Annotated in this window: 54 protein-coding genes, 2 pseudogenes and 1 riboswitch (2 of these 57 cut by a window edge); of the genes and pseudogenes, 24 read left to right on the forward strand and 32 right to left on the reverse strand. The window is 60.8% G+C overall.

Annotation, left to right across the window (positions count from 1 at the left end):
* From cysZ to BUQ73_RS28265, 3 genes are all read left to right on the forward strand, one after another.
* A protein-coding gene (gene cysZ, locus BUQ73_RS22260; RefSeq protein ID WP_079229702.1) for a sulfate transporter CysZ crosses the window boundary here: on the forward strand, positions 1 to 597 show its 3' portion. Its footprint begins 168 nt before the window's first position; the window shows 597 of its 765 coding nt (coding positions 169-765); the start codon falls outside the window, past its left edge; it ends in the stop codon at positions 595 to 597.
* A 54-nt stretch (positions 598 to 651) separates the two neighbouring features.
* Positions 652 to 1,941, forward strand: coding sequence for a site-specific integrase (locus tag BUQ73_RS22265; RefSeq protein ID WP_079229703.1), 1,290 nt, complete (start codon positions 652 to 654; stop codon positions 1,939 to 1,941).
* Between the two features lie 767 nt (positions 1,942 to 2,708).
* Positions 2,709 to 3,506: a hypothetical protein gene (locus tag BUQ73_RS28265; protein ID WP_152031594.1), complete on the forward strand. Its 798-nt coding sequence runs from the start codon at positions 2,709 to 2,711 to the stop codon at positions 3,504 to 3,506.
* 704 nt (positions 3,507 to 4,210) lie between these two features.
* Here the strand turns inward: BUQ73_RS28265 and BUQ73_RS22270 are convergent.
* Positions 4,211 to 4,867 carry a zinc ribbon domain-containing protein gene (locus tag BUQ73_RS22270; RefSeq protein ID WP_079229704.1) on the reverse strand — a complete coding sequence of 219 codons (657 nt, stop codon included), beginning with the start codon at positions 4,865 to 4,867 and terminating at the stop codon, positions 4,211 to 4,213.
* Positions 4,868 to 5,093: 226 nt separating this feature from the next.
* Entirely contained in the window at positions 5,094 to 5,450 is a 357-nt protein-coding gene (locus tag BUQ73_RS22275) for a hypothetical protein (RefSeq protein ID WP_079229705.1), read from the reverse strand.
* 356 nt (positions 5,451 to 5,806) lie between these two features.
* Between BUQ73_RS22275 and BUQ73_RS22280 the strand changes: the two genes are divergently transcribed.
* A complete protein-coding gene (locus BUQ73_RS22280) occupies positions 5,807 to 5,959 on the forward strand; it encodes a helix-turn-helix domain-containing protein (RefSeq protein WP_237772725.1) in 153 nt (50 codons plus the stop codon).
* A 131-nt stretch (positions 5,960 to 6,090) separates the two neighbouring features.
* Here the strand turns inward: BUQ73_RS22280 and BUQ73_RS22285 are convergent, their stop codons facing one another.
* Positions 6,091 to 7,710: an SEC-C domain-containing protein gene (locus BUQ73_RS22285; protein ID WP_152031595.1), complete on the reverse strand. Its 1,620-nt coding sequence runs from the start codon at positions 7,708 to 7,710 to the stop codon at positions 6,091 to 6,093.
* Between the two features lie 257 nt (positions 7,711 to 7,967).
* Between BUQ73_RS22285 and BUQ73_RS22290 the strand changes: the two genes are divergently transcribed.
* The gene (locus BUQ73_RS22290; protein WP_079229708.1) at positions 7,968 to 8,513 is read left to right on the forward strand and encodes a recombinase family protein; all 546 of its coding nucleotides are present in this window, start codon (positions 7,968 to 7,970) and stop codon (positions 8,511 to 8,513) included.
* Between the two features lie 762 nt (positions 8,514 to 9,275).
* Here BUQ73_RS22290 and BUQ73_RS22300 read toward each other — a convergent pair.
* Positions 9,276 to 9,860, reverse strand: coding sequence for a biosynthetic peptidoglycan transglycosylase (locus tag BUQ73_RS22300; RefSeq protein ID WP_161492853.1), 585 nt, complete (start codon positions 9,858 to 9,860; stop codon positions 9,276 to 9,278).
* Between the two features lie 5 nt (positions 9,861 to 9,865).
* Positions 9,866 to 10,522, reverse strand: a complete 657-nt coding sequence (locus BUQ73_RS28420; protein ID WP_161492854.1) for a hypothetical protein — start codon at positions 10,520 to 10,522, stop codon at positions 9,866 to 9,868.
* A 372-nt stretch (positions 10,523 to 10,894) separates the two neighbouring features.
* Here BUQ73_RS28420 and BUQ73_RS22305 point away from each other — a divergent pair.
* Positions 10,895 to 11,095 (forward strand): annotated as a pseudogene (locus tag BUQ73_RS22305) (EI24 domain-containing protein); the annotation flags it as partial.
* An 83-nt stretch (positions 11,096 to 11,178) separates the two neighbouring features.
* Positions 11,179 to 11,568 (forward strand): hypothetical protein, encoded by a 390-nt coding sequence (locus tag BUQ73_RS22310; protein ID WP_079229711.1) that lies wholly within the window; start codon positions 11,179 to 11,181, stop codon positions 11,566 to 11,568.
* 66 nt (positions 11,569 to 11,634) lie between these two features.
* On the opposite strand, the gene BUQ73_RS29035 is transcribed toward BUQ73_RS22310, so the two are convergent.
* Positions 11,635 to 12,069: a methyl-accepting chemotaxis protein gene (locus BUQ73_RS29035; protein ID WP_416171834.1), complete on the reverse strand. Its 435-nt coding sequence runs from the start codon at positions 12,067 to 12,069 to the stop codon at positions 11,635 to 11,637.
* Between the two features lie 162 nt (positions 12,070 to 12,231).
* Positions 12,232 to 12,999: pseudogene (locus BUQ73_RS29040) on the reverse strand (PAS domain-containing protein); the annotation flags it as partial.
* Between the two features lie 133 nt (positions 13,000 to 13,132).
* On the opposite strand from BUQ73_RS29040, the gene BUQ73_RS22320 reads away from it, so the two are divergent.
* Positions 13,133 to 14,347 (forward strand): glycosyltransferase family 4 protein, encoded by a 1,215-nt coding sequence (locus BUQ73_RS22320; protein ID WP_079229713.1) that lies wholly within the window; start codon positions 13,133 to 13,135, stop codon positions 14,345 to 14,347.
* Here the strand turns inward: BUQ73_RS22320 and BUQ73_RS22325 are convergent.
* From BUQ73_RS22325 to BUQ73_RS22335, 3 genes are all read right to left on the reverse strand, one after another.
* Positions 14,316 to 15,419: an NADH:flavin oxidoreductase gene (locus BUQ73_RS22325; protein WP_079229714.1), complete on the reverse strand. Its 1,104-nt coding sequence runs from the start codon at positions 15,417 to 15,419 to the stop codon at positions 14,316 to 14,318. The genes BUQ73_RS22320 and BUQ73_RS22325 overlap by 32 nt on opposite strands.
* A gap of 187 nt (positions 15,420 to 15,606) precedes the next feature.
* Positions 15,607 to 16,089 carry a glutathione peroxidase gene (locus BUQ73_RS22330; protein ID WP_027918347.1) on the reverse strand — a complete coding sequence of 161 codons (483 nt, stop codon included), beginning with the start codon at positions 16,087 to 16,089 and terminating at the stop codon, positions 15,607 to 15,609.
* Positions 16,090 to 16,235: 146 nt separating this feature from the next.
* Positions 16,236 to 16,721: an FKBP-type peptidyl-prolyl cis-trans isomerase gene (locus BUQ73_RS22335; RefSeq protein WP_027918346.1), complete on the reverse strand. Its 486-nt coding sequence runs from the start codon at positions 16,719 to 16,721 to the stop codon at positions 16,236 to 16,238.
* Between BUQ73_RS22335 and BUQ73_RS22340 the strand changes: the two genes are divergently transcribed.
* Both BUQ73_RS22340 and pta read left to right on the forward strand, forming a co-directional pair.
* Positions 16,720 to 17,022, forward strand: coding sequence for a DUF3565 domain-containing protein (locus BUQ73_RS22340; RefSeq protein ID WP_027918345.1), 303 nt, complete (start codon positions 16,720 to 16,722; stop codon positions 17,020 to 17,022). The two genes, BUQ73_RS22335 and BUQ73_RS22340, sit on opposite strands and share 2 nt — an antisense overlap.
* A 31-nt stretch (positions 17,023 to 17,053) precedes the next feature.
* On the forward strand, positions 17,054 to 19,141 hold the full coding sequence (gene pta / locus BUQ73_RS22345; protein WP_079229715.1) for a phosphate acetyltransferase: 2,088 nt from the start codon (positions 17,054 to 17,056) through the stop codon (positions 19,139 to 19,141).
* A 128-nt stretch (positions 19,142 to 19,269) separates the two neighbouring features.
* Here pta and BUQ73_RS22350 read toward each other — a convergent pair whose 3' ends face one another.
* The 8 genes from BUQ73_RS22350 to BUQ73_RS22395 all read right to left on the reverse strand — a co-directional run bounded on the left by BUQ73_RS22350 (position 19,270) and on the right by BUQ73_RS22395 (position 31,842).
* Positions 19,270 to 19,995, reverse strand: coding sequence for an OmpA family protein (locus tag BUQ73_RS22350; RefSeq protein ID WP_079229716.1), 726 nt, complete (start codon positions 19,993 to 19,995; stop codon positions 19,270 to 19,272).
* A gap of 109 nt (positions 19,996 to 20,104) precedes the next feature.
* Entirely contained in the window at positions 20,105 to 20,749 is a 645-nt protein-coding gene (locus tag BUQ73_RS22355) for an MBL fold metallo-hydrolase (protein WP_079229717.1), read from the reverse strand.
* Positions 20,750 to 21,078: 329 nt separating this feature from the next.
* Complete coding sequence (locus BUQ73_RS22360) at positions 21,079 to 21,771, reverse strand: sensor histidine kinase (RefSeq protein ID WP_060484524.1); 693 nt, start codon at positions 21,769 to 21,771, stop codon at positions 21,079 to 21,081.
* Positions 21,768 to 23,375 carry a tetratricopeptide repeat-containing response regulator gene (locus BUQ73_RS22365; protein ID WP_079229718.1) on the reverse strand — a complete coding sequence of 536 codons (1,608 nt, stop codon included), beginning with the start codon at positions 23,373 to 23,375 and terminating at the stop codon, positions 21,768 to 21,770. Before BUQ73_RS22365 ends, BUQ73_RS22360 begins: the two co-directional genes overlap by 4 nt.
* Positions 23,376 to 23,550: 175 nt before the next feature.
* Positions 23,551 to 26,268, reverse strand: a complete 2,718-nt coding sequence (locus BUQ73_RS22370) for a LuxR C-terminal-related transcriptional regulator (RefSeq protein ID WP_079229719.1) — start codon at positions 26,266 to 26,268, stop codon at positions 23,551 to 23,553.
* Between the two features lie 252 nt (positions 26,269 to 26,520).
* The gene (locus tag BUQ73_RS22380; protein WP_079229720.1) at positions 26,521 to 27,885 is read right to left on the reverse strand and encodes a DUF1329 domain-containing protein; all 1,365 of its coding nucleotides are present in this window, start codon (positions 27,883 to 27,885) and stop codon (positions 26,521 to 26,523) included.
* A 25-nt stretch (positions 27,886 to 27,910) separates the two neighbouring features.
* Positions 27,911 to 29,830: a DUF1302 domain-containing protein gene (locus BUQ73_RS22385; RefSeq protein ID WP_079229721.1), complete on the reverse strand. Its 1,920-nt coding sequence runs from the start codon at positions 29,828 to 29,830 to the stop codon at positions 27,911 to 27,913.
* Between the two features lie 329 nt (positions 29,831 to 30,159).
* The gene (locus BUQ73_RS22395; RefSeq protein WP_079229722.1) at positions 30,160 to 31,842 is read right to left on the reverse strand and encodes a fatty acid--CoA ligase; all 1,683 of its coding nucleotides are present in this window, start codon (positions 31,840 to 31,842) and stop codon (positions 30,160 to 30,162) included.
* A 163-nt stretch (positions 31,843 to 32,005) separates the two neighbouring features.
* On the opposite strand from BUQ73_RS22395, the gene BUQ73_RS22400 reads away from it, so the two are divergent.
* The 3 genes from BUQ73_RS22400 to BUQ73_RS22410 all read left to right on the forward strand — a co-directional run bounded on the left by BUQ73_RS22400 (position 32,006) and on the right by BUQ73_RS22410 (position 34,855).
* A complete protein-coding gene (locus tag BUQ73_RS22400) occupies positions 32,006 to 32,971 on the forward strand; it encodes a 2-hydroxyacid dehydrogenase (protein ID WP_079229723.1) in 966 nt (321 codons plus the stop codon).
* Positions 32,972 to 33,024: 53 nt separating this feature from the next.
* On the forward strand, positions 33,025 to 34,023 hold the full coding sequence (locus BUQ73_RS22405) for a class I SAM-dependent methyltransferase (RefSeq protein ID WP_079229724.1): 999 nt from the start codon (positions 33,025 to 33,027) through the stop codon (positions 34,021 to 34,023).
* A gap of 39 nt (positions 34,024 to 34,062) precedes the next feature.
* Positions 34,063 to 34,183, forward strand: a riboswitch (yybP-ykoY riboswitch).
* A 90-nt stretch (positions 34,184 to 34,273) separates the two neighbouring features.
* On the forward strand, positions 34,274 to 34,855 hold the full coding sequence (locus BUQ73_RS22410) for a TMEM165/GDT1 family protein (protein WP_178083401.1): 582 nt from the start codon (positions 34,274 to 34,276) through the stop codon (positions 34,853 to 34,855).
* 124 nt (positions 34,856 to 34,979) lie between these two features.
* Here the strand turns inward: BUQ73_RS22410 and BUQ73_RS22415 are convergent, their stop codons facing one another.
* From BUQ73_RS22415 to BUQ73_RS22430, 4 genes are all read right to left on the reverse strand, one after another.
* A complete protein-coding gene (locus BUQ73_RS22415; protein WP_079229726.1) occupies positions 34,980 to 35,795 on the reverse strand; it encodes a M48 family metallopeptidase in 816 nt (271 codons plus the stop codon).
* A 79-nt stretch (positions 35,796 to 35,874) separates the two neighbouring features.
* A complete protein-coding gene (locus BUQ73_RS22420; protein WP_079229727.1) occupies positions 35,875 to 36,495 on the reverse strand; it encodes an SOS response-associated peptidase in 621 nt (206 codons plus the stop codon).
* Between the two features lie 15 nt (positions 36,496 to 36,510).
* Positions 36,511 to 36,771, reverse strand: coding sequence for a putative signal transducing protein (locus BUQ73_RS22425; RefSeq protein WP_027918330.1), 261 nt, complete (start codon positions 36,769 to 36,771; stop codon positions 36,511 to 36,513).
* Positions 36,771 to 36,953 carry a CPXCG motif-containing cysteine-rich protein gene (locus BUQ73_RS22430; RefSeq protein WP_079229728.1) on the reverse strand — a complete coding sequence of 61 codons (183 nt, stop codon included), beginning with the start codon at positions 36,951 to 36,953 and terminating at the stop codon, positions 36,771 to 36,773. Before BUQ73_RS22430 ends, BUQ73_RS22425 begins: the two co-directional genes overlap by 1 nt.
* 123 nt (positions 36,954 to 37,076) lie before the next feature.
* Between BUQ73_RS22430 and BUQ73_RS22435 the strand changes: the two genes are divergently transcribed.
* The gene (locus BUQ73_RS22435) at positions 37,077 to 38,246 is read left to right on the forward strand and encodes a 1-acyl-sn-glycerol-3-phosphate acyltransferase (protein ID WP_079229729.1); all 1,170 of its coding nucleotides are present in this window, start codon (positions 37,077 to 37,079) and stop codon (positions 38,244 to 38,246) included.
* Positions 38,247 to 38,366: 120 nt separating this feature from the next.
* Here the strand turns inward: BUQ73_RS22435 and BUQ73_RS22440 are convergent, their stop codons facing one another.
* Positions 38,367 to 38,627: a hypothetical protein gene (locus BUQ73_RS22440; protein ID WP_079229730.1), complete on the reverse strand. Its 261-nt coding sequence runs from the start codon at positions 38,625 to 38,627 to the stop codon at positions 38,367 to 38,369.
* Positions 38,628 to 38,787: 160 nt separating this feature from the next.
* Between BUQ73_RS22440 and BUQ73_RS22445 the strand changes: the two genes are divergently transcribed.
* Positions 38,788 to 38,994 carry a hypothetical protein gene (locus tag BUQ73_RS22445; RefSeq protein ID WP_079229731.1) on the forward strand — a complete coding sequence of 69 codons (207 nt, stop codon included), beginning with the start codon at positions 38,788 to 38,790 and terminating at the stop codon, positions 38,992 to 38,994.
* 69 nt (positions 38,995 to 39,063) lie between these two features.
* Here the strand turns inward: BUQ73_RS22445 and BUQ73_RS22450 are convergent, their stop codons facing one another.
* Positions 39,064 to 39,648 carry a YajG family lipoprotein gene (locus BUQ73_RS22450; RefSeq protein WP_079229732.1) on the reverse strand — a complete coding sequence of 195 codons (585 nt, stop codon included), beginning with the start codon at positions 39,646 to 39,648 and terminating at the stop codon, positions 39,064 to 39,066.
* Between the two features lie 145 nt (positions 39,649 to 39,793).
* Here BUQ73_RS22450 and BUQ73_RS22455 point away from each other — a divergent pair, with 145 nt between their 5' ends.
* Positions 39,794 to 40,027, forward strand: coding sequence for a hypothetical protein (locus tag BUQ73_RS22455; protein ID WP_079229733.1), 234 nt, complete (start codon positions 39,794 to 39,796; stop codon positions 40,025 to 40,027).
* Positions 40,028 to 40,632: 605 nt separating this feature from the next.
* Positions 40,633 to 42,138, forward strand: a complete 1,506-nt coding sequence (gene mqo, locus BUQ73_RS22460) for a malate dehydrogenase (quinone) (protein WP_079229734.1) — start codon at positions 40,633 to 40,635, stop codon at positions 42,136 to 42,138.
* 194 nt (positions 42,139 to 42,332) lie between these two features.
* Here the strand turns inward: mqo and BUQ73_RS22465 are convergent, their stop codons facing one another.
* The 4 genes from BUQ73_RS22465 to BUQ73_RS22480 all read right to left on the reverse strand — a co-directional run bounded on the left by BUQ73_RS22465 (position 42,333) and on the right by BUQ73_RS22480 (position 44,256).
* A complete protein-coding gene (locus tag BUQ73_RS22465) occupies positions 42,333 to 42,623 on the reverse strand; it encodes a PA4642 family protein (RefSeq protein ID WP_027918322.1) in 291 nt (96 codons plus the stop codon).
* 67 nt (positions 42,624 to 42,690) lie between these two features.
* A complete protein-coding gene (locus tag BUQ73_RS22470) occupies positions 42,691 to 43,161 on the reverse strand; it encodes a hypothetical protein (protein ID WP_079229735.1) in 471 nt (156 codons plus the stop codon).
* A 52-nt stretch (positions 43,162 to 43,213) separates the two neighbouring features.
* A complete protein-coding gene (locus BUQ73_RS22475; protein ID WP_079229736.1) occupies positions 43,214 to 43,687 on the reverse strand; it encodes a WbuC family cupin fold metalloprotein in 474 nt (157 codons plus the stop codon).
* A gap of 11 nt (positions 43,688 to 43,698) precedes the next feature.
* Positions 43,699 to 44,256 carry a hypoxanthine-guanine phosphoribosyltransferase gene (locus BUQ73_RS22480; RefSeq protein WP_054887476.1) on the reverse strand — a complete coding sequence of 186 codons (558 nt, stop codon included), beginning with the start codon at positions 44,254 to 44,256 and terminating at the stop codon, positions 43,699 to 43,701.
* 161 nt (positions 44,257 to 44,417) lie between these two features.
* Here BUQ73_RS22480 and upp point away from each other — a divergent pair, with 161 nt between their 5' ends.
* Positions 44,418 to 45,056, forward strand: coding sequence for a uracil phosphoribosyltransferase (upp, locus tag BUQ73_RS22485; protein WP_079229737.1), 639 nt, complete (start codon positions 44,418 to 44,420; stop codon positions 45,054 to 45,056).
* A 2-nt stretch (positions 45,057 to 45,058) separates the two neighbouring features.
* A complete protein-coding gene (locus BUQ73_RS22490; RefSeq protein ID WP_079229738.1) occupies positions 45,059 to 46,333 on the forward strand; it encodes a uracil-xanthine permease family protein in 1,275 nt (424 codons plus the stop codon).
* A 132-nt stretch (positions 46,334 to 46,465) separates the two neighbouring features.
* Here BUQ73_RS22490 and hemH read toward each other — a convergent pair whose 3' ends face one another.
* Both hemH and BUQ73_RS22500 read right to left on the reverse strand, forming a co-directional pair.
* Positions 46,466 to 47,479: a ferrochelatase gene (hemH, locus tag BUQ73_RS22495; RefSeq protein WP_079229739.1), complete on the reverse strand. Its 1,014-nt coding sequence runs from the start codon at positions 47,477 to 47,479 to the stop codon at positions 46,466 to 46,468.
* A 13-nt stretch (positions 47,480 to 47,492) separates the two neighbouring features.
* Positions 47,493 to 48,398 (reverse strand): TIGR01777 family oxidoreductase, encoded by a 906-nt coding sequence (locus BUQ73_RS22500; RefSeq protein ID WP_079230609.1) that lies wholly within the window; start codon positions 48,396 to 48,398, stop codon positions 47,493 to 47,495.
* Between the two features lie 187 nt (positions 48,399 to 48,585).
* Between BUQ73_RS22500 and BUQ73_RS22505 the strand changes: the two genes are divergently transcribed.
* The 5 genes from BUQ73_RS22505 to BUQ73_RS22525 all read left to right on the forward strand — a co-directional run bounded on the left by BUQ73_RS22505 (position 48,586) and on the right by BUQ73_RS22525 (position 53,666).
* Complete coding sequence (locus BUQ73_RS22505) at positions 48,586 to 49,572, forward strand: NAD(P)/FAD-dependent oxidoreductase (protein ID WP_079229740.1); 987 nt, start codon at positions 48,586 to 48,588, stop codon at positions 49,570 to 49,572.
* 108 nt (positions 49,573 to 49,680) lie between these two features.
* A complete protein-coding gene (locus BUQ73_RS22510) occupies positions 49,681 to 50,649 on the forward strand; it encodes a YbgA family protein (protein ID WP_079229741.1) in 969 nt (322 codons plus the stop codon).
* On the forward strand, positions 50,639 to 51,517 hold the full coding sequence (locus tag BUQ73_RS22515) for a MerR family transcriptional regulator (protein ID WP_079229742.1): 879 nt from the start codon (positions 50,639 to 50,641) through the stop codon (positions 51,515 to 51,517). The genes BUQ73_RS22510 and BUQ73_RS22515 overlap by 11 nt, the downstream gene beginning before the upstream one ends.
* 11 nt (positions 51,518 to 51,528) lie before the next feature.
* Positions 51,529 to 52,956, forward strand: coding sequence for a deoxyribodipyrimidine photo-lyase (gene phrB, locus BUQ73_RS22520; protein WP_079229743.1), 1,428 nt, complete (start codon positions 51,529 to 51,531; stop codon positions 52,954 to 52,956).
* An 11-nt stretch (positions 52,957 to 52,967) separates the two neighbouring features.
* On the forward strand, positions 52,968 to 53,666 hold the full coding sequence (locus tag BUQ73_RS22525) for an SDR family oxidoreductase (protein ID WP_079229744.1): 699 nt from the start codon (positions 52,968 to 52,970) through the stop codon (positions 53,664 to 53,666).
* 44 nt (positions 53,667 to 53,710) lie between these two features.
* On the opposite strand, the gene BUQ73_RS22530 is transcribed toward BUQ73_RS22525, so the two are convergent.
* Both BUQ73_RS22530 and murI read right to left on the reverse strand, forming a co-directional pair.
* Positions 53,711 to 54,229 carry an acyloxyacyl hydrolase gene (locus tag BUQ73_RS22530; protein WP_079229745.1) on the reverse strand — a complete coding sequence of 173 codons (519 nt, stop codon included), beginning with the start codon at positions 54,227 to 54,229 and terminating at the stop codon, positions 53,711 to 53,713.
* A gap of 104 nt (positions 54,230 to 54,333) precedes the next feature.
* Positions 54,334 to 54,995 carry the 3' portion of a glutamate racemase gene (gene murI / locus BUQ73_RS22535; RefSeq protein ID WP_079229746.1) on the reverse strand. Its footprint extends 136 nt past the window's final position, so 662 of the gene's 798 nt are visible here — the last part of the coding sequence; the start codon falls outside the window, past its right edge — the gene reads right to left on this strand; it ends in the stop codon at positions 54,334 to 54,336.

Genomic DNA, 54,995 nt, shown 5'->3' on the forward strand with positions numbered 1-54,995 from the left:
CTGATGCCGACCCTGCCCGGCTGGTTGAGCTTCCTTTCCTACATTCTGTGGCCGTTGTTCGTCGCCTTGCTGGTGCTGATGGTGTTCTTCACCTTCACCCTGGTGGCCAACGTCATCGCCGCGCCGTTCAATGGCTTTCTGGCGGAAAAGGTCGAGGTGGTCGTGCGTGGTGAAGACCCGTTCCCGGCCTTCAGCTGGGGTGAGCTGATGGCCATGGTGCCGCGCACCTTCGGCCGCGAGATGCGCAAGCTCGGCTACTTCCTGCCACGGGCGATCGGCCTGTTCATCCTGTCGCTGATCCCGGTGGTCAACGTGGTGGCCGCGCCGCTGTGGCTGATCTTCGGGGTGTGGATGATGGCCATCCAGTACATCGACTATCCGGCGGACAACAACAAGATGAGCTGGCAGGACATGCTCGCCTGGCTGCGCAGCAAGCGCTGGCAGTCGCTGGGCTTTGGTGGCATCACCTACCTGGCGCTGCTGATTCCGGGGGTGAACGTGCTGATGATGCCGGCTGCGGTCGCGGGGGCTACGTTGTTCTGGGTGCGTGAGAAGGGTGATACCCGCGTCACCAAACCGGCCAATCAGACCGCCTGATAACCACGTAAGCGATGCTCTTTCCCAGCCGACTGATACACAAGGCTGGTACACATGGCACTGATAGCACAACCATTCAGGCACCCCGACTCTGGCATTTACTACCTACGTCGCAGGGTGCCTGATGACCTACGGCAGATCATCGGTAAAACTGAGATTCGTCGTTCGCTGAACACCCGGCACCACCATCAAGCGAAGGCTGCGTTTGCACTTGCGTATGCGGAGTCGGAGAGGTTGTTTAACGATGCCCGCCAGGGCCTTCACGTTGAGCCCTGCAAGCCAAAGACGGTAGGTCAGCCTCTACCTACGCCTACACTGCCTGTCCTCAAAGAAAGCTCTATAAGGCTGTCAGAGGCGCTCACCCGCTACGTTCAATCCATCTCTATGTCAGGCAGGTCCGAATACGTGCTGCGGCGGCATGCAGTCGACTACAGCCGCGCCGTCAACCGGTTCATCTCAGACATGGGGGACAGATCCGTTACGGCGATTCAGCCCTCAGATATCCATGCGTTCGCTGCCAACCTGATTCAGCCAAGTGACGACAAGGTTAAGCCTCTCGCTACCTCATCAACTCGCCTGCTGCTAGCACGGCTGTCATCAGTAATGGCCTTCGCAGTAGATTCAGGTCTGCTTGAAACAAATCCGGTAACAGCATCCCGCATTCATAAGCGCTTGGGGTCAGGCAAACCGAAGCGCCGCCTGGATGATAACCGAGGGTATAGCTGGAGCGAGCTGGTCAATCTGTTCAGCCACGCTGAGTTCCAGCAGCTTAGAGCTGCCGAAGGTCGGCCGGGGAACGCGGTGTTCTGGATACCGTTGATGGCCGCATACACTGGTGCCCGGCGCGAAGAGCTGGCCCAACTCTATATTGAGGATGTCCACCAGCATGAAGGTGGCTCGTGGTTCATTCGGATCATTGACGACCGACCTGACAAGTCAGTTAAGACCGACAGCAGCCGCAGGGAGATCCCAGTTCATCCTGACCTGATCGCCCTAGGCTTACTGACTCTCGTAGAAGGTCGCTTGCCAGGAACAAGGATCTTCCCTCAATTAGTGAAGGTAAGCGACGGCTTTGCAGGGATTGTCTCCAAGTCATGGCGTCCAATCACTCAGCGATGCGGTGTTTACCGGGCAGGCCGTAATCCACTGCATGCTTTCCGTCACAGCTTCAAAACCCTTGCAAGGGAGCACGGGATACCCAAGGAAGTAAGCGACTGGATAACTGGGCATGCGTCTGGCCACATCGGAGATAGCTATGGCATTAATCCACTGTCCCGCATGGCGGTTGAGATACAGAAGCTGCCTAGCCTTGCTAAAGCTGCTGGGCTGCTGCCTGACAAATGACAGGCCCCTAGCATCTACGGTAGCCGTAGTCCTCTGAAAGCAATGCTGGAGGCTTTGAATACGATTCCAATGGATCTGAAAGCCTAAACAGCACGATCCATCGCTTGCCACCACCATCGCAAGGTACAGGGATGGTGGCTGCCTTAGCCCAGGGCGAGCCCATGGAGATCGCGGGCCTGCTCGGCAAAACTGCCATGACAAGGTGATGCAGTCGATTGAGCGCCTTGATGTTCGGGGCCATCGCCCTACACCCAGCGGACAGATCAGCAACCTGCAAATGTTCGATGATTAGGAAGATAAGAGGGATAGAGTTATGGCTATCACTCAGCTCAACTCGATCTCACCGCGCTCTCGCAAGATAAGGCTGTAAGCCTGAGATAGCTCCCCTCCTACACCTTAGAAGCGACTACTGTGCTCAGGGCCTTGTGATGACCATTAAGAGGACAGAAGCGCCAGGAGGCCCGTGCGTCAATACACTGAATGAGTGATAAGTGCAGCATGACATGTACTGCATTAACAAAAACAGTGGCTAAAGCAATCTTAACCAACCTTAGAAGCTTGACTCCCGATAACACATCCGTACTATGAGCAACCTGTCAGAGCCACTGACATCTGCAATACCCTCCCTATCAGATCACCATCTCGCTTGTTCAAGACAATAGGCCACTGAGCAGAGCGGGTTTCGTGTTGTCTGCGATATGGCCAATCGCTCCTTGCACGAACAGGAACACAGGAGGGCTGCACCCCAACTAAATCAAGGAAGAACAATGAGCAACGTTAATGCAACACCAACAACCCCCGAAGAACATAAAGCAATTGAACTCCGGAGGGAGGGTATGTCTCTTCCAAAGATCATGGCCGCCACGGGACTTCCAGAACGAAGAGTCAGAACTTTAACGAAGAGCATTCCGAAACCCAAGAAGCCGCCTAAATGCGCAGCATGCATCTCCACCCCCTTCGCACGATCAGTCGATAGAGTATTCCAACTCGCTCGACGAGCACATGGAATCAGAGATTACGAGCTGCGAGCGATACTGCACCAGGAATACGGTAGCACATGGGACACGACTAAAGGCCGTTATCAGAGCAACTACAGTGCCGACCATATAAAGCGCATCAAGGATAAAGTAAAACAGCGCGCTTCCGAAGAAGACTGTAATGCAATCTTCACAGCAGACTGGATTGACGAAGGCGCACCCAGTTCAAGCTTCAAGAGCCTAGCGAGTGCGGCACTAGATCTCAGAAGTCGTGCTGATGAGTACATCACCGAATTCATCACAGCTCATGGAACCTGCCAAGACGATGACAGCGAACTAGCGGAATTAGCCCGTTCTAAGCAGCGCTACTCAGCACTGCGATTCCTCTGGAAACTGGCAGTACCTGATTACGGTAAAGAGCCCCTCGACAGGCTGCTGGATAGATCAATCAGGTCAGTTGGTGATCTTGAAGGCAACCCGGACCTGGAGCTCTCTACTCATGATCATACTGAGAAGCCTAACTTCTACCCTGAGCCGTCTGGACGTGATCACTTCCTTGACTATGTCGAAGCAGAAGGATGGCTATAACTCCACCGTTCGGATGCCGTGGAGTTAAGATCAATTCCTATTTGTCCGGAATTCCTAAACCGCGCCCACCATATTATATGCAAGGTAAATCCCGGACAGGATGACGTAAGGTAATGGAACTTTTGAAGAGTGGCGTAGACGCCACAGGGGTATAACCGGTGCCCAAAGCACGGATAACACCTCTATGCAGCAAAGAAGGGGCAAACAAGCCCCCTGCTCTTGATCTTGCTTTACTCCTTTAGAAGTTATTACTGCGTGACGATCGTCACCGTCTATCTGCAAGGTTAAGATTAAAAGCTTTGGGGGCTTTCCGCCCTGCCCCCTGCTGCAAACATGCCGTGAGGCGAGATAGTAACTCTATTAGCAGAAGGAGAGAAAGGGGCTGTGCTGCCCCTCTCCGCTTTAACTCTTAATCTTAATTATGCCCAGCGGCATAGGTGTATTATCGCGTGACGCCGCGCCACAGGTTAATGGGAGATCTAAACCAACGATATAGTGGACTATTGCTCCCCTACCCACTACAGGAACCAAGCCGGCAGGCGCAGGTTAACTCTTCAGCCAGGGGGAGTGGAGCAGTACCACCCTGCTCTTCTTCTGTCTTTCACTCAAAGTAATCCGCCGTGACGGCTACGTCACCACATATACTGCCGCAGTACTCCCATACAGCTTTGTGAGGCCTGTACTCTGCCCCACTGCCTAGCAATCTACAGAATCGATGCACTCTCCAAGACGCCACCTTGAAGGCCAAGATCACCTGCAAGCGAGTGAAGAGCATTAGAAGCCAGGGCTTCAGTAGTATAAGGGCCTACCCGTATATATTTAGAAGTCTCTGATGGCACTTCATAACCACTGCGTCGAACCTTATCAGTTATCTCTCTGCACTCCTTATTAGAAGCGAAGGGCAAGGTTACAAACCATTGCTCTTTACCAACAGTATTTGAATCCCCTTGAGCCAGAGGCTCTACCTCTGAACCACAATGCTTACACTTCTTAGCCTGGGCCTTGATCAACTCCGCACAATAGGGGCAGTCTCTCTGGCCGCTGATAGTTACAACTGCTTGGCCTGTAGCCTGATCTGGTGCTACATTTACTTCTTGCCAACCCCTGCGGAGGTAGGAGTTTACAATAATCTTGTTTATGGTTGCTGCATAAGCGATGGTTGCGATAGGTAGAGCAAAGACGATTCCATACCCTCCAGTTGCTAACGAGAAGCCTCCCACCACAAGCAGCCATAGGAAGAAGTGCCCCCAGAGGCCCTTAAATGCAAGGTAGATGGGGCCAAGTAGTATTACCAGTCCAGCGGCTTCCCCGCTCACTTCTTCAACGTGTCCATTCGCAGGATTGCGAAAGTTCCTTGCCATAACAATATCCTTAAGGTTCGGTAGGGGATTGCCCTACACGGGCATGGGGTCGTCACTACAACACATCAACGCATTTATCACCTGCCTAGACGGCAGTAAGCCTGAAGCTCAGGACACAGGGTGCTGATGCTGATTAACTGGGCGATCAGTTGATGATGGGCTAAGGCCCGCCTTGCTTCAAAGGCGAGCATCAGTCAAGGCAGACGGGCATAGGGTGATTAGGGGATTACACGCACACTTCAGGCTTGTCTGCCGAAGCCAAGCCAGGGCTCACTACACACGTGAGTGGTCCTCCCGGCTCAATGGAAGCCTCTACTGAGCAGATCAAGCCCACGTTTGAAAGGTGAGCAATCGCCACTCCTACGTCCTTCAGCGTCATATCGCACTGATCAGCCACTACGGCCAAGGTAGTCTCCACGACACCATCGCTATACACCATTGCCAAAAGGTTCAGCATTACAGTGGCGGACTTGGGATTGGTCCGGATCAGGTCAGCTACATCTCCGAAGAGGGCTCGCTTCATGTATAGGGTGCCCTGACCGTTATCGGCTACGCCATTGCTTGAAGCTTGTTGTTCAATCATCAGTATTCTCCAGTGAGAGGTAGGTTTGGTCTGTGGCCTTACGTCTTACGGTCTTACTGGGTTTCTTACTGATTGACTTACCAGGGGACTTACAGCTCACGCCTCACGCGAGCTACAGGGCAAAGCTTACAACCAAGCCAGCTCGTGCCTACCTTGACAGAGTGACATAGGTCTGGCCTTCCCTCTTGACACCAATCCTCAGACGCTGGGGTAGATCGGCATCTCGATGTCACGATTAGTGTGTGTCCGATTAGATCACATCTCTGGACCATTGGGGAATGCCTGCACCCCCTCCGTCTCCAGCGCTTCAGCACCAGTTCGGCACCCGAGTCAGGGAGCTGCGTGTGTCTATGGGCATGAGTCAGGAAGCATTTGCTGATCGGTGCGGCTTCGCCAGGACCTACATGTCTCGCATCGAGACAGGGGGTGCCAACCCTTCCATAAACGCCATCAAGGTGCTGGCCGACGCCTTGGGCGTCAGCATCGCGGACCTCTTCGAAGGCATGTGAGCAGCACATCCCACTTAAGAACCATACCTGAAGCTAATTGATAGCTATTTGACGCGCCGCCTTGAACGCCTCGGTGGAGTGGATTACTCGCAGCACACTCCACGGAATTGCTGGGATTGAAGGCGGAGAGACTAAGCCAGGTCCCCGCCTGTTCTATCCCCCATCTGCTTTAGCATCACACAGGCCATGCGGGCACAGTATTCAGTGGCCAACTCCACCTGAGTCAGCGCTTTTAAGCACTCGATATCAGGTGCCTGCCCCATGAACTCAATCAAGGTATCTTTAGCGGTGTTCGAATAGGATTCCCATAGGAAATTGAACCAGTCCAATTCAGTTCTTGGAGCCGAGCGAGCTGCATTCCTGTCAATGACACCGAAGAAGGTTGCAGGATGCTGAGCGTAGGCATGTAACTCTTCATCGGACAGCGGAATCCTAGTAATAAAACGCTGTTCATTGCCGCACACAACACACCAAGCTTCTCTCTGCTCGGCCATGACGACGCCACTCTCCAGCCTCACCTTCACCAATGCTCCATCTGGGCCTGGAACCTGTAGCAGCTGACCAACCTGAAGCCTAGCTCCAGGCGGACCGCCAATGAATGCATCAGGCTCTCCATCGAACGTCACGGGAATGCGTCTGTGCTTCTGCATCGACTCTATCAAGGCGAAGACTGGGGCGTGTCGCCGCTGAATCTCAACCTGCTGAAGAAGGGTTTTAGCCCCAGGGTGCAGATCCGCAATATGAAATCCCCACAGGAGCAGACCAGAAGGTAGGTCAACAGCATCAAGATGATGCTCGTGCGGGTCATACGTTACGATGATGTAAGCCTCAGGGAGCGACTTCGCTAAGGGGTCCAGCTCAAACCTTTTGAGCATACTTTCAGCCTCTACCAGAACCACAGGAGCGGGCCGCTTCCTCCCCTTCTCTAAGCGTGCGTCATTCGTGTCGATGAAGACTATGCGGGGATGATCCGAATGCTTGCTCAAGGCTCGACTCATCTGCCTATTGATATTCATCCGCTTGCCTTCTCTCCGCTTTGCTTCAACAGCGTAAATCGCCCCTGATGATGTATGAGTCGCAATGAACTCAACGTGGGTACTACGCCTGTCAGTTTCATCTTGATGGTCCAAGCTAAAGCCCGCTCGAAGAAGAGCAGCGGCCACTCGCACCTCATAGAGCGCACCAGGGAAGTTGTCAGAGCACTTGATACGGTCGATCAGTAATCGCTGAACCTCCACAGCGTGCTCCAAGCTATAGAGATCGTAAGCCAATCGCATATATGACTCGATGGCCCCTGTCATCGGCTGAGCACTGCCCGGCCCTACGGCTTCAACGTGTGCTCTGGATTGTTCATAGCTACGGGTCGCCCAGTGGAGGATTTTATGGCGCTGGTCCACTGGCTTATCAATCTCGGCATGCCACCATTCACGACCTAGAACCATCTTGGGGTAGTCATATAGGAAGTCATGGAATGTCCGCCATTTGGCTGAATAATGAATCTTCCTACCAACGGCGACGAGCCTGTGATCATGGAATGTTGAAGAGATGATCGGCTTGCCAAGCCCCTGCTGCTCGCGTCGCTGAAATTCTTGTGCCTGATGACGCGAGATCGCTGCTTCTAACGCGTCCCGCATATGTGATCCCCCTACCTGATGCTCCCGGCCTAGGCCATCAGCATTACCATGGCAGCGCTTGAACTTTAACCCACTCCCGCAAGGGCATGAGGCGTTACGACCTGGCTTGGTAAACATTCGGGCAGTCCTGAAAATCTGATCCGCAAGGAGCAGGGATCTGCCTGCGCCCATTATCGGAGAATGATAGACATGTGACGTACAAGCCGGAGGGGCTGATGATGCACAGGACTCGAGTATTCTTTTACCTCTACCTAACCGACCACAGCTGGTGAATACACATAACGCCTGCAACCCGTATTCATTAGGCTTGCTTTTGACAATGAATACAGCCACACTCCAAACATCTAGAGCCAAATGAATACAGAGACAGGGATATGGCACGAGTTGGGTACATCCGAGTTAGTTCGGCAGAACAGAACGTAGACCGCCAGCTTGACGGTGTTGCCTTAGATAAGGTCTTCACCGAGAAGCTCAGCGGCGCTACCACTGACCGCCCCCAGCTTCAGGCCATGCTGGAATACGTGCGTGAGGGCGACACCATTCTGGTACACAGCATTGACAGGCTTGCTCGCTCCCTGGCGGATCTACTGAAGCTAGTGGAAGACCTGACCAAGCGGGGCGTCCATGTCCGCTTTAATAAAGAGCAGTTGGAGTTCACTGGCGAAGACAACCCGACCCAGCACCTGATGCTCTCGATGATGGGAGCTGTAGCTCAGTTTGAGCGAGCTATGATCAAGGAGCGTCAGCGAGAGGGAATCGCCAAGGCTAAGGAGAAAGGTGTGTATAAAGGCCGCTCCAAGACAGTGGATGACGCAGCAATACGTGCTGCTGTGAGTGGTGGACTATCGTTCCGCAAGGCTGCTGAGAACTTGCGAGTCAGCCTGAGCACCGTACAACGCGCAATGAAGGCCAACGTCTGACTAAGGTCATTCGATTCGTAAGTTTGCTCACTCTGAGGATGCAACATGGATGACAGGGACGCGGTAATAGCGGACGCCCTCGAAGCACTACATATGAACCAACAGGCTATACGTGCTAGCGTTGAAGACATTGCCCTATGGCTACGAGCCAGAGGCTCAGAGAATACCTTCCAAAACGCGATGGTAGCGCTTCAGACGCTGGACACCCACGCAGAGACCATTGCTTCAGGAATAGAGCGCCTGCGCTCATAGCAGCCCGCTGGGCGGCACTTTAGTGCCTGTCATATTTTGAAACTCTAATCTCGCATGCCAGAAGCCAGCGCTAAGAGGGTTAAGCACCGCTCCTCATCGGATGAGTTTTAAGACGATGGCCCAGTACCTGCTCTATATTTGTCCCCCAGAGAAGCGCATGCAATTTACAAAGGGCGAATGTCGCGTTTGAGAATTCAGGGGGACGCCAGTGGCGCGAGTCTAGCATTCCGTGAACCGCGTCTATAATGCTGATGAACCAGACTACGTTCAGGTAGCCACAGAGAAAGTCAGTACGTGGATACTGACAGCGGGGCAGCGTGAACGTCCACGAGAACAATGATGGCTCTCAGACATTAGATACCAATACAGATGCAATCACCTCGGCGCTGGAACGAATTCGATCTTGATGGCATCATGGCATATTTCAGAACCATATACTTACCCTTTAACCTCGAGGCGCCGACAACCTTGATACCGCCTCCTATAATGCCAACCCAGAGGCAGGGATAATTACTGCGTAAGACCAGCTTCAGCCAAACAGCATGTAAACCTCCTATCAGTTAGAAGGAGATTGATATGACTCACCCTTATTGAATGCTTAGCCGCCATATCTCCATCGGCACTCAAGGACCTGGGATATTTCAGATGAGCAATAATTGCAGCATCAGAAGCCGGCGTCAATCCAAAGCGAAGCCGCTCTACACCTTGAACGCCAATAAGCGCAACCCCATAGTAAGCAACTTTCAAATACGATCGAGCCAATTCATTCTTACTAAAAGTTGAGGCAAGCATTACGGCAAGAATTTGCTCTCTTAACTTCCTCCGTAGAGTTCTCTCAAACCGCTCAGTAACAACCCTAACCAACTGCTGCTCAACCGTACTAGCACCTTGGCGCTTACCTTCAACCATCCGGACTTTAATTGCACGAACAATAGCCAGAGGATCTACACCATAGTGCAGAGCACTCCTATGATCCTCACCGACCACTAAAGCCCTAACCAAAGATACTGTTATTAACTCACACCCTTTACCACGCAACCCTCTAACAACGGCGACAACCTTATTATAATCATCAATTATCGAACTATACCGCACCAGTTTTACGAGCCCGATACCGATGTAGATAGGAAGGGTGAATGCCCTATAGGATGCTCTTTGAATGACTCTCTGCCACACATCAACACTCCTTTAGATTGGGCCGCTGTCGAATAGAACTTACCAGAATCCGTACTACCTTTACATTTAATCCTACGAACCTTTATGCTCATGAATGACGAGCTGACGCGCTCCGCCCCTTGCTCCACAATATGGAGATTCATTACGGTATTCCAAAAATAGTTGCGCTCTATCCTACCGCTGACTTCTCCTCTTATCTTGGTAGCCCCGGGATATTCGTAAGCGCGTACCGCATCAATATCACCTGTCTTCTCTGATGTACCAGAGACAACGTACCCGTCTGAACACAAGACAAGAGTATGGAACAGCTTCATGCCCTTGTACGGCTTATACGTAGAATCTTCGACCGTGCTCATTACGTAGAACACCCCTGAATAATCGGAAGCTCGTATAAACAACTCGCGAATGAAGAACAGAACAAAAGCCACTACAAGAGCCGCAGCCAACGAACCGTAGTTCGAGGAGACCATTCCAAATTCATGGACATTACTAAGCCAGCCGAGGACACAGCTCTTCAACGATAGAGCCAAGCTTACCAAAGTTTCACAAACCGCCATAATTACGCCACCTAAAAGGTCCATACGCTAACGCCTGAAATCAACTCAAGGGCGCGCAACTAACCGATCAACCGATCAACTTCTAAAATTCTAGACTCACTTGCTGCACTTGATTCATCCGCCCAAACCAAATCCACATGTCCATGCTTCATGAGTTACTCCTGCCTCTACTCGACCAGATCGCCGCCCAGCTGCTGGTCGTTGATGCATAGCCAATACAAGCTCGAATGAAGGCGTAACGCTATCACGCAGGCTCCTTGATGCCTACTGCTCCCCTGCCTAACACAGAGCTTGCCCTGCCTTCCCAGATCATCCGCCTTACTGATACATTCGCCGTTCACTTCCTTGGGAAAGGCGTTGAATTACGCGGCTTTCAGACGGTGCAGGCTGCTTTATCCGTACATCGACTACCCCGCGGACAACAACAAGATGAGCTGGCAGGACATGCTCGCCTGGCTGCGCAGCAAGCGCTGGCAGTCGCTGGGCTTTGGCGGCATCACCTATCTGGCGCTGCTGATTCCGGGGGTGAACGTGCTGATGATGCCGGCTGCGGTGGCAGGTGCCACGCTGTTCTGGGTGCGTGAACGCGTTCAATAAACATCTACCGCTCACCATCGCCCCGTTCGAACTCCAATACGTTTCAGGCCGCAATACCGTGGCCTGAAACCTGGAGAACGATCATGGAATTCTACGACGCAAAAAGTAAGGACTACATTGAACTGGCGGGTGTTGCTGAGCACCGTCAGGGCACAGAGGTCGCCAAACATCGCGTGAAGTGGCGGCTGCGCGAGGCACTGGAAAACGCAGGCGTCTCTCACCCCTACGATCAGATTTTCTATTCGGCCGCCCAAGACGGTACGGTCATTTTCAGCAAATCGCTAGTGGAGATGCTGACTGAGGCAGTGCTGAACAACGAGCGACACACCATTCAGGTCGGGACCGGTGGCGATTTCTACGCTGTTCAGCACACGATGCCTGAAGAAGCCCGCGTGGACATTTCGGTCGAAATCGCCAACGACGTCATGGCCCTGGTCTACGAACACATCAAAGAGACTGAAGCCAAAGGCTGACAGCACGCTCCAACGCCTGTGCATCAATCCTGCAGGGGCTGCCATGTAGCCCCTTTCGCTGCTCAATCAGGAGTGGCTGAGCCTGCTTGAAAACTGCCCCACCGCATCCACCACCTTCTTCGCTCCTTCCTGGATCTCGACGATCACCCCGCCAGTATCCGCAGCAAGCGCCAGCCCCTGCTCTGCCTGGCGCTTGCTGGTATCGATGATATCCACCGCCGCCTGGGCCAGCTGTTCGTTCTGCTGCACCACCTTGGCAATCTCCTCGGTGGCGCTGCTGGTACGCGAGGCCAGCTGCCGCACTTCGTCGGCGACCACGGCGAAGCCACGGCCCTGCTCGCCGGCGCGGGCGGCTTCGATTGCGGCGTTGAGCGCCAGCAAGTTGGTCTGCCCGGCGATGTCGCTGATGGTCTTGATGATTGCGCCAATCACCTTGGACTGCTGGTCCAGTGCCTGGATACCCTCGGCGGCGTCCTGCATGGAGCCTTCAAGGCCGCGCATCACGTCCACGGTCTGGGTCACCACTTCGGTGGCCTTGCGGGCGCTGTTGTCGGTTTCCAGCGAGGTGTTGTAAGCAATGTCGGCAGCCTGCGCCACGGCCAGCTCCTGATTGACCTGATCGGTAATCACGGTGGCGAACTTGACCACCTTGTACAGCACGTCATGGGCATCGAAGATCGGGTTGTACGAGGCTTCCAGCCAGACCGTGCGGCCATGGGCGTCGACCCGCTTGAAACGGTCGGCCACGTACTCGCCGCGGCGCAGCCTGTCCCAGAAGGCCTGATAGCCGGCAGAGCTGGCTTCTGCCGGTTCGCAGAACATGCGGTGATGCTTGCCACGCACTTGTTCCAGGCTGTAACCCACCGACTGCAGGAAGCGGTCGTTGGCGGTCAGTACCTCGCCGTCGAGGTTGAACTCGATCACTGCGGTGGAGCGCATCAGCGCCTTGATCAGACTTTCGTGCTCACGCGATGCTTCGATGGTGCGGGTCAGGTCGCTGGAGTGCATGGAGAAATGCCTGATACGACCATCAACACTCTTCACCGGCTGCAGGATCGAACGCAGCCACGCCTCCTGGCCGTTGCCGCGCAGCAGGCGGAAGGCGCCGTTGAGGTGCTCGCCACGGCTGATGGCGTTTTTCATGCGCTGGTAGAAATCGAGCTTTTTCACGTGCGCGGGCACAATGTCTTCGATGTTGCGGCCAATCAGTTGCTCGGCGCGGTAGAGCATCTCGCTCTCGAAGTTGCCGTTGACCTGCTCGATACGCCCCTGAGGGTCGAGCTGCAGCACCAGCATCTCGCTGTCGAGGCTGCTCTTGACCTGCTCGACGGCCATCAGCTCTTCGCGCAGTTGCTGGATTTCTTTCTTGAGCTTGCTGTTGAACATCACCGCACTCCCGGAGCGCATCAACCGATTCGGATGCATCTTCATCGGCTGCGCGTCGTGCCGCTTGAGCGCCCTGAAAAGAAATATTCACAAAGCCGAAACTGCCGGAAATCAGGCGTCACCTGCGCGTCACAAGGCTGTCATGTGAGCGCAACGCAGCAGGCGGACACTTTTTGTCATGAATACACCCGCCCTACGCATTTCCCTCGTCAGCGAAACCTTCCCACCCGAAATCAACGGCGTGGCCAACACCCTTGGCCGCCTCAGCGAAGGTTTGCGACAGCGCGGTCACCAGGTAGAAATCGTTCGCCCGCGGCAAGCCAACGAAGCACCGACGAACGATGAACAGGGCCTGTTGCTCTGCCGTGGCTGGGCGCTGCCCGGCTATCCCGGCCTGCAGTGGGGCGAAGTGTCGATGCACAAGCTGCTGCGCCGCTGGCGCCGGCAGCGCCCGGACGTGCTGTACATCGCAACCGAAGGTCCATTGGGCCTCAGCGCCCTGCGCGCTGCCCGGCGCCTGGGGGTTGCCGTGGTCAGTGGCTTTCACACCAATTTCCCGCAATATTCCGGCCAATACGGCCTCGGCCTGCTGGCGCGCCTGCTCACCCATTACCTGCGCTGGTTCCATCGGCGCACCGCCGCCACGCTGGTACCTAGCGTCAGCCAGCGCCTGGAACTGGAGCGCCGCGGGTTCGAGCGCCTGGCCTTGATGGCCCGGGGTGTCGACGCCAGCCTGTTCTCCCCGGCCCGCCGCAGCCAGGCGTTACGGGAAAGCTGGGGGCTCGGCGCCGACGACATCGCCGTACTGCACGTCGGGCGCCTGGCCGCAGAAAAGAACCTGGGGCTGTTGCAACCCTGCCTGCAAGCCTTGCAGAAGACTTATCCACAGCGACGTCTGCGTCTGGTGGTGGTGGGCGATGGCCCGCAGCGGGCAGCCCTCGAGCAGCAGATGCCGGATGCGCTGTTTTGCGGCGCTCAGCGCGGCGAAGCGCTGGCCGAGCATTACGCCAGCGGTGACCTGTTCCTGTTTCCGAGCCTGACCGAAACCTTCGGCAACGTGGTACTCGAAGCCATGGCCTCGGGCCTGGCCGTAGTCGCCTACGACGAAGCCGCCGCAGCCCAGCATATCCGCCATGGCCACAGCGGCGCACTGGCCATGCCTGGCGACCAGTGCGCGTTCATCGATGCCGCGAGCTGGCTGCTGGAAGAAGACGAGACCCTGCGCCGGGTCCGCCTCAATGCCCGCCAGCACGCCAGCCGTCAAGGCTGGCCCGCGATCGTCGAGCAGTTCGAATCACACCTGTTGAACGCCTGCCATACGGCACCAGCCGGCACCCGGCCGACAGGCGCCGCGCTGGCGATCAAGCCAGGGTCGTCAACGCCTCACGGCTGAACGGCAGCACATCCGCTTCACGCCCTTCACGCACCTTCTGCGCCCATTCGGCATCCACCAGCAGTGCGCGGCCAACCGCCACCAGGTCGAACTCTTCATCACCCAGACGACGCAGCAAGCCTTCCAGGCTGGCAGGCTTGGCCACCTTGTCGGTGTCGACCATGAACTGCAGGAACTCGCCATCGAGCCCCACACTGCCGACGGTGATGGTCGGTTTGCCGGTGAGTGTGCGGGTCCAGCCGGCCAGGTTCAGCTCGGAACCTTCAAACTCTGGCTCCCAGAAGCGTCGGGTCGAGCAATGGAAGATATCCACACCTGCCGCCGACAGCGGCTCAAGGAATGCGGCCAGTGCTTGCGGGGTTTCCACCAGGCGCGCGCTGTAGTCCTGCTGCTTCCACTGCGAGAAGCGGAAGATGATCGGGAAGTCCGCCCCCACGGCGGCGCGCACGGCCTGGATCAGCTCGATGGCGAAGCGCGAGCGGCCGGCCAGGTCACCGCCATACTCGTCGCTGCGGCGGTTGCTGGCCTCCCAGAAGAACTGGTCGATCAGGTAGCCGTGGGCGCCATGGATCTCCACGCCATCCATGCCGATGGCCTTGGCGTCGCGGGCCGCGTCGGCGAAGGCGGTGATCACTTCGCGGATATCGTCATGGGTCATGCCATGCACCAGCACCTGCCCGTCCTTGAGCTTCTCGCTCGGCCCGTAACCCGGCACGCTGGCGTCCGGCTCGGTACCCAGGCGGCGCACCGTGCCCACGTGCCACAGCTGCGGCACGATACGGCCACCTTCGGCATGCACCGCGTCGACTACCTGCTTCCAGCCGGCCAAGGCATCTTCACCATGAAAGCGCGGCACATTGGGGTAACCGTTGGCGGCCTTGTGACCGACCGTGGTGCCCTCGGTGATGATCAGTCCCACACCTGCTGCGGCACGGCGGCGGTAGTACTCGACCACGCCAGCGTGCGGCACGCCACCGGGGCAAAAAGTACGGGTCATGGGCGCCATGACGACGCGGGTCGGCAGCTCGAGCGCGCCGAGGGTAAAGGGTTGGAACAGTGGGTTGGTGGACATTGGCGCTTCCGTCTGGTGGAGGAAATGCGCCTGAGGGTAGGGGCAGCGCGGGGCTGGGCCCAGCATTATTGATTTGAGTGATTCGCAGGTATCGTGGTGGACGACTATGGGAACGGGTTTATCCGCGAATGCATCGGCATGGCCACTGCAGCATTCGCGGGTAAACCCGCCCCCACAAGGTGTGCAGTCAGCTCAAGGCCTTTTCGATTGCCTGTACCACGGACGGATCATCCGGCGCGGTACGCGGGGCAAAACGCGCCAGCACCCGGCCATCCTTGCCCACCAGAAACTTCTCGAAGTTCCAGCTGATGTCCCCCGGGAATTCGGCGCCCTCGCCCGCCAGCAGGCGGTACAGAGAGTGGCGCTGCGGCCCGTTGACTTCAAGCTTGGCGCCGAGCGGGAAGCTCACGCCATAGTTCAGGCTGCAGAAATCCTGGATTTCCCGTTCGCTGCCAGGCTCTTGGCCGGCGAACTGGTTGCAGGGCAGGCCCAGCACATTGAAGCCCTTGCCCTTGAACTGCTGCTGGAGCTTTTCCAGCGAGGCGTATTGCGGCGTCAAACCACACTTGGAGGCAACATTGACCACCAGCACCACCTGGCCCTTGAACGGTGCCAGGGGCAGATCCTCGCCGTTCAGCGCCTTCAACGTCAGGTCGTGAAATGCACTCATGATGAATCCCCTCTCAAGTTCCCGGTTGCCGCAGGGGGCGAATTGCGCCCACTAAAAAGGCGCTCTTCCAAGCCGCGCACCTCCCGCTGGAGAGGCATGCCGGCTTGTCCGAGCGCCTGGCGACTTTCTGAGCTTAGCGCAGAAAATCAGTGGTGATGGCCACCTTCACCGTGGATGTGACGGTGAGCGATTTCTTCTTCGCTGGCGTCACGCACGTCGACAACCTTGACCTTGAAGTTCAGGCGCTGGCCAGCCAGCGGGTGGTTGCCGTCGACGGTGATGTCATCGCCGTCGATATCGCGAATGGTGACGATCTGCATCTGGCCATCCGGCGCCGAAGCGTGGAACTGCATGCCGACTTCCAGCTGGTCGACGCCTTCGAACAGGCTGCGGTTCAGGGTGCTGACCAGCTCGGCCAGGTACTCGCCGTAGGCGTCTTCCGGCTCGATGGCAACTTCCAGCTCGTCACCGGCTTGCTTGCCTTCCAGGGCTTTTTCCAGGCCCGGGATGATGTTGGCGGCACCGTGCAGGTAAACCAGCGGCGCACCACCGGCGGAGCTGTCGATGGTCTCCCCGGCGTCGTTGGTCAGGGTATAGTCGATGGAGACAGCCTTGTTGGCGGCGATCAGCATGGGGCAAGACCTTTTGCAAAAGTATGTAGAGCGGACAAGTGTAACCAAGGCATCGCCCGATTGCGACCGCAGCGCGGACGAGGGGCGACCCATCAGTCGGATCACCGGCTTCCACCAGGACGAAGAAGGCCACTGGGTGGTCGAGCTGTCCTGCGGCCATACCCAGCACCTGCGCCACCAGCCACCGTGGCAGGCACGGCCGTGGGTACTCGACGCCGGGCAGCGCGCCCGGCGCATCGGCCAGGCATTCGCCTGTGGCTGGTGCGCACAAGGGGCCGATAGCGCTACCCTTGGGCGTTGATTTCTTGCACCGCTTATTTCGAGAAGCACGCATGCAGACTTTTTTCATTGCGCCGACCGACTTTGGTGTCGGCCTGACTTCCATCAGCCTGGGCCTGGTACGTACCCTGGAACGCGCCGGGCTCAAGGTCGGCTTCTTCAAGCCGATCGCCCAGCCCCACCCCGGCGACACTGGCCCGGAGCGCTCAACCGAACTGGTTGCCCGCACCCACGGTATCAAGCCACCGGTGCCGCTGAGCCTGGCCCATGTCGAGCGCATGCTCGGCGATGGCCAGCTGGACGAGTTGCTCGAAGAGATCATCCGCCTGTATCAGCAAGCCTGCATCGGCAATGACGTGGTGGTGGTCGAAGGCATGGTGCCGACCCGCCACGCGAGCTATGCGGCGCGGGTCAACCTGCACCTGGCCAAGAGCCTGGATGCCGAAGTGATCCTGGTCTCCGCCCCGGAAAACGAAGTGCTCAGCGAGCTGTCCGGGCGGGTCGAACTGCAGGCCCAGATGTATGGCGGCCCACGCGATCCAAAAGTGCTCGGGGTGATCCTCAACAAGGTACGCACCGACGAAAGCATGGCCGACTTTGCCACCCGCCTGCGCGAGCATTCGCCATTGCTGCGTGGCAACGACTTCCGCCTGCTTGGCTGCATCCCCTACCAGCCCGAGCTTAACGCCCCGCGCACCCGCGACGTGGCCGACCTGCTCGGTGCACAGGTGCTCAACGCTGGCGACTACGAGCAGCGGCGGATGAACAAGATCATCATCTGCGCCCGCACCGTGGCCAATACCGTGCCACTGCTGACCCCTGGCACCCTGGTGGTGACCCCGGGCGATCGCGACGACATCATCCTCGCCGTGAGCCTGGCTGCCATCAACGGCGTGCCCCTGGCCGGCCTATTGCTGACCAGCGACAGCAAGCCCGACGCACGCATCCTTGGCCTGTGCCGTGGCGCCCTGCAGGCCGGCCTGCCGATTCTGTCGGTGAGCACGGGCTCCTACGACACCGCCAACCTGCTCAACTCGCTGAACCGCGAAATCCCCGTGGATGACCGTGACCGGGCCGAGTTCATCACCGACTTCGTCGCCAGCCACCTGGATGCCGCCTGGCTGCACCAACGTTGTGGCACGCCACGGGAAATGCGCCTGTCGCCGGCGGTGTTCCGCTACCAGCTGATCCAGCGGGCCCAACAGGCCAACAAGCGCATCGTCCTGCCAGAAGGCGCCGAGCCGCTACTGGTCCAGGCCGCGGCAATCTGCCAGGCGCGCGGCATCGCCCGTTGCGTGCTGCTGGCCAAGCCCGAGGCAGTCGAAGCCGTAGCCCGTGCGCAAGGCATCACGCTGCCGCCGGGCCTGGAAGTGCTCGACCCCGAGCTGATTCGTGGGCGCTATGTCGAGCCGATGGTCAACCTGCGCAAGAGCAAGAACCTCAACGCCCCGATGGCCGAGCAACAACTGGAAGACCCGGTAGTGATCGGCACCATGATGCTGGCCCTGGATGAGGTCGATGGCCTGGTCTCGGGCCTGGTGCACTCCACCGCCAACACCATTCGCCCGGCCCTGCAACTGATCAAGACCGCGCCCGGCGCCAGCCTGGTGTCGTCGGTGTTCTTCATGCTGTTCCCCGAGCAGGTGCTGGTGTATGGGGACTGCGTGATGAACCCACACCCCAGCGCCAGCGAACTGGCCGAAATTGCCCGGCAGAGCGCCGAATCGGCACAAGCCTTCGGCATCGCGCCAAGGGTGGCGATGATCAGCTATTCGAGCGATTCGGCCAGTGACGAGGAAGTTGGGAAAGTGCGTGAAGCCACCCGCCTGGCACAGGCTGCGGAGCAAGGGCTGCTGATTGACGGGCCGCTGCAGTATGACGCCGCTGCCAACCCGCAAGTCGCTCGCCAGCTGGCGCCAGATAGCCAGGTGGCCGGGCGTGCGACGGTGTTCGTGTTCCCGGACCTGAACACTGGCAACACCACCCACAAGGCGGTGCAGCGCAGCACTGACGGAGTCAGCCTGGGGCCAATGCTGCAGGGGCTGCGCAAGCCGGTGAACGACTTGCCACGCGGGGCGCAGGTGGACGATATCGTGCATACCATCGCCCTGACCGCGATTCAGGCGAGCGTAGTGCGGTAGATACTGGGGGCGCTTTGCGCCCCTATCGCGACACAAGGCCGCTCCTACAGGGGGCCGCATAGTTCTGAAACTGCCTGCGGGAGCGGCCTTGTGTCGCGACAGGGCCGCAAAGCGGCCCCGGCGATCAATTATGGGTACTGCTGAACCTGGCCCTGCTGCTGGTCATACTGCTGACCCGGGATAGGCTTCAGGTTGACCTCCACACGGCGGTTCTGTGCACGGCCATTGGCGTCGGCGTTGCTGGCGATCGGCTGGTCCGGGCCCATGCCACGTACCGTCACACGCGAAGCATCCACACCCTGCGAAGTCAGGTAAGTGCTGACTGCCTGAGCGCGGCGCTGCGACAGGTCCATGTTGTGCTGGCGGCTGCCGGTGCTGTCGGTGAAGCCCACCACTTCGATGGTGTTCTGGTTGAACGACTTGAACGAGTTGGCCAGGTTGTTCAGCGGGTTGTAGAAGCTCGGCGAAATGTTGGCCGAGTCGGTGGCGAAGGTGATGTTGCCCGGCATGATCAGCTTGATCTGGTCACCCTGGCGCTGTACTTCGACGCCGGTGTTGGCCATTTTCGCGCGCAGTTCGGCTTCCTGCTTGTCGGCGTAGTAGCCGTAACCGGCAGCGGCGGCACCCACTGCGGCGGCGCCGATCAGCGCGCCCTTGCCACGGTTGTTGTGGTCGATGGCGGCACCGGCGATAGCACCGGCCAGCGCGCCCAGGCCGCCGTACTTGGCGGTCTTGCTCATACCGGTAGACTCGCCCTGAGCCTGGCCCTGGCTGTTGTAAGGATTCTGCCCGGCGCAGCCGGTCATCAGGGCTGCAGCGGTTGCGACGATAATCAGACGACGCATGGTGAACATGGACAAGCTCCTACAAAAATTCGTGTGTGCGGCAGATCATGGAGGGATCTATGCCAGCCTTGGATTGCCAGGATACGGAAAAATTCCATGAAAGGCTTTTCATGCCAGTTCAGGCACGTACGAAAGGGTTTTCGCGCATCTCGTCGCCCAGGCGTGTATCAGGCCCGTGGCCAGTGACCACGATGGCATCTTCGTCCAGCCGATACAGCCGTTCCTTGATCGATCGCACGATAGCGCGCTGATCGCCGCCCCACAGGTCGGTACGGCCGATACCACGGCGGAACAGGGTGTCACCGGCGATCAATAGCTTGGCGTCGGCGAACCAGAAACTCATCGAACCTGGCGTGTGCCCTGGCGTGTGCAGAGCAACACCACAGCCGCAGGCAAGTTCCTCGTCATCGCCGAGCCAACGGTCTGGCGACGGCACCGGGGTATAAGGCACGCCGAACATCTGGCATTGCATTTCCAGGTTGTCCCACAGCGGCTGGTCCTGCTTGTGCAGGTGCAAGGTAGCGCCGGTGAGCTCCTTGAGCTTGCCCGAAGCGAGGAAATGGTCGAAGTGCGCGTGGGTGTGGATGATGCTTGCCAGAGTCAGGCCATGGGCCTGCAGGCGGGCGAGGATCTTGTCCGGGTCACCACCCGGGTCGACGACGATGGCCTTCTTGCTGACCGGGTCGCCGATCAGCGTGCAGTTGCACTGCAGGGGGCCTACGGGGAAGGTTTCGCGGATGAGAGTGGTTGGGGCAGTGTTCATGGGGACTCCTGACTACTGTCGGGATGGTAGCGTGGTCTGGAGTGCCTGTCTTGGGAGATACAGCGCCTGTGAGATCGAGCGCCGCCCGCGCGGCGCATCGCGGATGAATCCGCTCCTACATTTGTTGCAACGTGGCCATGCCTGTGAGGCCATGGTTGTCAGCCGGTTTACACGGCTCAAGAGATGCGCGAGGGCAGGCGACCATGGCTTAACAGGTTCGGCACGTTGCAACAGATGTAGGAGCGGATTCATCCGCGATGCGCCGCGCGGGCGGCGCTCGATCTCATAGGCGCTGAAGATGCTGTGGCGAACACATGGCGGCCCTGACGCTAAGGCAAATACAACCTGAACAACCCGCCCCCAAGCGCCCCACCATTGGCAATCTCGATCCGGCCGCGCACGCCATTACGCGCATGCAACGCCGCAATCCGCGCCGCGAAGTACAGCCCGAGCCCGGTACTGCCGCTCTGCGAGTCGATGCCCTGCACGTAATCCTGCTGACGCTCGAGCATCTTCGCCGGATAGCCCGGGCCGTCGTCGTTGACGCTGATGACCAGATGCTCATCTTCCTCGCCAATGCTGACCAACAACGCATGGCCGGCATAGCGGGTGGCGTTGGTGATCACGTTGGCGATCACCGAGGCCACCAGCTCGCGGTCGAAGAAACCTAGCGGGTTGTCGGTGTCGACACGCCAGGTCGCCAGAATGTCGTTGTGCTGCAGCACTTCCTGGTGGGCCGCCAGCTGGGCTTCGATGAAGTCATCCAGCTCATGGTAATCCGGGCATACCGGCAGCTGGTTTACACCCAGCTTGTATAGCCCCAGCAACTGCACCAGCATGCCGTTGAGGTGGCGGAACTCATGCTCGATCACCCCCTGCTCGGTACCGCTGCGCCATTCTTCAGGCAGCCGTGCCAGCCACTGGTCATGGGACTGGATCAGCGCTGACAGCGAGTTCTTCAGGTCATGCACGGTGGAGGCGATCACCGTGGAAAAATCCAGCCCCTGGTTATCCTGGCTCATGCGCCGAAGACCTTGATGTGCAGTTTGCGGTAGCGGTCGTAGCGGCTGTCACTGGTCGGGATACCGGCTACGCGGGTCAGGCAGTCGCGGCATTCCTGCAGGATCGCCGGCGGGGTCACCTCGCCACCGATACGCAGCAAGGCCTGCGCCGTATTGAGCGCGATACTGATGTTCTTCGGCTGCAGCGACAGGGCCTTGCGGAACATCTGCAAGGCTTCGTTGAGTTGCCCCGCCTGGTAGCTGCGCACGCCTTGGCGGTTGAGGTCGACCGCTTCGGTGACCGCGCCCAGCACGGCCGGGTCGTCAGTCAGTGTGGCCACACTCTGCATGACCTTGGGGTCGTCACCGTAGGTTTCCACGCAAGCCTTGAGAATGCTGCCGCCGGCCGCTTCCTGGCCGAGCGTCTGCAGTTGCCTGGCCACGGTCAAGGCCGCCTCGACCGAGAAGAACTGGTCCATCTTCTCCAGCCGCTGCATGGCCTGCTCGGTGAGCTTGGCGGCAGTCTCGGGGTCGCCCGCCTGCTGCAGGCTGGCGGCCTTCATCAGCCGGGCACGTACTTGCAGGCCCTGGTCTTCGATGTTGTCCTTGGCCACTTCGCTGAGCACGGTGTTGATTTCGACCCGGGCGCGGGCATCCAGGCCAAAGCCGGCGTTCTTGCTCATCAGGGCCTGAACCAGCCCAAGGTTGCTTTCGGCATCCTTGTAACGCGAGCTCTGCCCCTGATTCACCGCATGGCGGAAGGCCTTGGAGGCGCTTTCGAAGTCGTCGTTGCCCAGCGCCAGCTTGCCCAAAGCAGCCTGCCGGCGCACCGCCAAGGGAGACAAGCGTACCGCCTCCTCGAGCATGCTCTGGGCACGCCTGGTTTCGCCCTGGGCGACCAGCACTTCGGCCATGCCATCGTACAGCCCGGGCATGATCGGGAATGCCTTGAGCGCCTGCTCATAGACGCCTTGGGCCTGGGCGTTCTGCCCACGCTTGTGCATCAGGCTGCCCAGCGCCGAATACACCCAGGGTTGCGGGCGGCTGGCGAGGATGCTCTTGAGAAACTTCTCCAGCTCATCGAAGCGGTTGAGGTCGCGCAGCGCGTCGGCGCGGTAGCGCAGGCACAACGGCGCAAAACGCGGGTCCTTCTTGCACAGCTCGGCGCACGCCGCCAGCACTTCGGCCGGGCGACCACGGTCGAGGGCCTGCAGAATCGGCTTGAGCAGTGTCTTGCGCTGGGTCAGCTTGTCCAGCCGCTGGGCCAGGCCCACACGGTTGAACGGTTTGGTCAGGTAGGCGTCAGGCTCGTGCTCAAGGGCACTGAGCACGATGGCCTGGCTGCTCTCGGCCGTGACCATGATGAATACGCATTCATGGCTGATCAGTTTGTCGAGGATCAAGTCTTCGAGGACCTGCTGGCCGTTCTTCTTGCCGTCGCCGAGGTGGAAGTCCTGGAGGATATAGTCGTAGCGCTTCTGCCCGCACATGCGCAGGGCCTGCTCACCGCTGTCCGCGGTGTCCACATCACGCACGCCCAGTTCGCGCAGCATGGAACGGGTCGACGTGCGGAAGTCGGTGAAGTCGTCGACGATCAGAAAGCTTTTTTGCCCGTACTGCAGCATCAACTCGACCTGTATTGGGTAGATGGGTGGATGGCGCGAGGCGATGCATATCGCCGAAACCTGTATCGGCAACCGGTCTGGAAAGATGAGGGTGGAGAATGCAGCGCAATCACGACATGACGACATAATGGCCTAGCGCCATCATTTTATAGCGCGACGCCCGTTGCGGCTACCTTCAGGCCAGCAAGCCCAGCGATTTGGCCCGGGCCACTGCCTGGGTGCGACGCTCCACCCCCAGCTTGCTGTTGATATGGCTGGCATGGGTCTTGACGGTGTGCAGGGAGATGAACAGCCGCTCGCTGATCTGCTGGTTGGAACAGCCTTGGGCGATCAATTCGAGCACCGCCAGCTCCCGACCGCTCAATGCTTCAGCAGCGCTACCTGCAGGTGCCGCTGGCTCGGGCAGGCGAGCCAGCAGTTCAGCCTGTGCCTGGCAGGCTGGCTGCGCCAGCAGTTGCTCACGCAGCCACGCAGGGTGCAATTCGATCAGCCGCTGGAAGGGTTGCAACACCCCACCCCGGGCTGCGCTCAACGCCATGGGCAGCAACTGCGCTGCCTGTGTATCACGCCCCTCGCTCAACAACAGGTCGACCCACTGCGACAGTGCATGCAGGGTGAGCATCATGCCGCCACTGGCCTGCCCGCGTTCGGCCAAGGCGCACAGGCGCGCCAAGGCGTCTTCGCTGCGCTGCTGCACACGCTCGAGCAGTGCCTGCTGCAATTCGATATGCAGAGGCAACAAAGGGCGGAACTCTGGCGCCGCCGCAGGGTGCTCACCACCGTACGTCTGGCCCAGGCGCAGCAACCAGGATTCGGCCAGGTCAATTCGGCCCTGGGCGAGCCACAGCTCGCACTTCACCAGGGTAATCATTGCCAGGTAGAAGATCGGTGGCACATCCCAGATGTGCATCAACCTTTCCGCCTCGGCCAGCTCGGCGAACGCCTCGGCAAACTGGCCCTCACGGCCATCGAGCGAGGCGATCACACAATGGCCGATCAGCACGCTGATATCGCGGCAGGCACGCGCCTCGCCGAGCCCTGCGCGCAAGCGCGCGCGACCTTGCGCGGGCTGCAGGCGCGCCACCAGCAGGTAACCTTCGTACAGGGTCAGGCGCGCCCGCACCGCGTATAGCCGCTGTGCCGACAGCCCCTGCAGGCGTTGCAGACCTTGGCGCACTTCATCCAGCGCCCGCAGGACTTCGCCGCGGGCATGCAGCACCCGCGCACGATCGTAATGCGCCAGCGCTTCGAACAACGGGTTGCCGACACGCTGCGCCAGTTCCAGCGCCTCGCGGTTCCAGCCGCGCGCACGCCAGAAGTCGCCATCGGCAATGGCCAGGTTGGACAGCGTCGACAGGCACACCAGGCGTTGCCCATAGCGTTTGCTCGGCAGGCTCTGCAGCGCTTCGCCGCAATAGGCCAGCGTGCGTTCGCGGTCACCCCGGCCACGGGCGATGACCCCGCTCAGGGCCAGCCATTGCGCCAGCATCGACTTCTGCGCGGTGGCTGAAGGTGCGGGCAGGAAGCGGCTGAGGTAACTGGCCAACTCTTCAGCAGCATCCAGCTGGCAGGCCAGGCCAAGCGCCCAGCTGTACAGCACGATCAACCGCGGCGTGCTGATCAGCAGGCTGTCGGGCAGGTCCATCTTCCAACGCAACAGCATGCCGACGTTCTGCTCTGCCAGCAGTTGTTCCTCGGACAGGCTCTGCACCAGGTCGGCAGCAACGTCGAGGTGGCCGGCGCGCAACGCCTGCTCCACTGCCTCGTCGAGCAAGCCCTGGCCTTGGAACCAGCGGCAGGCGCGCAGGTACAGGCGCGCCAGCGGTTCACTGGACTGGCGGCTGCGCAGCAAGTCGGAGAACAGGTGATGGTAGCGATACCAGTGGCCATGTTCGTCCAGCGGCACCAGAAACACCTGATGCGCCTGCAGATAACGCAGGATCGCGGCACTGTCGCTACGCTCACGCAATGCATCGCACAGCGCTGCGCAGAAGCGCTCCTGGCAGGCCGTATCGAACAGAAACGCCTGCACATCTGCTGGCAGCATCTCGATGACTTCTTCCAACAGGTAGTCGCGGATCAACCCTTCGCCACCGTGCAGGGCTTGAGGCAAAGCATGCTCGTCACCGGCTTCGCTGGCTGCCAGCTGCCAGAACCGCAGCCCGGCCACCCAGCCATCGCTGCGTTGAATCAGGTTGTCGAGCGCCTGACCGCGCAGCCCCGTAGGTTGGCGGCCAATCACCGACAGAGACTCCTCCGGGGTCAGGCGCAGGTCCTGCTCACTGAGTTCGGTCAACTGCCGCGACAAGCGCAGCCGCGCCAGGTGCCAGTCCGGGCGCTGACGGCTGGTCACCAGCAGTACCAGGCCAGCGGGCAAATGATTGAGGAAGAATTGCAGGCAACGATCAAGTACCGGCCCCTGGGCCAGATGGTAGTCGTCCAGCACCAGCAGCAAAGGCGTGTCGGCCTGGAGATAGAGCCCCAACTCGTCAAGTAGGCTGTCGAGCCACTCTTCGAACGCAAAGGGCTGGTGGCGCTGACGCATCTTCAGCAGGCCCATGGCCTGCCCGCCCAGAGCCGGGCAATACTGCTGCAAGCCTTCGAGCAGGCGTTCGAGGAAACGACCGGGGTCAGCGTCCCGTTGGCTCAGGCCGAGCCAGAGGCTGCGCCAATGGCTGGGCAGCGACTCGCAGAACTCGATGGCCAGGGAGCTCTTGCCAAAGCCGGCGGGGGCGTTGACCAGCAGCAAGCGCCCGCCAAGGCCGCCCTGCAAGCGCTGGCACAGGCGTGCACGCGGCACGTGGCCGTCCGGCTGCGGCGGCCGGAAGAAACGCCCGTCCAGCAGGCCCAGGGCCTGGCTGGCGAATCCATGCGTACGGGACAGATCTGTCATGGCCGGCTCGTTCTGTTGGGAAAACTACGGCGGTACGGATGTTTGCGAGACTAGCGGGTAATGCAACGCATTTGAAGATAATGGGCGCCATTTGCCTGGAAAAGTCTGCGACAAAAAGCAACATGGATGATGGACAGGGGCTGGGGCGCGGCTGTGGCGCAGCATTCAGCGGTTTTATCGGCCGGGCAAACAGAAACGCCCCGGCAAGCCGGGGCGTTCTGGGAGGGTCACACGGAGTTGCAGTTTTTCAGCTCAGCGGATGCCCGACTGGCGCAGGGCGGCTGGCTGGAAATCGGCTTTGCTGGCAGTGAAGCCGAAGTCGTAAGCCTTTTTCTCTTCGTTCTTCATGCCCAGTGCCAGATAGCGGCCCGACTGCAGGTCGTAGATGGCTTCCAGCGTGTACCACGGTACCTGGTTGTTGTAGTACGGCTGGGCATGCGCTTCGGAGATGCGCCACAACTGACCGCGACCGTCGTACTGGTCGATCACCGCAGCCTGCCAGGTGTCCTCGTCGATGTAGAAGTCACGTTTGGCGTAGATGTGCCGCTGGCCCGGCTTGAGCGTCGCGACCACATGCCATACCCGGCGCAACTCATAGCGGGTCAGGTCCTGGTTGATGTGCCCGGCCTTGAGGATGTCGGCGTACTTGAGCTTGGGGTCATCCAGCTTGAAGGCGTTGGAGGCGATGTACATCTCCTTCTTGCCCTCGAGCTTCCAGTCGTAGCGGTCCGGCGCGCCGTTGTACATGTCCAGGTTGTCCGAGGTGCGCAGGCCGTCGGCCGCAGTACCCGGGCCGTCGTACGACACTTGCGGGGCCTGGCGCACACGACGCTGGCCGGCGTTGTAGATCCATGCCTTGCGCGGTTCCTTGACCTGATCGAGGGTCTCGTGCACCAGCAGCACGGTCCCGGCCAGGCGTGCCGGCGCGGTCACTTCCTGCTTGAAGTAGAACAGGATGTTGCCTGGGTTGTTCGGGTCATAGTCCTTCATCTTGTCGCGGAAGACGAACTGGTCGGCGAAATACACCAGGCTGTAGGAGCCGTTCTGCTGCGGGGTTGCCTGGGTCACCAGGCGGCTGACACTGCCGCCGCGGTAGCGGGTTATGTGGTTCCAGATCACTTCCAGGCCGCTTTTCGGGATCGGGAACGGCACGGCAGTCTGGAAGTTATTCAGGCCATTGCCGCCTTCGACCAAGGTGGTCGCGGTGGCGTTCTTCTTGATGGCAGCGAACACATCGTCAGGCGCCGTGGAACCACGGTGGGTCTTGAACACCGGGATCTTGAAGGTGTCCGGATAGCGCTTGAGCATCGCCAGCTGGCCAGGCGAGAGCTTGTCCTTGTACTGCTCGGCATTCTGCGCGGTGATGGTGAACAGCGGTTTGTCGCTGCCGTACGGGTCAGACAGGAAACCTTTGGCATCGACGCTGCCAGCGGTTTTCGACAGTGGCTCCCACGGGCCGATCGAACCATCGGCGTTACCGGCCTTTTCCGCGCCCATCGGGGTGAGGGTGCTGCCAAGTTTTGCCGCTTCATCGGCAGATACCGCAGCCATGACGCTGGTCGCCAGCAGGGACAGGCCCAGTACACCGGCTTGCAGCAGACTTCTGGTCTTGTTCATCTCGTGTCGTCCTGGATCAATGTTCTTAGAAGTTCACGCCGAAGCTGAGGGCGACGAAGTCGCGATCATCCACGGTGCTGTACTTGCCGTCGAAGAAGTTGGTGTACGACAGGCTGGCGGTATAGGTTTGCTGATACTCCGCGTCCAGGCCGAGGCTGATCGCCTTGCGCCCTTCTTCGAAGTTGCCGCCCGGGCCCGGCGAATAGCCATCGACGTCATGCGACCAGGCCACGCTCGGGCGCAGGTTCACCCCGGCGAAGACGTTGTTGTAATCCCAGATCGCACGCACGCGGTAACCCCAGGAATCCGCAGTGGTGTAACCATCGTTTTCGCAGTAGCGAGACACGTTGTTGGCATTCGAGGTGCCGAGCGTGCTGGTGTTGAGCGCCTCGCACTGGCCGTTGGGCAGCGGGCCCGGGCCGAATACCGGGTCACGCCCGTAACGTGCCTTGGAAGTGCTCTCCAGGCCGCCGACGTGGGTCCAGCCGACTTCGCCGACCATGGTCAGCCGCTCCGCGCCCATCACCTGGTCGAAGAAGTGGGTGAACGTGGTCTGCAGCTGGGTGACTTCCTTGCGGCGGTAGCCAGGCTGGTCCGCCCCCGGCGTACCTTGCAACACGGATACGTTGGGGTTGAGCGGGGTCAGGCCCGAATAGAGGATGTCGGTGGTATTGAGCTGCACCGGGGCATTCGGCCGATAACTGATTTCCCCGCTCCAGGCAGTGCCGGTGGGCAGTGTGGTAGAGAAGCTCAGGCCATACAGGCGGATGTCTTCCGGGTATTCAACGTAGTAGCTGGAGTTACCCGCCACCTGCAACGGCATCAGGCTGGGTAGCAGGTTGGCCAACGCGGCGGCCGGCACGCCCGCTCTTACCAGCGCAGCGCCCAGGCCGCTGGTGCTGTAGAACTGAGCGTCTGCGCCACGACCACTGAAGATTGGCGCGCGGCTGTGATAGTTCATGAAGTAGCCACCGAACTCGGTGTTGAGCGGCTCAAACATGTAACGCAGGGCAACACCAAACTGGCCGCTGTCGCGTGCATCGCGGTCCGCGCCACGGCGCACGATAACCCCTTCATCCGGGTTACCGTAGGTCACGCCCCGGGCGGCCAGGGTGTTGTTTACCGGGGTCGCCAGCGGCCCAAGCCGGCTGCTCAGCGAGTTGCGTGTGGCGAGCACCGCCAGGTTGTTGTTGCAACCGTCGGCGATCACGTCCGGCTGGGAGAAGAACGTGCCGCAGTTGTCGACAACTGTCTGGTCCCATTCGATCTGATAGAAGCCTTCGGCCGACAGGTTGTCGGTCAGGCTTTGCGACACGTAGAACATGTTGACCGGGATCAGGCCTTCCTTGATCTCGGCACCAGGGCGGCGGAACGCCGACACATCGATCGGGTTGATCGAGTTGATGCCGCCGCCGATGAAGGTACTTTCGCCCCAGCTCACCACCTGCTTGCCCAGACGCACCGAGCCTGGCTGATCGCCGATCGCGTAGTTGTGGTAGACGAAGGCATCGAGCAGCTCCGAGCCCGCCGACTTGGCGCCTTCCTTGCGGTTGGAGTCGCTGATGTCCTTGAATTCGCGGTTTTCGTCTTTCAGTTCGAAGTCGTACCAGTACTTGCCGCGTACGAACACACCGGTGTCGCCGTACTTCAGTTCAAGGTCATGGATGCCTTTGAAGATCTTCGAGAAGGTTTCGCCCTTCTTGAAGTTCAGGTGGCCGTCGTCGGAGGTCTGCGACAGGCCCTTGCCGCCGTTGTTGGCCCCGATCAGGTTCTTGTTGGGGTTGGCAGTGGACCAGCTGGCGCCAACGGAGAGCGACGAGTCGAACTGGCCTTCGATTTCACCAATGTTGAAACTGACAGCGAAAGCAGGACTTGCGAGCGTGGAAGCAAGGCTGACGGCCAAGGGCAACTTGGCCCGGCGCCAGAACGGATTTGCAGATTTCATCGACGCTACTCCATGTACTTTATTGTTATGGCAGTGAGTCCTTTCAGAAACGGCCCGAGCGACCGGTGTGCAGGTTTCCCCTGCAGCGGCACGTCTTGCGCGTGCCGCCCTCCCCCATTCCTGAAAATCCCCTGAGCCCGACTATAGCCAGCAGGCTCAGGTGCTTGATCCCTCTAAAGTGTGATTTGCGCACCAGCTGCCAAATCGCCCCGGCGTTTCCCGGGCAGCGCATTGGCCGTGCTGAAGCATGGCCGATATTTTTCGTTTGGCAAGGCTTGAACCTGTCTAGCATGCGGGCCGCACTGTGTCGTGCGCAGCCCGCGGCGCGCCTACAAGGTAGACAGGAAGGCGCTGTTACTGGCCTGCCACTGCACGATGTCCTGGCGGATGCGCTTCTTGTCGAGCTTGCCGACACTGGTCTTGGGAATTTCAGTAACAATGGCGATCTGGCTTGGAATGGCCCATTTGTTGATGTGCCCTTCCTCGACAAATGGCTTGAGGTGCTCCTTGAGCGCCTTGGCATCGATCGCCTTGTCGTCACGTACCACCAGCAGGGCGAACGGGCGCTCGCCCCATTGCGGGTCGGCTACCCCTACCACTGCCACTTCGCGCACGGCCGGGTGACGGCTGATCAGGTCTTCGAGGTCGAGCGAGGAGATCCACTCGCCGCCGGTCTTGATCACGTCCTTGATGCGGTCGCGGATATCGATGTAGCCCATGCCGTCGAGGGTGGCGACGTCACCAGTGTGCAGCCAGCCACCCTGCCACAGCTCCTCGCTCTTTTCCGGCTCCTTGAAGTACCCCATGGTCAGCCATGGCGCACGCAACACCAGTTCGCCCTGGGTCTCGCCATCGGCCGGCAGGAATTTGCCATCGCCATCGACGATCGCAGCTTCCACCAACGGCACCGGCACACCGGCCTTGATGCGATAGGTGACGCGCTCATCCTCGCTGCCTGCCTGCAGTTCGTCATTCAGGTGCGCAGCGGAAATCAGCGGGCAGGTTTCCGACATGCCGTACGCCGCCGTCAGCTGGATACCCCGGGCCAACGCTGCTTCATACAACGCCCGGTTGAGCGCGCTGCCGCCGATGATGATCTTCCAGCCAGCGAAGTTCTCACCCTGGGAGGATGGGCAGTTGAGCAGCATCTGCAAGATGGTCGGCACACAGTGCGAGAAAGTGACCTTCTCTTCGCGCCACAGCTTGACCAGCATGTCCGGCTCGTAGCGGCCCGGGTAGACCTGCTTCATGCCGAGCATGGTGGCCGCATAGGGGATGCCCCAGGCATGCACGTGGAACATCGGCGTGATCGGCATGTACACGTCGTTGCTGCCAAGCAGGCGCACGCTGTCGATGCTGCCGGTCACCGCGGCTTCGGCCAGGGTATGCAGCACCAGCTGGCGGTGGGTGAAGTAGACACCCTTGGGGTTGCCGGTGGTGCCGGTGGTGTAGAAGGTGGTGGCCACCGAGTTCTCGTCAAAATCCGGGAAGTCGTAGCGCGGGCTTGCAGCGGCGAGCAGTTGCTCGTATTCGCCGATCAGGTTCGGCAGGTCGGCGGTCTTGTCCGGGCCATCGGTGATCAGCACGGTCTTGTCGACCGTGGTCAGTTGCCCTGCAATGGCCTGATAGAGGCCTACGAAATCGCTGTTGACCAGCACGAAGCGGTCTTCGGCGTGGTTCATGGTGTAGAGGATCTGCTCGGGCGACAAACGCACGTTGATGGTGTGCACCACCGCGCCGATCATCGGGATGGCGAACATGCATTCCAGGTAACGGTGGCTGTCCCAGTCCATCACCGCCACAGTGTCACCCGCCTTGACCCCGGCTTCGGTGAGCACGTTGGCGAGGCGGGCGATACGCTCGTTCAGCTGTGGATAAGTCAGGCGCAGCTGATCGCGATAGACGATCTCGCGGGTCTTTTCGTAGCGGCTGCCGGACATCAGCAGGCGCTTGATCAACAGAGGGAAGGTATAGGCGCCCTCGGCGGGCTTGATGATGCGGGTCTGCAACATGGTGATCCCTTTTCTGAAAAGCATGCCGAACAAGTGTGGATCTACTGTAGTAGCTCAATGTGACGGTCAAATCAGCCGAAGGAATGATTTGGCGGCGCCAGGTATGAGTGGCATTGTGCGGGTTGATGGATCAACCCCTGCCCTGCCACCGGAGCTTCCCGTGATGCCCAGCTTGCGCCGTGCCGTGTTTCTCGATCACCAATCCCTGGACCTTGGCGACCTCGACCTGTCGCCGTTGCGACAGCAGTTCGACGAATTCGAGCTGTTTGCCGCCACCCGCCCGGAGCAGGTCGCCGAACGCCTGCAGGGCGCTGTCGCGGTGGTCAGCAACAAGGTCATGCTCGATGCCGCAGCACTGGCCGCCAACCCGCAGCTGAAGCTGATCCTGGTGGCCGCGACCGGCACCAACAATGTCGACCTGGCCGCTGCCCGCGCCCAGGGCATCACCGTCTGCAACTGCCAGGGCTATGGCACGCCATCGGTAGCCCAGCACACCATCGCCCTGCTGCTGGCCCTGGCCACGCGCCTGTGCGACTACAATCAGGCGGTGGCAGACGGCCAATGGGCCAAGGCCAGCCAGTTCTGCCTGCTCGATTTCCCGATTGTCGAACTGGAAGGCAAGACCCTCGGCCTGCTCGGCCATGGTGAACTGGGTGGCGCAGTGGCACGCCTGGCCGAAGCCTTCGGCATGCGTGTGCTGAGCGGGCAGATCCCTGGCCGCCCGGCCCGTGATGACCGCCTGGCGCTGGACGAACTGCTGCCGCAGGTCGACGCGCTGACCCTGCACTGCCCACTCAACGAGCACACCCGGCACATGATCGGTGCCCGCGAACTGGCGCTGCTGAAAAAAGGCGCGCTGGTGGTCAACACCGCCCGTGGCGGCCTGATCGACGAACAGGCCTTGGCCGACGCCTTGCGCAATGGCCACCTGGGCGGCGCCGCCACCGATGTGCTGAGCGTCGAGCCACCGGTCAACGGCAACCCGCTGCTGGAAAAGGACATCCCGCGCCTGCTGATTACCCCGCATAGCGCCTGGGGCGCGGTGGAGTCGCGCCAGCGCATCGTCGGCCAGCTCAGCGAAAACGCCAAGGCCTTCTTCGAAGGCCAGCCCCGCCGCGTGGTCAGCTGAGTCAAGAGCCCGGCTCTGCTACACTGCGCCACTTTTTTCAGGAGGCGTCGTCCATGGACCCGCGCAGTGAAGTATTGCTCCGCCAGGCAGAGCTGTTCCAGGGCCCGCTGCTGCTCGCTGGCGCCCCCGCCGACGGCCTGCTCGGGCAACTGCCCCAGGCCCACGGCTGGACCTGGCATGCCGGTGACCAGGCCATGCTCGACAGCCGCTTCGCCGGGCGCAGCCACTATGGCGTCGACGTGCCGCCGGTCGCTTTCGAGGCGGCCGTGCTGTTCCTGCCCAAGTCCCGCGAATTGGCGGCCTACCTGCTCAATGCCCTGGCCTCGCGCCTGGCTGGCCGCGAACTGTACCTGGTGGGGGAAAAGCGTGGCGGCATCGAAGGTGCAGCCAAGCAGCTGCAGGCGTTCGGCAAACCGCGCAAGCTGGATAGCGCAAGGCATTGCCAGCTGTGGCAGGTGACCGTGGATAACGCCCCACAAGCCAAACCACTGGAAAGCCTGGCCGAGCGCTTCACGCTCGACCTCGAAGACGGCCCATTGCAGGTGGTGAGCCTGCCAGGGGTGTTCAGCCACGGCCGCCTCGACCGCGGCACCGCCCTGCTGCTCAAGCACCTGGACAACCTGCCGGTCGGCCATGTGCTCGACTTCGGCTGTGGTGCTGGCGTGCTGGGTGCCACAGTAAAACGACGTTATCCACAGAGCCGGGTCAGCCTGCTGGATGTCGACGCCTTTGCAGTCGCGGCCAGCCGCCTGACACTGGCGGCCAACAGCCTTGAGGGCGAGGTCATCAGTGGCGATGGCATCGATGCCGCGCCCGTCGACCTGAGCCTGATCCTGAGCAACCCACCGTTCCACACCGGGGTGCACACCAATTACCAGGCGTCGGAGAACCTGCTGAAAAAGTCCAGTCAACATCTGCGAAAAGGTGGCGAAATGCGCCTTGTGGCGAATAGCTTCCTGCGCTATCAACCACTGATCGAGGGCGCCCTGGGCAACTGCCAGACCTGCGCCGAGGCCGATGGCTTCCGTATCTATCGCGCCACACGCGGATAAAAACAGGGCTTGCCGAAACCGATTCGGCTAGGCAGAATCCGCACCGTCCTAGGGGAGTAGTCTCCCGCGAGCGCCCTGCTCGCCCGGTACGCGTCAACATACTTGGCCCACAGGCCATGGCGCGTGCGACCCAGCGACCTGCACAGACAGGTCCGGGGTTTGACAAGACCTATGACACGCACACCTTACCCGGGGCGGGGAGGCTGTACGTGTCATAGCCGTGTCGACCCGCCCCGTAGGAATCCTGATGCTGGAATCTCTGTTGGTCCCCACCGCAATCGTTGCCTTGGCCGAAATCGGCGACAAGACGCAATTGCTCGCGCTCATCCTCGCCGCGCGCTTCCGCAAGCCCTGGCCAATCATCGCCGGCATCATCGCCGCCACCCTGGCCAACCATGCCGCAGCCGGTGCAGTGGGTGCCTGGGTCGGCAGTTTCTTCACCGAGTCGGTGCTGCACTGGGTGCTTGCCGCAAGCTTCACCGCCACCGCGCTGTGGACCTTGGTGCCCGACAAGATGGACGATGACGAGAACCCGGCACGCCGCTTCGGCCCGTTCCTGACCACGCTGATCGCCTTCTTCCTGGCCGAGATCGGTGACAAGACCCAGGTCGCCACGGTGATGCTGGCTGCCCAGTATCCGCACCTGATCCTGGTCATCCTCGGGACCACCCTGGGCATGCTGATTGCCAACGTGCCGGTGGTGCTGGCGGGTAACTTCGCCGCAGAGAAACTGCCACTGACGCTGATCCGTCGCCTGGCGGCTACCGCGTTCTTCGTGCTGGCGATCGTGGCCGTGTACTCGGCGATGAAGACCAGCGGCTGGGTGGGATAAAAAAGTTGAAAGCAGGGGGCGCTTTGCGCCCTTTTCGCGACACAAGGCCGCTCCTACAGGTTATTGCATTCTCTTGTAGGAGCGGCCTTGTGTCGCGAAAGGCTGCAAAGCAGCCCCAGCGAGCTTACTTCTTGGCCGCTTCGTACAGCGGCATCACCTTCGGAATGGCTGCCTGCAACGAGGCAATCCGGCTGCTCGACGCCGGGTGAGTGCTCATGAACTCGGGCGGAGCGCCCTCCGAAGCCTTGCTCATCTTGTTCCACAAGGTGATCGCGGCATTCGGGTCGTAACCGGCACGCGCCGACAGCTCAAGGCCGATCAGGTCGGCCTCGTTCTCGTTGGCGCGGCTGTTGGGCAAGGTCATGGCGTAGTTCACCACGGTGTCGGCCATGGCCATGCTGTCCTGGCCAAGGCCAAACAATGCACCCGCGCCCTGGCGCGCCATCTCTACGCCATAGGCCTTGGACATCGCTTCGCGGCTGTGCTCGCGCAAGGCGTGGGCGATTTCGTGCCCGACCACAGCGGCAATTTCCGCATCGGTGAGCTTGAGCTGATCGATCAGCCCGGTGTACACGATGATCTTGCCGCCCGGCCCGCAGTTGGCATTGAGCTCGTCACTCTTGATGACGTTGACTTCCCAGTTCCATTGCGCGGCATCAGGGCGGAATTGCGGCGCCTGGGCGATCAGCCGGCTGGCGATGGCCTGCACGCGCTTGGCGTCGGCACTGGATTTGTCGAGCACGCCCTTGCTCGACGCCTCACCGAGGGTCTGCTGGTACGACTGGGCGTACATCTGGTTGACCTCATCGGTCGAAAGCATGCTGAACATGTACTGCTGACGCTGGACGCCGACAGCACCGCCACTGGTGGTATTCACCGCCTGGCAGCCGGCTAGCAGGATGCCAGCACTCAACAGGCTGACGACAAAAGACTTACGCATGAAAACACTCCCTTTTTACATGCGCCGTATCCTAGGCCGAGTCACCCGTACCCCGCCATAGCCGCAGGGAAGATTTTACCTAAGCCGGCGTAAGGCACTCCGGCGCGTCCAGTTTCGGGTCGTTGACGAAATTCGCCAGGGCCCGCTCACGCAGTGTCGCCGGCGGGCTGGCGAGCAGCTCATGCAGGCGCGCCAGCGGTGTGTCCGGGTCCAGCCAGGCAGCCTGGCCGGCCTCGTCGAGAATCAACGGCCGGCGCTGATTCATCGCGGCCTGGGTCACCACCGCGCAGCTCAGCCACACCTGGTCCTGCACCGGATAGGCTTCCCACACGGCGGCAAAATACAACGATGCGCCCTCCCCCGGCGTCAGCCAGTAAGGCCGTTTGCGCACCGAGCCGCGCCACTCGTAAAAACCGTTGGCCGGCATCAGGCAACGGCGCAGGCGAAACGCTTCGCGGAACATCGGCTGCTCGGTCAAGGTCTCGGCCCGGGCATGGGCGGGGGTGCGGGAAAGGTCGGTGAGCCAGGCCGGGGTCAGCCCCCAGCGCGCCTTGGCCAGTTGCTGCTGGCCATCAAGCTGGCGCTGGATCAGCACCGAGGCACCGGGCGCGATATTCCATTGGGCCGGCTGGCCGGCAGGGAAGCCCGGCAGACTGGCCAGCGCCTGGGGCCAGCGAAACAGGGCGTAACGTCCACACATGGGCGATTTCAGAACCTAGCAGATCAAGGTACCGGGATGACTCTCCGGCTCGTCGCCGGCAAGCGGCTGGGCACCATTGTACGCATCGATCAGTTGCCGTGCGTACTCGGCCTGCTCGTCGGGCACCGCAAGCCCGAGCAGGCCCTGCAACGGCAACTCACCGGCAGCGCCCATCAGGTCCCGACCGGCCAGGTGCACTTGAATGCCCTCGCTGGCGAGCATGCCCAGCAACATTTCGGCTTCCAGCAGGTTTTCCGGTTCGTAGATCCGCCGCATCAGTCGTTCTCACCGTAGACATCCATCATCCATTCGTCGCCATGAACCTGCAGCACAAAGCGAATAGGCTTGCAGCACACCTGGCAGTCCTCGATGTACTCCTGGTCCCCCCCGGACAGGTCCACTGTGGTTTCGACTTCCTCGCCACAATAAGGGCAATCGTAGAACGCTTGTTCGAGCATCGCGGCCTCCGGGGTGACTTGTGCGTATAATTGCCGGTCTGTTTACAGGGCTTGCGTGTGCCCGAGCCGTTTTTCGGGCCCCACCCCTTACCTTATTACCCTAGCCGTTTCCAACAAGAGAGCATGATGGGCGAATTCGATGCCATCCGACCGTACGACGACGCTGAGGTCCCTGCCGTTCTGGCACGCCTGCTCAGCGACCCGGCATTCCTCGATATCCTCACCCACTTCAAATTCCCGCGTACCGCTGGTGCCCTCGGCTGGTTGCTCAAGCCGCTGATCGCCCGGCGCCTGCGCAAGGAATTCGCCGGCGTCACCTGCGTGTCGACCCTGCAGGACAAAGTCGAGTACTACGTCGACCAGACCATCGAACGTGCCACCGACGGCGTCACCTATTCTGGCGTCGAACAGCTCAAGTCGGGCACGGCCTATCTGTTCCTGGCCAACCACCGCGACATCGTCATGGACCCGGCCTTCGTCAACTACGCGGTGTACCACGCCGGCCTGCCGACACCCCGCATCGCCATCGGCGACAACCTGCTGCAAAAGCCGTTTGTCAGCGACATGATGCGCCTGAACAAGAGCTTCATCGTGCACCGCTCGATCAGCGGCCGCCGCGAAAAGCTCGCCGCCTACCAGTTGCTCTCGGCCTACATCAACCACTCGATCCGCAATGACGGCACGTCGATCTGGATCGCCCAGGCCGAAGGCCGCGCCAAGGACGGTGACGACCGTACCGATTCGGCGATCCTCAAGATGTTCCACATGAGCCGCAAGGACGAGCCGTTCGGCGCGGTGATCCAGAGCCTGAACCTGATCCCGGTGTCGATCAGCTACGAATACGACCCGTGCGACCAGGCCAAGGCCCGCGAGCTGTACATCCGCGCCACCACCGGCACCTACAAGAAGGCGCCGGGCGAGGACGACAACAGCATCGCCAAGGGCATCACCGGCTACAAGGGCCGGGTGCACATCAACTTCGCGCCACCGGTAACCGAGTACTACGAGGACACCAAGCAGCTGGCACAGGAAACCGACCGGCAGATCCTCGGCGGCTACCGCCTGTTCCCGGTGCATTACCTGGCCTATGCGATGTGGAGCGAGAAGGACGAGGCACTGCAGGTGCCTAGTGCCGAGAAGGTGTTCCCGGCCGAAGAACTGGCCAAGGCCAGGGAAGAATGGCAGCGCCGCCTGGACGCTTGCCCCGAGGAGCAGCGGCCGTATCTGGTGTTGCAGTATGCGACGCCGGTACGCAACCAGTACCAGGTCAAGCAGCAGGCGCCTGTCGCCTGATCAAGTTTGGGGCTGCTTTGCAGCCCTTTCGCGACACAAGGCCGCTCCTACAGAGGGCCGCGATCCGCTTGTAGGAGCGGCCTTGTGTCGCGAAAGGGCCGCAAAGCGGCCCCAGGCATTTCAGATCCAGGTGCTGAACCAGGACAGCAGCAGTGCCATGGCCAGGCACGAAAAACCGAGGATGTAGTAGTAGCGCGGCACGCGCTGGTCGAAGGTATCCACCACCCCTTCATCCACCGCCAGACTCTCGCGGGTGATCACCTCACGCCGCCGCGCATTCTGCAGCAGCAGCCCGCCAGGGCAGGTCAACAACAGCGCCAGCAGATTGATCAGCTTGGTCGGGTGGGCGGAAAGAAACCCCCAGAGCACTTGCAAGGACATCACGCAACCTCGGTCATAGCCACAGCGAAGCCCGGCATTCTACCGAAGTGCGACCAGCCCGCCCGGTCTTGGCGACAAAGTGTCACTTAATTTCATCTGTCACGTTCTCGTCATCAGGGCAGGCCACTCTATCGGCCTTTTCCCGAACCGGAGCTTGTTGATGCTGCACGCCGAAAACCAGGACCGCCTCTATCTCGTGGCTCAAAGTGATGAGCAACAGGCGTTGATCGATGGTTTTGCCATCAACGTCCAGGACCGCCAGTGGCTGGTCTACTGTGCGCTGGGTGGGCATGTACACGATGATTTGCCCGAGGTGGATGCCAGCACCGGTGTGAGCTTGCTGGATTTCCACATAGAAGCCGCCTAGTTCGGTACCGACAACAAAAAACCCGCTACCTGGCACTCAGGTAGCGGGTTTTTCATTGCAGCTGAAGGCTTATTCGCCCAGCACCTGACCGATGGTCGGGTCCTTGAACAGGCGGGTCAGCGCATCACTCAGTACATCACTCACCAGGGTGGTGTTGGTTTCCTGGTTCGGCGCCATGCCGAAGCGCTGGTCCAGCGAAGCACCATAGCGGCCGCTGTAACGGCGGTTGGCATTCGCCACATCGGCACGGAAGGTGGCGCCGATGGTGGCTTCGGTCACGTACAGGTTGTCCTTCGGCGACTGGTACTTCAGCTCGGCCAGGGTCACGGTCAGTTGCGGTGCGTTGTAGGCGTTCGGCGTCGGGGTGAAGCCGAGCAGGCGCACGGCGGCTTCGGCCTGGGCCTGCAGCTTGGGCACGACATCATTGCCACTGACGCTGATGGTGCTGGTCTCGGGGTACATGCCACCGCGGGTGCCCAGGGACTGCGAAGCCCGCCCATCGACCACCTTGACCACCACCGGCTGGCCGTGGCCGACCGGAGCGAGCTGAGCCTTGAGCGTGGGTTGCGGGCTGAGTTGTTGCGGGCTGTGGGCACAACCGACCAGGCTGAGGCTGGCCACGGCGATCAAACCGAACAACAGACGTTGCAACATGCGCGTTTCTCCAGAAAATACGGCAAAGGCCCACAGTATACCCAGCCAGGCGCAAACCAGTCATCGGTCCAGCCCGCTTGTCACAATCGTTTCATGGCCACGCCCTTATCCTTGCGCCAAGCCCAAACGCACAGGACGCACCGCCATGGCTTCGCTCTGGACACTGCTCTGCCAACGCCCGCGCCACAATGCCTATGCCCGCCTCGACGCCGACGGCAAATGCCTGGCTTTCAAGCAGTGCAGCCAGGCACCATGCGGTAGCGGATGGGTGCGTATCAGTGAAATCCAGCTCGCCTGGCTGGGCCGCGAGCTGCCCGCCGAAGCCCGGGTTTGCGCCCCTGCAAGCCGCCGCTGGCATCAGCGCATCCTCGCGGCCTGACAAACGCTGCAATAAAAACCACGAATAACGACCTTTCTGCCCGCGACATCGTTATAATCTCCCCCCGATTATAAGGACGTCTCCTGATCGGGCCCCGCATCCGCCGCTTGACCCCGGCACCTTCACCCGCTTCGCCCACAGAGAGCCTTCCACTCAGGTCTTGCATCGGCTGTCGTGCCTGCTTTTCCGGCCCTTCGCACTGCATGAACCTGTGGGTTGCCATCGCGCAGTCCCCTTTTGAGGTTCACGTCTCCAAAAGAGCGTGAAAAAACGGTTTTTCACAACTTCACGAGAGTGTGGCGAGCAAATGAACAGTCTGGCATGTGCAAAAGCGGCAGATGTGTCCCGAACAGCCCTGAACAGACGGCAAAAGCGCTCATCCCGGATGAGTGTCTGAAGTCGTTCCATAACGCACGCACGACACCTTGACCATAAGTCGAATTGCCGCACCTGTGGCAAACGGCGTTCAATACCCGAACCCGAAGACTGATTGGCGGTGTCCGCGGAAGTTGCAAGAACTGCGAAGAGTCGGACATGGCGATCCTGGCAACCCCAGTGGTCCTATGCTGTCAATTAGGTAGCTGTAGATTGTGGAGACGCGTTAAATGGCGCAGAACGAATCGGTTGATGTGGTACTGGTAGGCGCGGGCATCATGAGTGCCACCCTGGCCGTACTGCTCAAGGAGCTTGACCCGACCCTGAAGCTTGAGGTCGTCGAGGCAATGGACTCCGGAGCCGCGGAAAGCTCCAACCCCTGGAACAACGCAGGTACCGGCCACGCCGGCCTGTGCGAGCTGAACTACACGCCCCAGGCCGCCGATGGCAGCATCGACATCAAGAAGGCCGTGCACATCAACACCCAGTTCGAGGTCTCGCGCCAGTTCTGGGCTTACCTGAGCAAGAAGAGCACCTTCGGCTCGGCACGTGCGTTCATCAACCCGGTCCCGCACCTGAGCTACGTCGAAGGTGACAAGGGCGTGTCCTTCCTCAAGAAGCGCTTCGAGCTGCTCAAGCAGCACCACGCCTTCGCCGAGATGGAATACACCGAAGACAAGGCCGTGATGAACGAGTGGATGCCGCTGATGATGCCAGGCCGCCCGGCCGACCAGCACATCGCTGCAACCCGCGTGGCCAAAGGCACCGACGTCAACTTCGGCGCTCTGACCAACAAGCTGCTCAAAGTACTGGGCGACAGCGCCGACGCGCAGGTCAAGTACAGCAAGAAAGTCGTCGGCCTGCGCCGTAAAGGCAGCGGCTGGACCGTGAGCATCAAGGACGTCAACAGCGGCGGTGCCCGCGAAGTCGACGCCCGCTTCGTCTTCCTCGGCGCTGGCGGCGCGGCCCTGCCGCTGCTGCAACTGTCCGGCATCCCGGAAAGCAAAGGCTTTGGCGGCTTCCCGGTCAGCGGCCAGTGGCTGCGTTGCGACAACCCGGAAATCGTCAAGCAGCACCAGGCCAAGGTGTACAGCCAGGCTGCCGTCGGCGCACCGCCGATGTCGGTGCCGCACCTGGATACCCGCGTGGTGGACGGCAAGACTTCGCTGCTGTTCGGCCCCTACGCCGGCTTTACCACCAAGTTCCTCAAGCACGGCTCGCTGATGGACCTGCCGCTGTCGGTACGCATGGGCAACATTGGCCCGATGCTGGCTGTGGCCCGCGACAACATGGACCTGACCAAGTACCTGGTCAGCGAAGTGATGCAGTCTATGGAGCAGCGCCTGGAATCGCTGCGCCGCTTCTACCCACAAGCCAAAGCCGAAGACTGGCGCCTGGAAGTGGCCGGCCAGCGCGTGCAGATCATCAAGAAGGACCCGAAGAAAGGCGGCATCCTGCAGTTCGGTACCGAGCTGGTCTCGGCACAGGACGGCAGCCTGGCTGCACTGCTCGGCGCTTCGCCGGGTGCTTCGGTGACCGTGTCGATCATGCTTGAACTGATCGAGCGCTGCTTCCCCGAGCAGGCCAAAGGTGCCTGGGCTGCCAAGCTCAAGGAAATCTTCCCGGCCCGCGAGAAGGCCCTGGCCGCCGATGCAGCACTGTACCGCAAGATCAGTGCCGACAACGATGCGGCGCTGGAACTGGTGGAAGACAGCCCGGCCAAGCATTACGCCTAAGCCGGCCTGAAACGAAAAAACGCCCCTCGGGGCGTTTTTTTGTGTCTGAAATCTCTATCAGCCTGTGCCGGCCCTTTCGCGGGTAAACCCGCCCCTACAGAGACTGCGCTGCTCTCGAGGGCGGCGCAATTCCTGTGGGAGCGGGTTCATCGAAGCATCGAACCGCCGCGAAGAGGCCGGGACAAGCCTGCAGATCAGCCGCGGGCCTTGGCGATGATCTCGACGTATTCCGGAGCGTTGCGCTGGTCGGCGATCACTTCAACGAAAGTCTTGCCGTGCTCGTCCTTGCCATCCAGGTCCAGGCCAGCTTCGACGAAGAAGCCCACGAAGCGCTCGAAGTCATCGACACGCAGGCCGCGGTAGCCTTTGATCAGCTTGTGATGCGAAGGCGAGGTCACGCCATCGGCCGGCTCAAACTGTAGGAACGACTTGATGTAGTCGTCGCTGATTTCGTCACCAATCACCTGCTTCTTGTCTTTGCGCATTGCCGGCTCCAACTGACCATCATGGAATTTCGAAGGCCGGCAGTGTACCCCCCACAGGCGGCACGCCTCAACGCGAACGTACGGTACCGGTATGCAGGTCGGCCCAGATGTGGCCGTTGGCGTAGGTCAGGAACTGCACATAGACCGTCTCGTTACGCAGCAGGTCCATGATCACCCGATAATCGCTGACCGGGTAGTTCAGGTTCAAGGTTCGGGTCTTGTCGTCGTACACCGGCTTCTTCAGGCTTTTGCCAGCCTCACCGTCGAAGTTGAGCAGCACCTGGCCGATTGTCGCGCCCTTGCTCAGCGGCTTGCCTTTCAGGCGCATCTGCAGCGAAGCGGTGATCGGGATCGGCTGCTGGTCAGACTGGCGCTGGGCCCCTACCACCACCGAGTAGTCGGTCACTTGCAGCAGTTGCTGGCCTGTCGGTGCTTCCTGGCGCAGGGACTGGTCATCGGGGGGGAGGAACTGGCTGTGCAGCGGTGCGGCGGCGAGGGGCAAGCTCACCGCCAGCAGCAGGGGAAGAATCGCACGCATGTGTGGCTCCTTGGCATGAAGGAGCACTCTAGCATGCAGGCAACAGCAGATCTCAAGCGAACTGCGCGAGCATCCAGGCCTGGTATTCAGCCACGCCGGCCTCACCCTCACGCGGCGCCCAAGGCGCATGTTCACCCTCGACCAACTGGCGGTATGGGCCGGCCTTGCACTCGAACATGACGGTGTTGGCTTCGAGTGCCACCAGGCCATGGTAGACGCCGGGCGGCAGGTCCACACCCATGCACTCGCCTCCGGCTTCAAGGACGCGCGTGCTGACCAGCGCGCCATGCTCATCGAACAGCAGCAGGCCGATGCGGCCTTTGAGTGCCAACAAGGTTTCGGCCTTGTCGTCACTCAGGTGCCGGTGCGGGGCGATGTAGGTCGATGGCTGCAGGCCGATCGCCAGACGGTGGCAAGGGTCTTCCATCTCATGGAAGTTGTGATGGTGCCGCAGACGTGGAGCATCGGCGGCTTTTTGCGCCAGCCCGGTAAACAATGCTTGATCGATAAATGCAGGCTGACTCATGGTTACTGTCCTTACAGTCCCTTGACCGCGAAAATGCCGTTAGCGTTACGCCAGTAGCCTTTATAGTCCATTCCGTAACCGAATATATAGCGATCGATGCATGGCAGGCCGGCATAGCTGGCCTTCAGGCCCGGGCTGGCCTTGCGGTCGTGGTCTTTGTCGATCAGTACGGCGGTGTGTACCGCGCGCGCACCGGCATGCTTGCAGAACTCGATGATGGCGCTGAGGGTGTGGCCCTCGTCGAGGATGTCATCGACGATCAGCACGTCACGGTCGATGAACGACACTTCCGGCTTGGCCTTCCAGAACAACTCGCCACCACTGGTCTGGTTGCGGTAACGGGTGGCATGGATGTACGAGACCTCCAGCGGGAACTGCAGGTGGGTCAGCAGTTTGCCGGCGAAGATCAGGCCGCCGTTCATCACGCAGAACACCACTGGGTTGGTGTCGTGCAGGTCCTTGCAGATCTGCTCGCCGACCTTGGCGATGGCCGCTTCGACTTCAGCTTCGTTGTAAAGGCAGTCTGCCTCGCGCATGACTTGACGGATGTGCTCGAGATCAGCGGACATGGCGCTCTCCAGGGGGGGCATTTTGGAAAAGCGGGCAAAGGTACGCATCCGCTCGTCACAGATCAAGCATTTATGGACTAACGTGCAAAAGGACTACACGACAGCAAAGGCTGAATAGATTAATCTAGCGCGGTTTTTTTGCCCGCCTTTCGGAGCCCCCCATGCCTACTCGTGAGATCCGCCATCCGCTGATCCGCCACAAGCTCGGCCTCATGCGCCGTGCCGATATCAGCACCAAGAATTTTCGCGAACTCGCCCAGGAAGTCGGCGCGCTACTGACCTACGAAGCCACCCAGGACCTGCCCCTCGAAACCTACGAGATCGACGGCTGGTGCGGCAAGGTGCAAGTTGAAAAAATCGCCGGCAAGAAGATCACCGTGGTACCGATCCTGCGCGCCGGCATCGGCATGCTCGATGGCGTGCTCAGCCTGATCCCGGGCGCCAAGGTCAGCGCCGTCGGCGTTGCCCGCAACGAGGAAACCCTCGAAGCGCACACCTACCTGGAAAAGCTCGCGCCGGACATCAACCAGCGCCTGGCCCTGATCATCGACCCGATGCTCGCCACCGGCGGCTCGATGGTCGCCACCATCGACCTGCTGAAGAAGGCCGGCTGCAAGGAGATCCGCGCCATGGTGCTGGTCGCCGCGCCAGAAGGCATCACCGTGGTGGAAAAAGCCCACCCGGACGTGCAGATCTACACCGCCTCGATCGACCAGCGCCTGAACGAGCATGGTTACATCGTCCCAGGCCTGGGCGATGCCGGTGACAAGATCTTCGGCACCAAGCAGAAGGACGCCTGACCATGCAGGACGGCTTCAACGACCCGCTCTGGCGCCAGGTCGTCTCGGGCGCGCAGATGCTCTTCGTGGCATTCGGCGCGCTGGTGCTGATGCCGCTGATCACCGGCCTCGACCCGAACGTGGCGCTGTTCACCGCCGGTATCGGCACCCTGCTGTTCCAGCTGGTCACCGGCCGTCAGGTACCGGTATTCCTGGCTTCGAGCTTTGCATTCATCACCCCGATCATCCTTGCCAAGGGCCAGTTCGGCCTGGCCGAGACCATGGGCGGCGTGATGGCCGCAGGTTTCGTGTACACCTTCATGGGCTTGATGGTGAAGATCAAGGGCACCGGCTTCATCGACCGCATGCTGCCACCCGTGGTGATCGGCCCGGTGATCATTTCCATCGGCCTGGCCATGGCCCCGATCGCAGCCAACATGGCGATGGGCAAGGCCGGTGACGGCAGCGTGCTGCTGCCGTACAAGACGGCGATGCTGATCTCCATGCCAGCGCTGCTGACCACGCTGATCGTCGCCGTGTTCGGCAAGGGCATCTTCCGCCTGGTACCGATCATTGCCGGCGTGCTGGTGGGCTTTGCCCTGTCGTTCGCCTTTGGCGTGGTCGACACCGCCAAGATCGCCGCCGCACCGTGGCTGGAAATCCCCAACTTTACCGCACCGGCCTTCAACTGGCAGGCCATCCTGTTCATCGTTCCGGTCGCCCTGGCGCCGGCGATCGAGCACATTGGCGGGGTAATTGCAGTCGGCAGCGTGACCGGCCGCGACTACCTGAAGAAGCCCGGCCTGCACCGCACCCTGCTGGGTGACGGCTTGGCCACCACCGCAGCTGGCCTGTTCGGTGGCCCGCCCAACACCACCTACGCCGAAGTGACCGGCGCGGTGATGCTGACCAAGAACTACAATCCGAAGATCATGACCTGGGCGGCGGTGTTCGCCATCACCCTGGCCTTTATCGGCAAGTTCGGCGCGCTGCTGCAGAGCATTCCGGTACCGGTGATGGGAGGCATTCTGTGCCTGCTGTTCGGTTCGATCGCGGCGGTGGGCATGAATACCATGATCCGCCACAAGGTCGACCTGGCCGAAGCGCGCAACCTGGTGATCGTTTCTGTCACCCTGGTGTTTGGTATCGGCGGCGTGTTGGTCGGCAGTGGCGACGGCCCGGACGACTGGGGCCTGAAGGGTATTGCCCTGTGCGCCATCGTGGCGATCGCGCTGAACCTGATCCTGCCAGGCAATGATGCCTGGAAGCACAAGAAGCTGGATGATCAGCAGCCCTGACCCGGCATTGGCCTGATCAGGCCTCTTCGCGGGCAAGCCCGCTCCCACAGGTCTCCACACAGCCCCAGGGCATGTGACCTATCTGTGGGAGCGGGTTTACCCGCGAATAGGCCGATACTGATCAACTAAGAATCAGACCTTCTCGCACATCCCCGCCAACACCTTCACCCACTCCGGGTTGTCATTCAGGCACGGCACCAGCACCAACTCCTTGCCGCCCGCCTCGACAAACTGCTCGCTGCCACGCATACCAATCTCTTCCAGCGTCTCGATGCAATCGGCAACGAACGCCGGGCACATCACCAGCAGCTTCTTCACGCCGGCCTTGGCCAGCTCATCCAGGCGCGTCTCGGTGTAAGGCTCGATCCATTTGGCCCGCCCCAACCGCGACTGGAACGACACCGACCATTTGCCATCGGGGATGCCCATCTTCGTCGCAAAGGCCTTGGCCGTCGCCAGACACTGCCCGCGGTAGCACACCGCTCGCATCTCGGCGCTGGCGTCCTTGCAGCAGTCTGCCGCCTGGAAATCATGCTTGCCGGTGGGGTCGAGCTTCTTCAGATGGCGCTCTGGCAAGCCATGGAAGCTCAGTAGCAGGTGGTCGTAATCCTGCTGCAGATACGGCCTGGCGCTGGCCACCAGGGCTTCGATGTACGCCGGGTGGTCATAGAACGGTTGTAGCACCCGTAACTGCAGCGGCAAGTGGCGTTCGGCAACGGTCTGCTGCGCCAGCGCCACCACCGTGGTCACCGTGCTGTCGGCGAACTGTGGATAAAGCGGCGCCAGGGTCACCTTGCGCACACCTTGTGCCGCCAGGCGCGCCAGCACCTCGGGCAGCGCCGGCTCACCGTAGCGCATGGCAACTTCCACCGGCCCGTGCGGCCAGTGCTCGACCATCGCCGCCTGCAGGCGGCGGGTCAGCACTACCAGCGGCGAGCCTTCATCCCACCAGATCGAGGCATAGGCATGTGCCGACTGCTCCGGGCGCTTGACCAGGATCAGCGACACCAGCAGCCGCCGCACCGGCCAGGGCAGGTCGATCACGTAGGGGTCCATGAGGAACTGGTTGAGGTAGCGGCGCACATCGGCCACCGAGGTGGAGGCCGGGGAACCCAGGTTGACCAGCAGCAGAGCGTGATCGGTCATGCAGCGTCCTATGTCAGAGGCGGCTGGACAAATTGCCCAGCGCCGATTGCAAATCGTTGAAGCGGAAGGTGAAGCCTGCCGCCAGCAAACGCACCGGGCGTGCCCGCTGGCCACCAAGCAGCAAGGTCGACAGCTCGCCCAGGCCAGCCTTGAGCAGCAAGCCAGGCATCGGCATGAACGCTGGCCGATGCAGCGTACGCCCCAGCGCCTTGGCGAAATCGCGGTTGCGTACCGGTTCTGGCGCGCAGGCATTATAAGGACCGCTGGCATCCTTGTGCTGCAAGAGAAAATCAATCAGGGCGATCTGGTCGTCAATATGCACCCACGGCATCCACTGTCGGCCATCACCCAACGGCCCGCCAAGCCCCAGCTTGAACGGCAGGCGCAGGCGCGACAAAAAGCCGCCGTCACTGGCCAGCACCAGCCCGGTGCGCACCAGCACCACGCGAATGCCAAGCTGCTGCGCACGCTGGGCGGTTTCTTCCCAGGCGATGCACAACTGGCTGGCGAAGTCTTCGCGAACCGGCGGCGAGGCTTCGGTCAGTTCCCGCTCGCCGCCGTCGCCATACCAGCCCACGGCGGAACCAGAAATCAGCACCTCGGGGCGCTGTTCACGGCTGCTCAGCCAGGCCAGCAATTGTTCGGTAAGGGTGATGCGACTGGCCCATAGCAGGTTGCGCCGCGAACCCGACCAGGGCCGATCAGCGATCGGCGCACCGGCCAGATTGACCACTGCATCCACCTGCTCCTCGGCGCCCAGATCCTCCAGCCGGCCTATGCCACGCACCCCGCTGCCACACAATCTTGGCACTTGTTCAGGGCGCCGGCTCCACACGGTGAGGCGATGGCCCTTGCCGAGCCAGTACTGGCAAAGGTGCTGGCCGATCAACCCGGTACCACCTGTCAGCAATATATGCATGGCTGTGTCCTCGCAGCGTGCGGCCATGGTCTATTTTTAAGAACAAGGCACTTTTCCAGACCAATCGCTCTCGGATAAACATAGGCCAACATGGCTATGAAGCGGAATAACCTTATACAAAGTTTGTGCATTGTACAGGTTTGCCAGACAGCGTAGTCTGCCTACAGCAAGGTTCGAAGAGGCCATCATGACAGTACCTATTGCCATCATCGGTGCCGGTATCGCCGGCCTTTCCGCCGCCCAGGCCCTGCAAAAGGCCGGGCAGTCCGTTCACTTGTTCGACAAAGGCCACGGCAGTGGCGGGCGCATGGCCAGCAAGCGCAGCGAAGCCGGCGCACTCGACCTTGGCGCGCAGTATTTCACTGCCCGCGACCGGCGCTTCGTCGAGCAGGTGCAGCAGTGGGTCGCCGCCGGCTGGGCCGAGCAGTGGAAGCCGCAGCTGTACAACTACCGCGATGGCGAACTCACCCCCTCCCCCGATGAACAAACCCGCTGGGTCGGCGTGCCGCGCATGAGCGCCATCACCCGCGGCCTGCTCAAGGACGTCACGGTGAACTTTGGCTGCCGTATCGCCGAAGTGTTCCGTGGCAAGCAGTTCTGGCACCTGCAGGATACTGAAGGCTGCAGCCATGGCCCGTTCAGCCGCGTGGTGATCGCCGTGCCTGCGCCCCAAGCCACCCAGTTGCTGACGGCCACACCCAAACTCGCAGCAGTGGCGGCCGGTGTGCAGATGGAGCCGACCTGGGCTGTTGCCCTGGCATTCGAAACAGCGTTGGAGACCCCGATGCAAGGCTGCTTCGTGCAGGACAGCGCCCTCGACTGGCTGGCCCGCAACCGCAGCAAACCCGGCCGCGAAGAGCACCTGGACACTTGGGTGCTGCATGCCACGTCCGACTGGAGCAGGCAGCACATCGACCTGCCCAAGGAAGAGGTGATCGAGCAACTGTGGGGAGAATTCGCCGAACTGGTCGGCTGCGTCGTACCGGCTCCGAACTTCGCCCTGGCCCATCGCTGGCTCTATGCGCGACCAACCAGCAATCACGAGTGGGGCGCCCTTGCCGATGCCGACCAGGGCCTGTATGCCTGCGGCGACTGGTGCCTTTCAGGCCGCGTCGAAGGCGCCTGGCTCAGCGGCCAGGAAGCCGCGCGACGGCTGCTGGAACATCTCGAATAACATCGCTCGGCAAAGCTATACAGAAAATACTAGTTGCATAAGTTTCTGGCTGTGCTGGAATAAACTTGTACGCGCTTTCTTCCATGTACAAGTTTTCCGGAGACAGCCATGCACGAACCCGCCCCCGCACATAAGCCCCGTATCGCTATCAGCGCCTGCCTGACCGGCCATAGTGTGCGCTACAACGGCGGGCACAAAGCTTCCGATCTGTGCCGTGAGCAGCTGCAAGCGCATTTCGAATGGCTGCCAGTGTGCCCCGAGGTCGCCATTGGCCTGGGCGTGCCCCGCGAGCCCATTCGCCTGGTCGGTGACCCCGAGCGGCCAACCGTGGTTGGCACGCGCAACCCGGGCACGGACCTGACCGGCCCCCTGCGCAACTATGCCGAACAGATGGCCGATGAACTCGATGACATCTGTGGCTACATCTTCATGCAGAAGTCCCCCTCCTGCGGGCTGGAACGGGTCAAGGTCTATCAGGACAACGGCCACCCTGCGCCGCAAGGCGGTACGGGGGCGTATGCCGCAGCCTTCTGCGCCCGTCGCCCGGACCTGCCGGTGGAGGAGGAAGGTCGCCTGCACGACCCGGTGCTGCGCGAAAACTTCATCAGCCGCGTCTATGCGTACGCCGACTGGCAGCAGTTGCTGGCACAAGGTTTGAGCCGAGGCGCGCTGGTACGCTTCCATTCACGCTACAAGTACCTGCTGATGGCGAACAATCCCCAAGCCTATCGCCAACTCGGTCGCTTGCTGGGCAGCATGAGCCGCGAAGATGACCCCGAACAGATCGGGCCACGCTATTTCAGCCAGCTGATGCAGGCCCTGCGCCGCTGCGCCAGCCGGGGCACCCACGGCAATGTGCTGCAGCACCTGAGCGGCTACTTCAAAGACTCGCTGACACAGCAGGACAAGGCCGAACTGCAGCACATCATCGGCCAGTACCAGCAAGGCGAGGTACCGTTGGTGGTGCCGCTGACCTTGCTCAAGCATCACCTGCGCAAGCATCCGGATCCCTACCTGCAGCAACAGACCTACCTGCAACCGCACCCTGACAGCCTGGGCCTGCGCAATGCTGTCTGAAGCACTCCTGCCGATCGGCGAACTGGCCCGGCGCACTGGCGTGAACCCAGTCACCCTGCGCGCCTGGGAGCGCCGCTATGGCCTGCTCAAGCCGCAACGCACCGCCAAAGGCCACCGCTTGTATGGGCAAGACCAGCTCGAGCGTGTGCAGGCGATTCTCGCCTGGCTTGAACGCGGCGCTTCAGTCGGCCAGGTTCGCGAACTGCTCGACCAGCCGCCAGAGCGGGCACCGATGGGCGACTGGCAACCGCGTCAACAGCAGCTGATAGAGGCCATCGCCAACCTTTCCCAGCGCGCCCTCGACCAGCAGCTTAACCAGGTCATGGCCTTGTACCCCGCCGTCACCTTGTGTGAACAACTGCTGCTGCCCTTGCTGCAATCCCTCGCCGCGCGCTGGCGCAACCACTTCAACGCACGCCTTGAGCAAGTGTTTTTCCACACCTGGCTGCGCAGCAAGCTCGGGGCCAGGGTGTATCACGACAATCAATCGTTACAAGGGCCGGCCGTGCTGCTGTGCGAAGACAGTGAGCGCCCGTTCGACCCAAGCCTGTGGCTGTGCGCCTGGCTGCTGAGCAGCAACGGCATCCCAGTCGAGGTTTTTGAGCAACCGGTGGCCAGCGCGCAGCTGCAACGTGCCGTGACCGCCCTGCAACCGCGGGCCGTGCTGCTGCACCTTGGCCCACGTATCGATGCCAGTGCCTTGCAGCGTACCTTGCAGGGTATTACCGGGACCAAGCTGCTGGGCGGCGCCACCATCGCCCTGCACCAGGCGCAGCTGCACGCTTTCGACCTATCCGACCTTTTCCTGTTCGATACCCCGCAGGCGGCATTGCGTGTGCTGCAAGGCAATGACCGCCGGCCTGTATAGACGAGTGCCCCATGCAACTGATCTGGCTGCGCAGCGACCTGCGCATCGATGACAACTCCGCCCTCAGCGTCGCCTGCGAACGCGGCCCGACTGTGGCCTTGTGGCTGGCCAGCCCCGGCCAATGGCAGGCCCACGACGACGCCGCCTGCAAGGTCGATTTCTGGTTACGCAACCTGCGCCAGCTGCGCCAGTCGCTGGACACGCTGAACATCCCGCTGCTGGTGCGCAAGATCGATACCTGGGACCAGGCACCGGCCACCCTGCTCGAAGTCTGCCGCCAGCACAACATCGACGCGGTGCACTGGAACGACGAATACGGTATCAACGAAGAGCGTCGCGATGCCGCCACGCGCAAGCTGCTGGAAGACTCCGGTGTCCGCGCCCACAGCTACCTTGACCAGTTGTTCTTCCGCCCGGGCACCATCTTGACCCGCAGCGGCGACTACTTCCAGGTTTTCAGCCAGTTCAAGAGAGTCTGCCTTGAACACCTGCACCGCAGCCTGCCATCACTGGCCCGGCGCGTGAAGCCCCAGCAGCCACTGGATATCACCAGCGACCCGATCCCGCAGCATATCGATGGCTTCGACAAGCCTGCCCGCGCCCTGAGCGATCACTGGCCGGCCGGTGAAAACGAAGCACAGGTGCGGCTGGGCCGTTTTCTCGATGAAACGGTCGAGGACTACGAGCACCTGCGCGACCTCCCGGCCAAGCCCGGCACCAGCCAGCTGTCTGCCTACCTGGCCGCAGGCGTGATCTCGCCCCGGCAATGCCTGCATGCTGCCCTCGCCAGCAACCGCGGTGAGTTCGACAGCGGCAGCAGCGGCATTCAGACGTGGATCAACGAACTGCTGTGGCGTGAATTCTACAAACACATCCTGACGGGTTATCCACAGGTCTCGCGGCATCGCGCCTTTCGCGTGCAGACCGAAGCCCTGCCGTGGCGCAACGCGCCAGACGACCTCAAGGCCTGGCAAGAGGGCCGCACCGGCTTCCCTATCATCGACGCGGCCATGCGCCAGTTGTTGCATACCGGCTGGATGCACAACCGTCTGCGCATGATCGTTGCCATGTTCCTGAGCAAGAACCTGCTGATCGACTGGCGCCTGGGCGAGCGCCATTTCATGCGCCATCTGATAGACGGTGACCTGGCCGCCAACAATGGCGGCTGGCAGTGGAGTGCCTCGACCGGCACCGATGCAGTGCCCTATTTCCGTATCTTCAACCCGATTTCGCAGTCGCAGCGTTTCGACCCCGAGGGCCGGTTCATTCGCCACTGGCTGCCGGAGATACGGGATCTGGATGAAAAATCTATCCATCAACCGTTAAAAAACACGGATCTTTTTGCTGATAATCAGTATCACAGTCCAATAGTCGATCTCACCAGTAGTCGCCAACGTGCGCTGGAGGCTTTCAAAAGCCTTCCACGCCGACAGGCTTAGAGGGCAGTAGCTTGAATCACTCGCGTAGTTTCTGGGTTACGGGGGCCAGCAATGGACTGGGTCTGGCCCTGGTGGAGCGCTTGCTCAATCAAGGACATCGGGTTGCAGCAAGTGGCAGGGAAAGCGAGGCGTTTGAAGCATTGGCAGTGCGCCATGGTAGTCGGCTGTTGAGCCTGCCTTGGCAATTGAATGAAAAAGGAAAAGCCACCAGCGCGGCAGAGCAGATATGCCATGCCTGGTGCTCGCTGGACGTGTTGATCATCAACGCCGGGACCAGTGACTACCTGGCCGATGGTGTCGCGGACAGCGAGTTGTTCGAGGCCATCGTCCATGGCAACCAACTGGCCGCCGAGCACTGCCTGGCCAATGCTCAACCGTTGCTGGCGCAGGGGCATGAGCCGCAGGTCATGGCGATCCTCAACCGTTATTCGGCCTTACAGCTTTACTCACCGACGCACGTGTCCGCAGGTTGGAACACTGTGCCGCAGTGGTTGCGCGAGCAGCGCAAGGTACTGAAAGACCAGGGGATTGACCTGACCGTGGTGGCGCCGCACTCGCTGAAGACGCCGGTGACTTCCGTACATGCCGTTCCCGATGCCTGGACGCCGCAAAGCGCGGCAGATGAACTGCTGGAGCGACTGGCGTTGCGCGAACCAGAGTTGGTGCTGGAGGTGCTGGATATCAGCAGTTTGTGGCCCCTGCCGCGCTAAATGACAGTCGGGCCATGCCCTTTGACAGGGCATGGCCTGGATATTCAGAGCGCCATGCGGTAATGCAGGCTGTAGCTCTCGACACCATCGTTGGGTTCTTTGATGCCTGCATTGGAGTAGTGGATCGCTCTCACGCCGATTTCATGCCCCCCGGCAAAACGCAAGCCGAAACCAATCCGGTCCTCGAACTGGAACGATGAGCCCAGCTCATTGCTTTCAAGTTCGGTACTGGAAAATGCCGCCACGCCAATGCCCGCCTCGATATACGGTTTCACCGACTGGCCGGAAAATTCATAGACGAACACGGGTGCAAAAGACAGGCTGTGATTGCTCGCTGTCTCGTCGCCATCCCAGTAGGTATAGGCCCCGTCCCAGTATCCGGTCAGCCGGCCAACACTACTCTGCCACCAGCTCGAGTCCCAGTTCGACTGAAGCCCCAGCCGATAGACCATGGTGGAGTCGCCGGTCTGGCCTACCGAAAAAGAAACATCGGCCGCTTGCGCAGCCATCACTTGCCCCAGAGTAACTGCGGCAGCCGCCGCCAAACCGAGCAGTTTCTTCATGAGAAACATCCTTCTTTCCATACTGTTGTTAGTACTCGCGTGCCATCAGGCATGCGGTAGAAATCGGCAGCAGCATGATAGTTCAGCTTCTATTCACGTTTTTTTCACAACGCGAAACGCTGCACACTGTCAGAGCTTTGCCACAGCACAGGCAGGATTTGCTTCAACGCCAGCGGGTCGCCGCTGCTCCAGAAGCTTGCTTCGCGAGCCGGCCCGTCGGCCAGCAGCTCGCGCGCAGCCAGCAGGCGTTGCAACTGGCGCGCCACGGCTGCACCGGTATCGATGATGGCCACCTCGGCGGGCACCATCTCGGCCAGCAGTGGGCGCAGGAAGGGGTAATGGGTGCAGCCGAGGATCAGCGTGTCGCAGCCGGCGGCCAGCAGCGGCTGCACATAACCCAGCAGTAACTGGCGCAACTGCGGGCTCCCAAGGTCACCGGTTTCGATCAGCTCGACCAGCCCCGGGCAGGGCTGGGTGACCACTTGCACATCATTGGCGAAGCGGTCGAGCAAGGCGGCAAACTTGGCGCTTTGCAAGGTGCCTGTGGTGGCCAGCACACCGACCACACCCGAGCGGGTGGCAGCAGCAGCAGGCTTGACAGCCGGTTCCATGCCAACCAGTGGCCAGTCGGGGTACAACTCGCGCAGGTCGGCGACTGCAGCCACGGTCGCGGTGTTGCAGGCCAGGACCATCGCCTTGGCACCTTGCTGCTTGAAGAATTGCGCGATGCGCCGGCAGCGCTGGCGGATGTAGTCCGGGGACTTCT

The organism is Pseudomonas putida (assembly GCF_002025705.1).
GTDB classification, from domain to species: Bacteria; Pseudomonadota; Gammaproteobacteria; order Pseudomonadales; family Pseudomonadaceae; genus Aquipseudomonas; species Aquipseudomonas putida_J.

Excerpts from the sequence above, each read along its gene's own strand:
- BUQ73_RS22265 (WP_079229703.1), top strand. The coding sequence starts at position 652 with ATGGCACTGATAGCACAACCATTCAGGCACCCCGACTCTGGCATTTAC.
- BUQ73_RS28265 (WP_152031594.1), top strand. The coding sequence starts at position 2,709 with ATGAGCAACGTTAATGCAACACCAACAACCCCCGAAGAACATAAAGCA.
- BUQ73_RS22270 (WP_079229704.1), bottom strand. The coding sequence starts at position 4,867 with ATGGCAAGGAACTTTCGCAATCCTGCGAATGGACACGTTGAAGAAGTG.
- BUQ73_RS22275 (WP_079229705.1), bottom strand. The coding sequence starts at position 5,450 with ATGATTGAACAACAAGCTTCAAGCAATGGCGTAGCCGATAACGGTCAG.
- BUQ73_RS22280 (WP_237772725.1), top strand. The coding sequence starts at position 5,807 with ATGAGTCAGGAAGCATTTGCTGATCGGTGCGGCTTCGCCAGGACCTAC.
- BUQ73_RS22285 (WP_152031595.1), bottom strand. The coding sequence starts at position 7,710 with ATGTTTACCAAGCCAGGTCGTAACGCCTCATGCCCTTGCGGGAGTGGG.
- BUQ73_RS22290 (WP_079229708.1), top strand. The coding sequence starts at position 7,968 with ATGGCACGAGTTGGGTACATCCGAGTTAGTTCGGCAGAACAGAACGTA.
- BUQ73_RS28420 (WP_161492854.1), bottom strand. The coding sequence starts at position 10,522 with ATGGACCTTTTAGGTGGCGTAATTATGGCGGTTTGTGAAACTTTGGTA.
- BUQ73_RS22310 (WP_079229711.1), top strand. The coding sequence starts at position 11,179 with ATGGAATTCTACGACGCAAAAAGTAAGGACTACATTGAACTGGCGGGT.
- BUQ73_RS29035 (WP_416171834.1), bottom strand. The coding sequence starts at position 12,069 with ATGCGCGGCCTTGAAGGCTCCATGCAGGACGCCGCCGAGGGTATCCAG.
- BUQ73_RS22320 (WP_079229713.1), top strand. The coding sequence starts at position 13,133 with ATGAATACACCCGCCCTACGCATTTCCCTCGTCAGCGAAACCTTCCCA.
- BUQ73_RS22325 (WP_079229714.1), bottom strand. The coding sequence starts at position 15,419 with ATGTCCACCAACCCACTGTTCCAACCCTTTACCCTCGGCGCGCTCGAG.
- BUQ73_RS22330 (WP_027918347.1), bottom strand. The coding sequence starts at position 16,089 with ATGAGTGCATTTCACGACCTGACGTTGAAGGCGCTGAACGGCGAGGAT.
- BUQ73_RS22340 (WP_027918345.1), top strand. The coding sequence starts at position 16,720 with ATGGGGCAAGACCTTTTGCAAAAGTATGTAGAGCGGACAAGTGTAACC.
- BUQ73_RS22335 (WP_027918346.1), bottom strand. The coding sequence starts at position 16,721 with ATGCTGATCGCCGCCAACAAGGCTGTCTCCATCGACTATACCCTGACC.
- pta (WP_079229715.1), top strand. The coding sequence starts at position 17,054 with ATGCAGACTTTTTTCATTGCGCCGACCGACTTTGGTGTCGGCCTGACT.
- BUQ73_RS22350 (WP_079229716.1), bottom strand. The coding sequence starts at position 19,995 with ATGTTCACCATGCGTCGTCTGATTATCGTCGCAACCGCTGCAGCCCTG.
- BUQ73_RS22355 (WP_079229717.1), bottom strand. The coding sequence starts at position 20,749 with ATGAACACTGCCCCAACCACTCTCATCCGCGAAACCTTCCCCGTAGGC.
- BUQ73_RS22360 (WP_060484524.1), bottom strand. The coding sequence starts at position 21,771 with ATGAGCCAGGATAACCAGGGGCTGGATTTTTCCACGGTGATCGCCTCC.
- BUQ73_RS22365 (WP_079229718.1), bottom strand. The coding sequence starts at position 23,375 with ATGCTGCAGTACGGGCAAAAAAGCTTTCTGATCGTCGACGACTTCACC.
- BUQ73_RS22370 (WP_079229719.1), bottom strand. The coding sequence starts at position 26,268 with ATGACAGATCTGTCCCGTACGCATGGATTCGCCAGCCAGGCCCTGGGC.
- BUQ73_RS22380 (WP_079229720.1), bottom strand. The coding sequence starts at position 27,885 with ATGAACAAGACCAGAAGTCTGCTGCAAGCCGGTGTACTGGGCCTGTCC.
- BUQ73_RS22385 (WP_079229721.1), bottom strand. The coding sequence starts at position 29,830 with ATGAAATCTGCAAATCCGTTCTGGCGCCGGGCCAAGTTGCCCTTGGCC.
- BUQ73_RS22395 (WP_079229722.1), bottom strand. The coding sequence starts at position 31,842 with ATGTTGCAGACCCGCATCATCAAGCCCGCCGAGGGCGCCTATACCTTC.
- BUQ73_RS22400 (WP_079229723.1), top strand. The coding sequence starts at position 32,006 with ATGCCCAGCTTGCGCCGTGCCGTGTTTCTCGATCACCAATCCCTGGAC.
- BUQ73_RS22405 (WP_079229724.1), top strand. The coding sequence starts at position 33,025 with ATGGACCCGCGCAGTGAAGTATTGCTCCGCCAGGCAGAGCTGTTCCAG.
- BUQ73_RS22415 (WP_079229726.1), bottom strand. The coding sequence starts at position 35,795 with ATGCGTAAGTCTTTTGTCGTCAGCCTGTTGAGTGCTGGCATCCTGCTA.
- BUQ73_RS22420 (WP_079229727.1), bottom strand. The coding sequence starts at position 36,495 with ATGTGTGGACGTTACGCCCTGTTTCGCTGGCCCCAGGCGCTGGCCAGT.
- BUQ73_RS22425 (WP_027918330.1), bottom strand. The coding sequence starts at position 36,771 with ATGCGGCGGATCTACGAACCGGAAAACCTGCTGGAAGCCGAAATGTTG.
- BUQ73_RS22430 (WP_079229728.1), bottom strand. The coding sequence starts at position 36,953 with ATGCTCGAACAAGCGTTCTACGATTGCCCTTATTGTGGCGAGGAAGTC.
- BUQ73_RS22435 (WP_079229729.1), top strand. The coding sequence starts at position 37,077 with ATGATGGGCGAATTCGATGCCATCCGACCGTACGACGACGCTGAGGTC.
- BUQ73_RS22440 (WP_079229730.1), bottom strand. The coding sequence starts at position 38,627 with ATGTCCTTGCAAGTGCTCTGGGGGTTTCTTTCCGCCCACCCGACCAAG.
- BUQ73_RS22445 (WP_079229731.1), top strand. The coding sequence starts at position 38,788 with ATGCTGCACGCCGAAAACCAGGACCGCCTCTATCTCGTGGCTCAAAGT.
- BUQ73_RS22450 (WP_079229732.1), bottom strand. The coding sequence starts at position 39,648 with ATGTTGCAACGTCTGTTGTTCGGTTTGATCGCCGTGGCCAGCCTCAGC.
- BUQ73_RS22455 (WP_079229733.1), top strand. The coding sequence starts at position 39,794 with ATGGCTTCGCTCTGGACACTGCTCTGCCAACGCCCGCGCCACAATGCC.
- mqo (WP_079229734.1), top strand. The coding sequence starts at position 40,633 with ATGGCGCAGAACGAATCGGTTGATGTGGTACTGGTAGGCGCGGGCATC.
- BUQ73_RS22465 (WP_027918322.1), bottom strand. The coding sequence starts at position 42,623 with ATGCGCAAAGACAAGAAGCAGGTGATTGGTGACGAAATCAGCGACGAC.
- BUQ73_RS22470 (WP_079229735.1), bottom strand. The coding sequence starts at position 43,161 with ATGCGTGCGATTCTTCCCCTGCTGCTGGCGGTGAGCTTGCCCCTCGCC.
- BUQ73_RS22475 (WP_079229736.1), bottom strand. The coding sequence starts at position 43,687 with ATGAGTCAGCCTGCATTTATCGATCAAGCATTGTTTACCGGGCTGGCG.
- BUQ73_RS22480 (WP_054887476.1), bottom strand. The coding sequence starts at position 44,256 with ATGTCCGCTGATCTCGAGCACATCCGTCAAGTCATGCGCGAGGCAGAC.
- upp (WP_079229737.1), top strand. The coding sequence starts at position 44,418 with ATGCCTACTCGTGAGATCCGCCATCCGCTGATCCGCCACAAGCTCGGC.
- BUQ73_RS22490 (WP_079229738.1), top strand. The coding sequence starts at position 45,059 with ATGCAGGACGGCTTCAACGACCCGCTCTGGCGCCAGGTCGTCTCGGGC.
- hemH (WP_079229739.1), bottom strand. The coding sequence starts at position 47,479 with ATGACCGATCACGCTCTGCTGCTGGTCAACCTGGGTTCCCCGGCCTCC.
- BUQ73_RS22500 (WP_079230609.1), bottom strand. The coding sequence starts at position 48,398 with ATGCATATATTGCTGACAGGTGGTACCGGGTTGATCGGCCAGCACCTT.
- BUQ73_RS22505 (WP_079229740.1), top strand. The coding sequence starts at position 48,586 with ATGACAGTACCTATTGCCATCATCGGTGCCGGTATCGCCGGCCTTTCC.
- BUQ73_RS22510 (WP_079229741.1), top strand. The coding sequence starts at position 49,681 with ATGCACGAACCCGCCCCCGCACATAAGCCCCGTATCGCTATCAGCGCC.
- BUQ73_RS22515 (WP_079229742.1), top strand. The coding sequence starts at position 50,639 with ATGCTGTCTGAAGCACTCCTGCCGATCGGCGAACTGGCCCGGCGCACT.
- phrB (WP_079229743.1), top strand. The coding sequence starts at position 51,529 with ATGCAACTGATCTGGCTGCGCAGCGACCTGCGCATCGATGACAACTCC.
- BUQ73_RS22530 (WP_079229745.1), bottom strand. The coding sequence starts at position 54,229 with ATGAAGAAACTGCTCGGTTTGGCGGCGGCTGCCGCAGTTACTCTGGGG.